Annotated in this window: 58 protein-coding genes, 1 tRNA gene and 2 pseudogenes (2 of these 61 running past the window's edge); 22 read left to right on the forward strand and 39 right to left on the reverse strand. The window is 60.7% G+C overall.

Annotation, left to right across the window (positions count from 1 at the left end):
* The 7 genes from lolB to hisC all read left to right on the forward strand — a co-directional run.
* A protein-coding gene (gene lolB, locus ABH944_RS01300) for a lipoprotein insertase outer membrane protein LolB (RefSeq protein WP_404604271.1) crosses the window boundary here: on the forward strand, positions 1–452 show its 3' portion. The gene continues 121 nt to the left of window position 1, outside the view; the window shows 452 of its 573 coding nt (coding positions 122–573); the start codon falls outside the window, past its left edge; the stop codon is at positions 450–452.
* Between the two features lie 17 nt (positions 453–469).
* On the forward strand, positions 470–1390 hold the full coding sequence (ispE, locus tag ABH944_RS01305; RefSeq protein WP_404604027.1) for a 4-(cytidine 5'-diphospho)-2-C-methyl-D-erythritol kinase: 921 nt from the start codon (positions 470–472) through the stop codon (positions 1388–1390).
* A gap of 55 nt (positions 1391–1445) precedes the next feature.
* Positions 1446–1522: transfer RNA gene (locus ABH944_RS01310), tRNA-Gln, on the forward strand.
* 48 nt (positions 1523–1570) lie between these two features.
* Positions 1571–2524, forward strand: coding sequence for a ribose-phosphate pyrophosphokinase (locus ABH944_RS01315; protein ID WP_062090358.1), 954 nt, complete (start codon positions 1571–1573; stop codon positions 2522–2524).
* Positions 2525–2678: 154 nt separating this feature from the next.
* Positions 2679–3308 (forward strand): 50S ribosomal protein L25/general stress protein Ctc, encoded by a 630-nt coding sequence (locus ABH944_RS01320; RefSeq protein ID WP_404604028.1) that lies wholly within the window; start codon positions 2679–2681, stop codon positions 3306–3308.
* Between the two features lie 132 nt (positions 3309–3440).
* On the forward strand, positions 3441–4043 hold the full coding sequence (gene pth / locus ABH944_RS01325; protein WP_404604029.1) for an aminoacyl-tRNA hydrolase: 603 nt from the start codon (positions 3441–3443) through the stop codon (positions 4041–4043).
* Positions 4044–4121: 78 nt separating this feature from the next.
* Positions 4122–5186 (forward strand): histidinol-phosphate transaminase, encoded by a 1065-nt coding sequence (gene hisC, locus ABH944_RS01330; RefSeq protein WP_404604030.1) that lies wholly within the window; start codon positions 4122–4124, stop codon positions 5184–5186.
* 53 nt (positions 5187–5239) lie between these two features.
* On the opposite strand, the gene ABH944_RS01335 is transcribed toward hisC, so the two are convergent.
* The 3 genes from ABH944_RS01335 to rsmD all read right to left on the reverse strand — a co-directional run bounded on the left by ABH944_RS01335 (position 5240) and on the right by rsmD (position 6970).
* The gene (locus tag ABH944_RS01335; RefSeq protein ID WP_047895593.1) at positions 5240–5497 is read right to left on the reverse strand and encodes a YfhL family 4Fe-4S dicluster ferredoxin; all 258 of its coding nucleotides are present in this window, start codon (positions 5495–5497) and stop codon (positions 5240–5242) included.
* Positions 5498–5590: 93 nt separating this feature from the next.
* A complete protein-coding gene (coaD, locus tag ABH944_RS01340; protein ID WP_404604031.1) occupies positions 5591–6094 on the reverse strand; it encodes a pantetheine-phosphate adenylyltransferase in 504 nt (167 codons plus the stop codon).
* 198 nt (positions 6095–6292) lie between these two features.
* The gene (gene rsmD, locus ABH944_RS01345) at positions 6293–6970 is read right to left on the reverse strand and encodes a 16S rRNA (guanine(966)-N(2))-methyltransferase RsmD (RefSeq protein ID WP_404604032.1); all 678 of its coding nucleotides are present in this window, start codon (positions 6968–6970) and stop codon (positions 6293–6295) included.
* Positions 6971–7334: 364 nt separating this feature from the next.
* On the opposite strand from rsmD, the gene ftsY reads away from it, so the two are divergent.
* Positions 7335–8813, forward strand: a complete 1479-nt coding sequence (gene ftsY, locus ABH944_RS01350; RefSeq protein WP_404604033.1) for a signal recognition particle-docking protein FtsY — start codon at positions 7335–7337, stop codon at positions 8811–8813.
* Positions 8814–8881: 68 nt separating this feature from the next.
* Here the strand turns inward: ftsY and ABH944_RS01355 are convergent, their stop codons facing one another.
* Genes ABH944_RS01355 through ABH944_RS01365 form a run of 3 tightly spaced genes read right to left on the reverse strand, consistent with a single transcriptional unit; the run spans position 8882 to position 10854 of the window.
* A complete protein-coding gene (locus ABH944_RS01355) occupies positions 8882–9493 on the reverse strand; it encodes a LysE/ArgO family amino acid transporter (protein WP_404604034.1) in 612 nt (203 codons plus the stop codon).
* Positions 9490–10134 carry a maleylacetoacetate isomerase gene (gene maiA, locus ABH944_RS01360; protein ID WP_404604035.1) on the reverse strand — a complete coding sequence of 215 codons (645 nt, stop codon included), beginning with the start codon at positions 10132–10134 and terminating at the stop codon, positions 9490–9492. The genes ABH944_RS01355 and maiA overlap by 4 nt, the downstream gene beginning before the upstream one ends.
* Before the next feature lie 21 nt (positions 10135–10155).
* Positions 10156–10854: a fumarylacetoacetate hydrolase family protein gene (locus ABH944_RS01365; RefSeq protein WP_062090077.1), complete on the reverse strand. Its 699-nt coding sequence runs from the start codon at positions 10852–10854 to the stop codon at positions 10156–10158.
* Between the two features lie 346 nt (positions 10855–11200).
* Here ABH944_RS01365 and ybiB point away from each other — a divergent pair, with 346 nt between their 5' ends.
* Positions 11201–12160 (forward strand): DNA-binding protein YbiB, encoded by a 960-nt coding sequence (gene ybiB, locus ABH944_RS01370; RefSeq protein ID WP_404604036.1) that lies wholly within the window; start codon positions 11201–11203, stop codon positions 12158–12160.
* Between the two features lie 469 nt (positions 12161–12629).
* Positions 12630–14285 (forward strand): 2-isopropylmalate synthase, encoded by a 1656-nt coding sequence (leuA, locus tag ABH944_RS01375; protein WP_404604272.1) that lies wholly within the window; start codon positions 12630–12632, stop codon positions 14283–14285.
* A gap of 242 nt (positions 14286–14527) precedes the next feature.
* On the opposite strand, the gene ABH944_RS01380 is transcribed toward leuA, so the two are convergent.
* Together ABH944_RS01380 and ABH944_RS01385 are read right to left on the reverse strand one after the other, a co-directional pair.
* Positions 14528–14923 carry a nuclear transport factor 2 family protein gene (locus tag ABH944_RS01380; RefSeq protein ID WP_404604037.1) on the reverse strand — a complete coding sequence of 132 codons (396 nt, stop codon included), beginning with the start codon at positions 14921–14923 and terminating at the stop codon, positions 14528–14530.
* A 46-nt stretch (positions 14924–14969) separates the two neighbouring features.
* Entirely contained in the window at positions 14970–15536 is a 567-nt protein-coding gene (locus tag ABH944_RS01385; RefSeq protein ID WP_404604038.1) for an acyloxyacyl hydrolase, read from the reverse strand.
* Between the two features lie 386 nt (positions 15537–15922).
* Here ABH944_RS01385 and rpoH point away from each other — a divergent pair, with 386 nt between their 5' ends.
* Entirely contained in the window at positions 15923–16858 is a 936-nt protein-coding gene (rpoH, locus tag ABH944_RS01390; protein WP_062090080.1) for an RNA polymerase sigma factor RpoH, read from the forward strand.
* Between the two features lie 159 nt (positions 16859–17017).
* Here rpoH and cyoD read toward each other — a convergent pair.
* The 8 genes and pseudogenes from cyoD to nagA all read right to left on the reverse strand — a co-directional run bounded on the left by cyoD (position 17018) and on the right by nagA (position 25799).
* Positions 17018–17352 (reverse strand): annotated as a pseudogene (gene cyoD, locus ABH944_RS01395) (cytochrome o ubiquinol oxidase subunit IV).
* Positions 17353–17961 (reverse strand): cytochrome o ubiquinol oxidase subunit III, encoded by a 609-nt coding sequence (gene cyoC / locus ABH944_RS01400; protein WP_404604039.1) that lies wholly within the window; start codon positions 17959–17961, stop codon positions 17353–17355. It lies immediately after the preceding pseudogene.
* On the reverse strand, positions 17961–18461 hold the full coding sequence (locus ABH944_RS01405; RefSeq protein WP_404604040.1) for a heme-copper oxidase family protein: 501 nt from the start codon (positions 18459–18461) through the stop codon (positions 17961–17963). Before ABH944_RS01405 ends, cyoC begins: the two co-directional genes overlap by 1 nt.
* A 94-nt stretch (positions 18462–18555) precedes the next feature.
* The gene (locus ABH944_RS01410) at positions 18556–18846 is read right to left on the reverse strand and encodes a DUF1996 domain-containing protein (RefSeq protein WP_404604041.1); all 291 of its coding nucleotides are present in this window, start codon (positions 18844–18846) and stop codon (positions 18556–18558) included.
* A 367-nt stretch (positions 18847–19213) separates the two neighbouring features.
* Entirely contained in the window at positions 19214–20980 is a 1767-nt protein-coding gene (gene nagE, locus ABH944_RS01415) for an N-acetylglucosamine-specific PTS transporter subunit IIBC (protein ID WP_404604042.1), read from the reverse strand.
* A 109-nt stretch (positions 20981–21089) separates the two neighbouring features.
* Positions 21090–23681 (reverse strand): phosphoenolpyruvate--protein phosphotransferase, encoded by a 2592-nt coding sequence (gene ptsP, locus ABH944_RS01420; protein ID WP_404604043.1) that lies wholly within the window; start codon positions 23679–23681, stop codon positions 21090–21092.
* 14 nt (positions 23682–23695) lie between these two features.
* Complete coding sequence (locus ABH944_RS01425) at positions 23696–24703, reverse strand: SIS domain-containing protein (RefSeq protein ID WP_404604273.1); 1008 nt, start codon at positions 24701–24703, stop codon at positions 23696–23698.
* Positions 24696–25799 carry an N-acetylglucosamine-6-phosphate deacetylase gene (nagA, locus tag ABH944_RS01430; protein WP_404604044.1) on the reverse strand — a complete coding sequence of 368 codons (1104 nt, stop codon included), beginning with the start codon at positions 25797–25799 and terminating at the stop codon, positions 24696–24698. The genes ABH944_RS01425 and nagA overlap by 8 nt, the downstream gene beginning before the upstream one ends.
* Between nagA and ABH944_RS01435 the strand changes: the two genes are divergently transcribed.
* The 3 genes from ABH944_RS01435 (at position 25798) to ABH944_RS01445 (ending at position 27722) form a co-directional block, all read left to right on the forward strand.
* Positions 25798–25989, forward strand: a complete 192-nt coding sequence (locus tag ABH944_RS01435; RefSeq protein ID WP_404659272.1) for a hypothetical protein — start codon at positions 25798–25800, stop codon at positions 25987–25989. The two genes, nagA and ABH944_RS01435, sit on opposite strands and share 2 nt — an antisense overlap.
* 462 nt (positions 25990–26451) lie before the next feature.
* Entirely contained in the window at positions 26452–27363 is a 912-nt protein-coding gene (locus ABH944_RS01440) for a bifunctional helix-turn-helix transcriptional regulator/GNAT family N-acetyltransferase (RefSeq protein ID WP_404604045.1), read from the forward strand.
* 68 nt (positions 27364–27431) lie between these two features.
* Positions 27432–27722, forward strand: a complete 291-nt coding sequence (locus tag ABH944_RS01445) for a YciI family protein (RefSeq protein WP_404604046.1) — start codon at positions 27432–27434, stop codon at positions 27720–27722.
* Between the two features lie 127 nt (positions 27723–27849).
* Here the strand turns inward: ABH944_RS01445 and ABH944_RS01450 are convergent.
* The 5 genes and pseudogenes from ABH944_RS01450 to ABH944_RS01470 form a co-directional block, all read right to left on the reverse strand.
* Positions 27850–28398: pseudogene (locus ABH944_RS01450) on the reverse strand (SCO family protein); the annotation flags it as partial.
* Between the two features lie 47 nt (positions 28399–28445).
* Entirely contained in the window at positions 28446–29351 is a 906-nt protein-coding gene (gene cyoE, locus ABH944_RS01455) for a heme o synthase (protein WP_404604047.1), read from the reverse strand.
* A 6-nt stretch (positions 29352–29357) separates the two neighbouring features.
* The gene (locus ABH944_RS01460) at positions 29358–30503 is read right to left on the reverse strand and encodes a COX15/CtaA family protein (protein WP_404604048.1); all 1146 of its coding nucleotides are present in this window, start codon (positions 30501–30503) and stop codon (positions 29358–29360) included.
* Positions 30504–30561: 58 nt separating this feature from the next.
* Entirely contained in the window at positions 30562–31218 is a 657-nt protein-coding gene (locus ABH944_RS01465) for an SCO family protein (protein WP_404604049.1), read from the reverse strand.
* Between the two features lie 237 nt (positions 31219–31455).
* Complete coding sequence (locus ABH944_RS01470; RefSeq protein WP_404604050.1) at positions 31456–32199, reverse strand: SURF1 family protein; 744 nt, start codon at positions 32197–32199, stop codon at positions 31456–31458.
* A 99-nt stretch (positions 32200–32298) separates the two neighbouring features.
* On the opposite strand from ABH944_RS01470, the gene ABH944_RS01475 reads away from it, so the two are divergent.
* A complete protein-coding gene (locus tag ABH944_RS01475) occupies positions 32299–32508 on the forward strand; it encodes a twin transmembrane helix small protein (protein ID WP_047895574.1) in 210 nt (69 codons plus the stop codon).
* A gap of 293 nt (positions 32509–32801) precedes the next feature.
* Here ABH944_RS01475 and ABH944_RS01480 read toward each other — a convergent pair whose 3' ends face one another.
* The 8 genes from ABH944_RS01480 to ABH944_RS01515 form a co-directional block, all read right to left on the reverse strand.
* Complete coding sequence (locus ABH944_RS01480; RefSeq protein ID WP_097260719.1) at positions 32802–33659, reverse strand: cytochrome c oxidase subunit 3; 858 nt, start codon at positions 33657–33659, stop codon at positions 32802–32804.
* A gap of 88 nt (positions 33660–33747) precedes the next feature.
* Positions 33748–33954 (reverse strand): DUF2970 domain-containing protein, encoded by a 207-nt coding sequence (locus ABH944_RS01485; protein ID WP_404604051.1) that lies wholly within the window; start codon positions 33952–33954, stop codon positions 33748–33750.
* 73 nt (positions 33955–34027) lie between these two features.
* Entirely contained in the window at positions 34028–34600 is a 573-nt protein-coding gene (locus tag ABH944_RS01490; RefSeq protein ID WP_404604052.1) for a cytochrome c oxidase assembly protein, read from the reverse strand.
* Positions 34601–34605: 5 nt separating this feature from the next.
* A complete protein-coding gene (locus tag ABH944_RS01495) occupies positions 34606–34746 on the reverse strand; it encodes a cytochrome oxidase small assembly protein (RefSeq protein WP_097260713.1) in 141 nt (46 codons plus the stop codon).
* Between the two features lie 107 nt (positions 34747–34853).
* Positions 34854–36479, reverse strand: coding sequence for a cytochrome c oxidase subunit I (gene ctaD, locus ABH944_RS01500; protein WP_404604053.1), 1626 nt, complete (start codon positions 36477–36479; stop codon positions 34854–34856).
* A gap of 89 nt (positions 36480–36568) precedes the next feature.
* Positions 36569–38215, reverse strand: a complete 1647-nt coding sequence (gene coxB, locus ABH944_RS01505; RefSeq protein WP_404604054.1) for a cytochrome c oxidase subunit II — start codon at positions 38213–38215, stop codon at positions 36569–36571.
* A gap of 183 nt (positions 38216–38398) precedes the next feature.
* Positions 38399–38875, reverse strand: a complete 477-nt coding sequence (locus tag ABH944_RS01510; protein ID WP_404604055.1) for a DUF2244 domain-containing protein — start codon at positions 38873–38875, stop codon at positions 38399–38401.
* Positions 38876–39160: 285 nt separating this feature from the next.
* Complete coding sequence (locus tag ABH944_RS01515; protein WP_404604056.1) at positions 39161–40132, reverse strand: methyltransferase domain-containing protein; 972 nt, start codon at positions 40130–40132, stop codon at positions 39161–39163.
* Positions 40133–40289: 157 nt separating this feature from the next.
* On the opposite strand from ABH944_RS01515, the gene ABH944_RS01520 reads away from it, so the two are divergent.
* Positions 40290–41063, forward strand: a complete 774-nt coding sequence (locus tag ABH944_RS01520; RefSeq protein ID WP_404604057.1) for a ComF family protein — start codon at positions 40290–40292, stop codon at positions 41061–41063.
* A gap of 19 nt (positions 41064–41082) precedes the next feature.
* The gene (trmL, locus tag ABH944_RS01525; RefSeq protein WP_404604058.1) at positions 41083–41553 is read left to right on the forward strand and encodes a tRNA (uridine(34)/cytosine(34)/5-carboxymethylaminomethyluridine(34)-2'-O)-methyltransferase TrmL; all 471 of its coding nucleotides are present in this window, start codon (positions 41083–41085) and stop codon (positions 41551–41553) included.
* Between the two features lie 32 nt (positions 41554–41585).
* On the opposite strand, the gene ABH944_RS01530 is transcribed toward trmL, so the two are convergent.
* The 4 genes from ABH944_RS01530 to ABH944_RS01545 all read right to left on the reverse strand — a co-directional run bounded on the left by ABH944_RS01530 (position 41586) and on the right by ABH944_RS01545 (position 43860).
* Positions 41586–42584 carry an NAD(P)H-dependent glycerol-3-phosphate dehydrogenase gene (locus ABH944_RS01530; protein WP_404604059.1) on the reverse strand — a complete coding sequence of 333 codons (999 nt, stop codon included), beginning with the start codon at positions 42582–42584 and terminating at the stop codon, positions 41586–41588.
* Positions 42585–42608: 24 nt separating this feature from the next.
* Entirely contained in the window at positions 42609–43082 is a 474-nt protein-coding gene (gene secB, locus ABH944_RS01535; protein WP_047895563.1) for a protein-export chaperone SecB, read from the reverse strand.
* A gap of 95 nt (positions 43083–43177) precedes the next feature.
* Positions 43178–43438, reverse strand: a complete 261-nt coding sequence (gene grxC, locus ABH944_RS01540; RefSeq protein ID WP_404604060.1) for a glutaredoxin 3 — start codon at positions 43436–43438, stop codon at positions 43178–43180.
* A complete protein-coding gene (locus ABH944_RS01545; RefSeq protein ID WP_404604061.1) occupies positions 43435–43860 on the reverse strand; it encodes a rhodanese-like domain-containing protein in 426 nt (141 codons plus the stop codon). Before ABH944_RS01545 ends, grxC begins: the two co-directional genes overlap by 4 nt.
* Before the next feature lie 200 nt (positions 43861–44060).
* Between ABH944_RS01545 and gpmA the strand changes: the two genes are divergently transcribed.
* From gpmA to ABH944_RS01570, 5 genes are all read left to right on the forward strand, one after another.
* The gene (gpmA, locus tag ABH944_RS01550) at positions 44061–44807 is read left to right on the forward strand and encodes a 2,3-diphosphoglycerate-dependent phosphoglycerate mutase (RefSeq protein ID WP_062090106.1); all 747 of its coding nucleotides are present in this window, start codon (positions 44061–44063) and stop codon (positions 44805–44807) included.
* 548 nt (positions 44808–45355) lie between these two features.
* On the forward strand, positions 45356–46963 hold the full coding sequence (locus ABH944_RS01555; protein WP_404604062.1) for a S41 family peptidase: 1608 nt from the start codon (positions 45356–45358) through the stop codon (positions 46961–46963).
* 284 nt (positions 46964–47247) lie between these two features.
* Positions 47248–48006 carry a HesA/MoeB/ThiF family protein gene (locus tag ABH944_RS01560; RefSeq protein WP_404604063.1) on the forward strand — a complete coding sequence of 253 codons (759 nt, stop codon included), beginning with the start codon at positions 47248–47250 and terminating at the stop codon, positions 48004–48006.
* A gap of 152 nt (positions 48007–48158) precedes the next feature.
* On the forward strand, positions 48159–48614 hold the full coding sequence (locus tag ABH944_RS01565; protein WP_404604064.1) for a glycosyltransferase family protein: 456 nt from the start codon (positions 48159–48161) through the stop codon (positions 48612–48614).
* A gap of 6 nt (positions 48615–48620) precedes the next feature.
* On the forward strand, positions 48621–49382 hold the full coding sequence (locus ABH944_RS01570) for an autotransporter strand-loop-strand O-heptosyltransferase (RefSeq protein ID WP_404604065.1): 762 nt from the start codon (positions 48621–48623) through the stop codon (positions 49380–49382).
* Here the strand turns inward: ABH944_RS01570 and ptsP (ABH944_RS01575) are convergent.
* The 6 genes from ptsP (ABH944_RS01575) to ABH944_RS01600 form a co-directional block, all read right to left on the reverse strand.
* Positions 49370–51130, reverse strand: a complete 1761-nt coding sequence (gene ptsP / locus ABH944_RS01575; RefSeq protein WP_404604066.1) for a phosphoenolpyruvate--protein phosphotransferase — start codon at positions 51128–51130, stop codon at positions 49370–49372. The genes ABH944_RS01570 and ptsP (ABH944_RS01575) overlap by 13 nt on opposite strands.
* A 227-nt stretch (positions 51131–51357) precedes the next feature.
* Complete coding sequence (locus ABH944_RS01580) at positions 51358–51627, reverse strand: HPr family phosphocarrier protein (protein ID WP_062090111.1); 270 nt, start codon at positions 51625–51627, stop codon at positions 51358–51360.
* A 112-nt stretch (positions 51628–51739) separates the two neighbouring features.
* Positions 51740–52243 (reverse strand): PTS sugar transporter subunit IIA, encoded by a 504-nt coding sequence (locus ABH944_RS01585; RefSeq protein WP_062090122.1) that lies wholly within the window; start codon positions 52241–52243, stop codon positions 51740–51742.
* A 355-nt stretch (positions 52244–52598) separates the two neighbouring features.
* Positions 52599–53555: a glutathione synthase gene (gene gshB, locus ABH944_RS01590; protein WP_404604067.1), complete on the reverse strand. Its 957-nt coding sequence runs from the start codon at positions 53553–53555 to the stop codon at positions 52599–52601.
* Between the two features lie 150 nt (positions 53556–53705).
* Complete coding sequence (gene gshA, locus ABH944_RS01595; protein ID WP_404604068.1) at positions 53706–54995, reverse strand: glutamate--cysteine ligase; 1290 nt, start codon at positions 54993–54995, stop codon at positions 53706–53708.
* 289 nt (positions 54996–55284) lie between these two features.
* Positions 55285–56134 carry the 3' portion of an ammonium transporter gene (locus ABH944_RS01600; RefSeq protein WP_404604069.1) on the reverse strand. 629 nt of this gene lie beyond the right edge of the window, so 850 of the gene's 1479 nt are visible here — the last part of the coding sequence; its start codon lies off the right edge, out of view; it ends in the stop codon at positions 55285–55287.

Raw genomic sequence — 56134 nt, forward strand, 5'->3', positions numbered from 1 at the left:
TCCAGTACGACGACCAGAACGGCCAGCAACGCAACGCGTACGGCAACTTCGACTGGCAGGAAACTGGAGACACCGTCACGCTGCAATTGCGTAATCCGCTTGGACAAACGCTGGCTATCGTGACGTCGTCGCCGTCGTCCGCCACGCTCGAATTGCCGAACCGCGAACCGCGGACCGCCGATAACGTCTCCGAGCTCATGCGCTCCACTCTTGGCTTCGCGCTGCCGGTGGAGGGCTTGCGGTATTGGCTGCAGCCATCGCCGGCCCCCACCTCGCGGGCGCGCACGACCATGGATGCATCGTCGGAAAATGGCCGCCTGAAGGAAATCAAGCAGGACGGCTGGACCATCGACTACCTGGCCTATGCCGATGCGCCCGCAACTGGCGTAAAGCGTGTGAATCTGTCGCGCGCCGACCCGCCGCTCGACATCAAGCTCGTCCTCGACCAGTAACGCCTTAGCTCAATCGCATGCAGTCATCTTTATCGAGTTCATCGCCGGGCTCAGCGCGCCCGCTGCCCGACGCTTCCCTGCGCAACTGTCTCGCGCCGGCCAAGCTCAATCTGTTTTTGCACATCACAGGGCGCCGCGCGGACGGCTATCACGCGCTGCAGACAGTATTCCAGTTGCTCGACTGGGGCGACCTGCTGCACTTCACGCGACGCGACGACGGCGTGATTGCGCGTAAAACCGATGTTCCCGGCGTGCCCGAAGCGGATGACCTCGTTGTGCGCGCTGCCCGCCTGCTGCAGGCGACCACGGGCTGCCCCCTTGGCGTAGACGTGGAAATTGATAAAATACTGCCCATGGGCGCCGGTCTCGGCGGCGGCAGTTCTGACGCCGCGACTACGCTTCTGGCCCTGAATCGCTTGTGGGGCGTGGGATTATCGAGACAAGCGTTGCAGGACCTGGCGCTGAAACTCGGCGCCGATGTACCGTTTTTCGTCTTCGGGCAAAATGCTTTTGCCGAAGGGGTGGGCGAGGCGCTGCAGGCCGTCGATCTGCCTAAACGCTTCTTCCTGGTGGTGACTCCTGCGGTGCATGTTCCAACCGCTGCGATTTTTTCAGAGAAAGCGTTGACAAGGGATTCAAAAGTCCTCACAATTACGGACTTCCTTGCACAACATAGTTCTGACGCAGATTGGCCTGACAGCTTCGGCCGAAATGATATGCAGGCAGTTGTGGTTGAGAAGTACGCGGAAGTAGCCAAGGTGATTGAATGGTTTTCGAATCTTTCACCTGCGCGAATGACCGGATCTGGAGCGAGCGTGTTTGCCGCTTTTCGTAGCAAAGCCGAAGCTGAGATGGCGCAAGCCAAACTCCCGGCAAGCTGGAAAAGCAAAGTGACCGAAAGTCTGGATTCGCATCCTCTCTTCACTTTCGCGTCGTAAAGTTTCGTTTTGTCGGGTTTGTCCTACACTGCCCGGCGGAGCTCAAAGTTAGTGTAGGGGAGTCGCCAAGTTGGTTAAGGCACTGGATTTTGATTCCAGCATGCGAAGGTTCGAATCCTTCTTCCCCTGCCATAATTTCTCGCGTTTTCCCTCTCGCCCCAGCCAAGAAACAGGTGCACGATGAGCAGTGACGGCCTGATGGTATTCACTGGCAACGCGAATCCCGCGCTTGCACAGGAAGTCGTCAAAATCCTTGGAATTCCTCTTGGCAAAGCAATGGTCAGCCGGTTCTCCGACGGCGAAATCATGGTCGAGATCCAGGAAAACGTTCGAGGCAAGGACGTGTTCGTGCTGCAGTCCACCTGCGCGCCGACCAATGACACGCTGATGGAACTCATGATCATGGTCGATGCGCTCAAGCGCGCATCCGCTGGCCGGATCACTGCAGCCATCCCGTATTTCGGTTATGCCCGTCAGGATCGCCGTCCCCGTTCGGCCCGCGTCGCCATCTCGGCGAAGGTCGTGGCGAACATGCTGGAAATTGCCGGTGTGGATCGTGTCATCACCATGGACCTCCACGCCGACCAGATTCAAGGTTTCTTCGACATCCCGGTCGACAACATCTACGCCACGCCCGTGCTGCTCGGCGATCTGCGCAAGCAGAACTACGAGAACCTGCTGGTGGTGTCGCCCGATGTGGGCGGTGTAGTCCGCGCCCGGGCTCTCGCGAAGCAACTGAACACCGATCTCGCGATCATCGACAAGCGTCGCCCGAAGGCGAACGTCGCTGAAGTGATGAACATCATTGGTGAAGTGGAAGGCCGCACGTGCGTGATCATGGACGACATGGTCGACACCGCCGGCACGCTCTGCAAGGCAGCACAGGTTTTGAAGCAACGCGGCGCAACGAGAGTGTTCGCGTATGCCACGCACCCGGTTTTGTCCGGTGGCGCAGGCGAGCGGATTGCGGCGTCGGAACTCGACGAACTCGTTGTCACCGACACCATCCCCCTCTCCGACGAAGCCCGCGCCTGCACGAAGGTGCGCGTCCTGTCGAGCGCGGGATTGCTGGCCGAAACGTTCTCGCGTATCCGTCGCGGCGACTCGGTCATGTCGCTGTTCGCGGAAGGTTAAAAAGTATTTGCGGTTTAGCGGGGTGTCAAAGCTCTGCTGGACCGCGTAATCGGTTCAGGCGAACGAAGGCCTGGACCGCTGCTCTGGGGCTGAACGCGATTGCGGACAGCCCCGTTTTCACTGCCTGGTCGCGGGCAGATTATGGAGTTGAATCATGAAAGTAGTCGCTTTTGAGCGCAATCTGCAAGGTACGGGTGCGAGCCGCCGCCTGCGTAACTCGGGCAAGACCCCGGGCATCGTATATGGCGCGAACGCTGAAGCTCAAGCTGTTGAGCTCGATCACAACGCACTTTGGCACGCGCTGAAGAAAGAAGTGTTCCATTCGTCGATTCTCGACCTGGAAATCGGTGGCAAGTCGCAACAGGTTCTGCTGCGCGACGTCCAATACCATCCGTTCAAGCAAATGGTTCTGCACGTTGACTTCCAACGTGTTGATTCGAAGAAGAAGCTGCACACCAAGGTTCCGGTGCACTTCTTGAATCAGGAAACGAATCCGGCTGTGAAGATTGGTGGCGCGGTGATCTCGCACGTTCTGAACGAAGTCGAAATCGAATGCCTTCCGGCCGATCTGCCGGAATTCGTCGAACTCGATCTGGCGAAGATTGAAGCTGGTCACACGCTGCACGTGAAGGACATCGTTTTGCCGAAGGGCGTGGCGCTGGTCGCTCACCTCGAAGCAGAAAACCCGGTGATCGCTTCGGCGACCATCCCGGCTGCCGTCGTGTCCGACGAAGCTGCTTCGGGCGCTGCTGCTCCGAGCGAAGGCGACAAGCCGGCTGCATAAGTCTGGCTGAAGCCTGTCCGCTTGAGTCCGCCCGCAAGGGCGGACGAAGTGACCCGCCGTTGCTCTGCTCCGGCGGGTTTTTTTTGGCCTTTTTCTCGTGCGGTTGACGTTGCCAAGCCGCCAAGATTGAACATGATCAAACTGATCGTCGGGCTCGGCAATCCGGGCGCCGAATACACTGCGACCCGTCACAATGCCGGCTTCTGGTTCGTCGATCAACTGGCGCGCGACGCCGGTGCATCGCTACGTGACGAGCGCCGGTTTCACGGTCACTACGGCCGCGGCCGGCTCAATGGTCAAGAGATTCATCTGCTCGAGCCGCAGACCTTCATGAACCGGTCGGGGCAATCGGTCGTGGCCGTGGCGCAGTTCTTCAAGATCCTGCCGGACGAGATCCTGGTCGCGCACGATGAGCTCGACTTGCCGCCCGGCACGGTGAAGCTGAAGCTCGGGGGTGGCAGCGGCGGGCACAATGGCCTGAAGGACATTTCCGCGCATTTGTCGGTGCAACACTATTGGCGTTTGCGGATTGGCATCGGGCATCCGCGCGACCTGATTCCTGAAGCCTCGCGGGCGGGCGCGAAACCCGATGTGGCGAATTTTGTGCTGAAACCGCCGCGCCGTGAGGAACAGGACGTGATCGATGCGTCGATCGAACGTGCGCTCGCCGTCATGCCGTTCGCTATCAACGACGAAATGGAGCGCGCGATGATGAACCTGCATCGCAACGGCTGAACGCAATGCAACGTGCAGTAGTGAACTCGCATCATCCCGTCCCGAAAGGACAAGTAAGGGACAATTAAGGAGCGAACCTTGAGCCGTTTCTGGAGCGACATCGTCAATAAGCTGACGCCATATGTGCCGGGCGAACAACCCGCGCTGGCGCGTCCCGTGAAGCTCAACACGAACGAGAACCCCTATCCGCCCTCACCCCGCGTAGTCGATGCAATCCGGCGCGAACTGGGCGAGGATGGCTGCTCGCTTCGCAAATATCCGGATCCCACAGCACACGCGTTGCGCGCGGCCATCGCGCAGCATCACAGCCTGCGCGAGAGCCAGGTGTTCGTCGGCAATGGGTCGGACGAGGTTCTCGCACACACGTTCCAGGCGCTGCTCAAGCACGACAAGCCAATCCGTTTCCCCGATATCACCTACAGCTTTTATCCGGTGTATGCGCAGTTGTACGGCGTCGCATTCGATGCCGTGCCGCTCAACGCGGATTTTGGTATTGATGTGGACGACTATCGCGCGCCCAACGGCGGCGTGCTGCTGCCCAATCCGAATGCTCCGACGGGCCGTGCGTTGCCGCTCGCCGAAATCAAGGTGCTGTTGGCGGCAAATCCTGATTCGGTCGTGGTGATCGACGAGGCGTATGTAGATTTCGGCGCGGAATCGGCTGTGGTGCTTATTGATGAAAATCCGAATTTGCTGGTCGTGCAAACGTTGTCGAAAGCGCGTTCGCTGGCGGGCATGCGCGTGGGGTTCGCACTCGGAGACGAGGCACTGATCGAGGCGCTGACACGCGTGAAGGACAGCTTCAATTCCTATCCGCTCGACCGGCTGGCGCAAGCCGCGGCAATCGCGGCGGTTGAAGACGACGACTGGTTTCGCGAAACCTGCACGAAGGTGATCGCGAGCCGCGAACGGCTGACGGCAGACTTGCGGGCGCTAGGCTTCGACGTGGTGCCGTCGGCCGCGAACTTCGTATTCGCGCGCCATCCGGAACACGATGCAGCCACGCTGGCCGCGCGCCTGAAGGAGAAGGAGATTTTCGTGCGGCATTTCAAGCTGCCGAGGATTGACCAGCATCTGCGCATCACGATCGGCACTGACGCCGACTGCGATGCGTTGCTGGCGGGGCTGCGCGCGCTTCTCTGAGGCCTTGCGCGTAAAGGGCGCTTGATGTTTGGCGCCTGACGCTCGACGTTAAATCAGGCGCCCTTCGCTTTCATCAACGCGTGATATTTCGCCATCAGCTGGATGGCGTTTTCTTCATGCGCCGGATCGCGTGGAATGCACTCCACCGGGCACACCTGCTGACATTGCGGTTCGTCGAAGTGGCCGACGCATTCGGTGCACTTGTTCGGGTCGATCACGTAGATTTCGATACCCATCGAGATGGCGTCGTTCGGGCACTCGGGCTCGCACACGTCGCAGTTGATGCACTCGTCGGTAATGAACAGGGCCATGCTTTACTCTCTTCGTGCGGCATCTCAGCCGGCTTTTTGGTGCCCGCGCGCCCTGGATGAGCGCGCTTCAGCTTCACGGAGCGCCTTAAGCGCTCACGGCACCGTTGGGTCCGGCGCAATCGGACCGACCTTGTCCTGCAAGCGCTTTTCCACCGAGGGAAAAACAAACTTGCTGACATCGCCGCCGAGTTGCGCGATCTCGCGCACGATCGTGCCCGAGATGAATTGATATTGATCCGACGGCGTCATGAACATTGTCTCGACGTCGGGCAGCAGATAACGGTTCATACCCGCCATCTGGAATTCGTATTCGAAGTCGGAGACGGCACGCAGACCCCGCACGATCACGCGCGCGTTGTTCTTGCGCACGAAATCCTTCAGTAGCCCTTTGAAACTCATCACCTGCACGTTCGGATAGTGGCCCAACACCTCATGCGCTATATCCAGCCGTTCCGCCAAACTGAAGAATGGCTTCTTGTTCCGGCTATCTGCAACTCCTACCACGAGCGTATCGAAAATACTCGATGCACGTCGCACGAGGTCTTCGTGACCACGCGTGAGCGGGTCGAACGTTCCGGGATAAACGGCTACAACCATCGGGCATCTCCTCTTCTGATACTTCTTCTGGTATGTCTTGCACAACAGATTAGGCCGCCGCCGGCATCGACAAGACCAGAAAATTCCGCCGATACCCCGTCGCCAACCAGGTCCGCCAAGCCCGCTGCGTCCATCACGCGGATTAAGCCCCGTCCGCAGCCGGCCGGAGATCGCCGGCCAAGCATTTTGGAACGCGCATTATTCCTCATTTTCGCGCCGCAGCAAATGATAGCGGACCGCGCCAGCCTTGCCTTCGCGGGTAATCGCCCATCCGGACAACGCAGGCGTTTGCGCGGGATCGACGGGTTCGCCCGATTCGACGTACAGCGCGCCGCCCGGCGACACCAGCGGCACGGCGAGTTCAATGGCGCGCTCGAGCATGGAGGTGTCTCCAAAAGGGGGATCGAGGAACACGACATCGAAGGAATTTGGCGCGAGGCCCGCAGCGAGTCGCAGCGCGTCCGCCTCCACGATTTCGATGTTTTTCGCGGCCAGGCGCGTCTGGTTCGCCTTCAGTTGCGCTACTGCGCGGCCGCTGCGTTCCACCATCAGCACGCGTAGCGCACCACGCGACGCCGCTTCGAAACCCAAAGCACCACTGCCGGCGAAGAGATCGAGACAGCGTCGGCCGTCGAGCGACTGGCCCAGCCAGTTGAACAGCGTCTCGCGCACCCGGTCCGGCGTCGGACGCAGGCCATCCAGGCTCAGGACAGGCAGCGGCGTGCGCTTCCAGTCGCCGCCAATGATGCGAATGGAATGCGGCTTGCCGCCGCGCGATGGCGCAGCTTCGCGGACTTTTGGCGTGTGTTCGGGGCTGCGTTCGCGATTTCGCTCGGGATTTCGCTCTAATGCGCGGGTGATCGAGGAACGGGACATGGACGTGCGTGGGTAAGAGGCGGCGGGATAGCCCGCGCGGGTCGGGTGAGAATGTGATCGGTTTGCAACAATCGGCCTGCAACATTTCGCGTGTTGCTGATGCGGGCACGTTACCACAGCCCCGTCGCGCCCGATGCAGGGGTTCGCCACCACCGGGCCGGCCACTACAATCGGTGCCGGCTGATAAAATACGCGTCTTTCGCCTTTTTTGCGCAGACGCCCGGCTTTTCGCCGCTGTTTCCGGCGGTTTTTCGCGGCACGGCGGCCATCGTCACCTTTGCGTTTGCGTTGTTCGTACCTTCGACGCAGGAACGCGGTTGCGACGGCATCGATAGAACGCGCCCCCCCCCCACCACTGCAGACCATGTTCAGCTTTTTCAAACGATTAGTAGGCAAATCGACCGATACCGATACGGGTACCGATACCGATAAGCACGAGGAAAACGAAGCCGAGGACGTCGCTGAGGCGCGTTCTGAAGGCGCTGAAGCGTTGCGGCCCACGAGTACCCCGGTGACGTCGGCGCAGCCGGTGGAAACCGCGCGGGAAGGCGCTGCAGCGGTGCATCGGGATTTGGGAGCGAGCGTTGACACGAGCGCGCGTGCACCACGCGGCCTAGATGCGCCTGCGAGCCGGACGCAAGCCGCTGCGCCTGGTGATTCGGGGTCCGGATTGGTTTCATCTGCAGATTCGGCTCAAGGCACCCGCGGCGATTCAGGCTCTCCTGCCGCACCGACGACGCAAACTCCGCCGGTAAGCCCATCCATGCCTTTGTCGGGCGCGCAAGCAGATGCGGCTGCAACGACGCCGGCCGCACCGGCCCAGCAGCCCCCTGCGTCCACTCCGGAAGCCAAACCCTACTGGCAAGGACGCACGGCATCGCAGTGGAAGGCGCCGGCAGAAACCGTCGAGATCGTGCCACCGCCGGATCCGGAACCAAGCGCCAAGCGTTCATGGCTCACGCGCCTGAAAACGGGGCTGTCGAAAACGAGCTCGGGCCTGACGGGGATTTTCATCGGCGCGAAGATCGATGAGGATTTGTATGAGGAACTTGAAACGGCGCTGCTGATGTCGGATGCCGGTGTGGATGCCACCGAATATCTGCTTGAAGCGCTGCGTGAGAAAGTTCGCAGCGAGCGGCTGACCGATTCGATGCAGGTCAAGGCCGCACTGCGCTCGCTGCTCGCGGAACTGCTGCGCCCGCTCGAGAAGTCACTGATGCTCGGTCGCGCCAAACCGCTCGTGATGATGATCGCCGGCGTGAACGGCGCGGGCAAGACCACGAGCATTGGCAAGCTGGCCAAGCATTTGCAGCGCTTCGACCAGTCCGTGCTGCTCGCCGCCGGCGACACCTTCCGTGCTGCTGCGCGCGAGCAGCTCACGGTTTGGGGGCAACGCAACAACGTGACCGTGGTATCGCAGGAAAGCGGCGATGCAGCCGCCGTGATCTTCGATGCGGTCGGCGCCGCGCGTGCCCGCAAGATCGACGTGATGATGGCCGACACGGCGGGCCGCCTGCCGACCCAGCTTCACTTGATGGAAGAACTACGCAAGGTGAAGCGCGTGATTGCAAAGGCGCAGCCCGACGCGCCGCATGAGGTACTGCTGGTTATCGACGCAAACACAGGCCAGAACGCTCTTGCCCAGGTGAAGTCTTTCGACGATGCGCTGGGCTTGACAGGTTTGATCGTGACCAAGCTGGATGGCACCGCGAAGGGCGGCATCCTCGCGGCCATTGCGCGGCAGCGGCCGATTCCGGTGTACTTCATTGGCGTAGGCGAGAAAGTCGAGGACTTGCAGCCGTTCAGCGCCGACGAATTTGCGGACGCGTTGCTCGGAAGTTAAACCAGCGACCAGTGCCGCGGCCTGGCGTTCAGCCCGTTCGCCAGACCGCGGCCGCGCAAGCTGCCGCGCTACGAGGACACGATCAGCGCCCCGGCAATCCACCACATCACAATCCCCACGATCACATCGAGCACTCTCCACGAGATATCTTTCTCGAAGAGAGGCTGAAGCAAGCGCGCACCGAACCCGAGCGCGGTGAACCAGATGATTGACGAACACATTGCGCCTGCGGCAAACCACGCGTTCCCCGGCCAGCCGTACCGAGCACCAATGCCGCCGAGCAACACAACGGTATCGAGATAAACGTGCGGATTCAGCAGCGATAAAGCCAGCACGGTCGATACCGCGCTCAACACCGTCTGCGACTCTCCGTTCTCGGTGTGTAGATGTCCCGGCCCCTTCCACGCCGCGTGGAACGCCCGCAGGCCGTAGAGAAACAGAAACACGGCGCCCGCCCAGCGAATGACCCCAAGCAGCACCGGCACTCGTGCAATCAGCGCCCCCATTCCGCCAATACCGAACCCGATCAGCAATACGTCGATCAGTGCGCAGATAAAAACGACCCAGCCCACGTGCCGCCGTTTCAAGCCTTGCCGCAACACAAATGCGTTTTGAGCACCAATCGCGATAATCAGACTTGCACCAAGCCCGGCGCCGGATAAAAAAACAGCTGTCGTCATTCGGCGTCCGGTTGCTGCCCAGGCGCGGCACGCGCGAACGCATCGATTTGCCCGGCGTGATTCGCGATACGTTCGATCGTCGGATAACGGCTCATGTCGAGATTAAAGCGCTGCGCGTTGAACACTTGGGGCACGAGGCACAGATCCGCGAGCGTGGGGGTATCGCCGAAACACAGCTTGCCCACGCGCGCGTCGTTCGCAAGCCGCTTTTCAAGCGACTCGAAACCCGACTCCAGCCAATGCCGGTACCAAGCGTCTTTCGCTTCATCGCCAACCTTCAGCGTGTGCTTCAGATACTTCAGCACGCGCAGGTTGTCGACGGGGTGAATCTCGCACGCAATCTGAAGCGCGACCGAACGGACGAACGCTCGATCCAATGGCCTGCCCGGTAACAACGGCGGCTCGGGATGCGTCTCCTCCAGATATTCGATGATCGCAAGCGACTGTGTAAGCACGTTGTCGCCCTCGATAAACGTTGGCACGATGCCGTCCGGATTCAGCCCGCGATAGTCCGGCTTCAGTTGTTCCCCGCCATCGCGCAGAAGATGGATCGGCGCGTACTCGTAGGCGAGCCCTTTGAGATTCAGTGCGATTCGCACGCGGTACGCCGCGGAGCTACGAAAATAGCTGTATAACTTCATGGGTCCCCTCCGTTTTTATAGTCAGACCACGCGCACGGAGAACTCTCCGATACCGTCGACACCGCCCTTCATCAGGTCGCCCTTCTGAATGGCGCCGACGCCTTCAGGCGTGCCGGTGAAAATCAGGTCGCCGGGGAACAACTCGAATAGCGTCGACAAATACGCGATCGTGTCGCCCACGGACCAGATCAGTTGCGAGATGTCCGATCGCTGCTTCTCTTCGCCATTGACGGTCAGCCAGATCGCGCTTTTTTCCAGATGCCCAACCTTTGCTACCGGATGAATCGGACCCAGCGGCGCCGAGTGATCGAAGCCCTTGGCCGTGTCCCACGGGCGGCCCAGTTTCTTCGCTTCGGCTTGCAGGTCACGGCGCGTCATGTCGAGGCCGAGCGCGTAGCCGTAGACGTAATCGAGCGCTTTCCCGGCGGGAATGTCTTTACCTTGCTTGCCGATTGCCGCCACGAGCTCCATCTCGAAGTGCACGTTCTTCGACTGCGATGGATAGGGGAATTCGCCGGTCGCACCGGGCGCGACGTAGAGGACCGCGTCCGCGGGCTTGGCGAAGAAAAACGGCGGTTCACGATCGGGGTCATGCCCCATCTCGCGCGCGTGCGCCTCGTAGTTCCGGCCAACGCAATAAATCCGGCGAACGGGAAACTGGTCGCTGGACCCGACAACGGGCACCGCGACCGCGGGTGCCGGGGCAAATACGTGACTCATTGCGTTTTCTCCTGTTTGATGAAGCATCGACCTGAACCTCAAGTTTAACGTGCACTGTTGCGCATCGCGACTCGGCTGAATGGCCTATGAGCCCCGGGACAACGAACGCAGAAACAAGCCGCCGGCCTGCAATTCCCTTGGGCGGCCTTGAACTCGCGACCATCGAACAAACGAGCAGGCAAGCGCTCCGACAACCCTCCGCCAAACAACCTCGCGACTTGCAAGCCCGGCTCAAATGCGGTACTGAATGTGATTCCTGTATTTCCTGAATTGCAGCGGCCTATCGTGTACAAGGGTGTACAAGGCGATTCAGCCCCACACGCCAGCGGCCCGCTCAGACCAATCAATGACCGACACAACTTCTTTCCCGTGCGCCCGTTTCATCAAGGAAATCGGCCGCGGGCCGAACGGCGCGCGAGCGCTGACCCGAGAGGACACGTACGCCCTCTACGAAGCCATGCTCGACAACCGCGTCTCGGATCTCGAACTCGGCGCCGTGTTGCTCGCGTATCGGGTGAAAGGCGAGACGGCCGCGGAACTCGCCGCGATGCTGGCGGCCGCGCATCGCTCGTTCGAACCGCTGCATATTCAGAATGGCCGCGACCATGCGCGACCCGTCTCCATCCCCACGTACAACGGCGCCCGCAAGCAACCCAACCTGACCCCGCTGCTGGCGATGCTGCTCGCACGGGACGGCGTGCCGGTGCTCGTGCATGGCGTAACGACCGACCCTGGCCGCGTGACGAGCGCTGCGATTTTCGCCGAGCTGGGCATTCCGGAATCCACTTCCCACGATGAAATCGAGGACAACCTGGCCTCGCGGCGGCTGGCGTTCGCGCCAATCACCGTGCTCGCGCCCAAGCTTGCGCGCCTGCTCGCGATCCGACGGATCATGGGCGTGAGAAATTCCACGCATACGCTGGTGAAGATCCTGCAACCGTTCGCGCAACCTGGTTTGCGGCTGGTGAACTACACGCATCCGGAGTACCGCGAGAGCCTGACGGGGCTATTCACCGAACACCCCGATGCAGCGGCCGGCGGCGCCCTGCTCGCACGCGGGACGGAAGGCGAAGCGGTAGCGGATACGCGCCGGCAAGTACAGGTGGACTGGTTTCACGAAGGCCGCACGGAAACGCTGATATCGGCGGAGCGCTCATCGCCCGACGCGCCCGCGGTCGCCTTGCCCGAGGCCCTGGATGCCGCGACCACCGCGCGCTGGATCGAAACCGTTCTGCGGGGCGAAGCACCCGTTCCGCCCGCACTCGCGCGTCAGGCGGAGCTGATTGCGGACGTCGTCAGGCGCTAGACCATTCGCTAAAGCATCCTTCAGTCGAGAAAGCGTTTCTGTTGACAAAAGCGCGCGCCCTGCGCTAATCTGCAGAAATGAGCTTTACCCAATTCCCCTCCCTTCGAATTACTCAGGGTCGCCTAGCGCGGCCCCTATCGCTACGTCTAGCGTAAGTCGCTAAACGTGGCGCCGCGCGTTCCTCGCGCGGTCCCGCCCGCAGTTTCGTAGTGCCCTTTTCGTAGTTCCCCTTTTACCACCCGTAGTCGTTTGCTTTCGTCCGCTCATCCGCGGCTCGAAAACGCGAGGATCACATGCACGCTGCATTTGCATCGTTCACGTTTGTCACCGGCATCACCCACGCCATGGGACATCGCGAACCTGTACAGCACGCATCGGAACGATGCCGGCAAGCCGCCGGCCACTCGTCCACCTCGCAGCGACTGCGCTTTCACGCGTACAACGCGTTCAGCCGAGGCCCACGATGATGATGCGCAACCCTTCCGAGAAATACCACCCTTTCCCTCAAGTCAACCTCAACGGTCGCCGATGGCCCACCCGTACGATCGAGCGCGCGCCCATCTGGATGAGCACCGATCTTCGTGACGGCAACCAGGCCCTGATCGACCCGATGAGCATTGAAGCCAAGCTCGAGTTCTTCGAGATGCTGGTGGCGGTGGGTTTCAAGGAAATCGAAGTGGGCTTTCCGTCGGCATCGCAGACGGATTTCGACTTCGTGCGCAAGCTGATCGTAGAAAACCGCATTCCCGCCGATGTCACCATCGAAGTGCTCGTGCAGTCGCGCCGCGAACTCATCGAGCGGACTTTTGAAGCAGTGGAAGGCGCCCCCCGGGTGATCGTGCACCTGTACAACGCGATCGCGCCGTCGTTTCGCAAGATCGTCTTCGCTCAGTCGAAGGAAGAGACCAAGGCGCTGGCCGTGGAAGGCACGCGCATCATCAAGGAGTGCGCCGCCGCGCGCCCTGGCACCCACTGGATCTATCAGTATTCGCCGGAAACGTTCAGCATGACCGAGCTGTCGTTTTCTCGCGAAGTCTGCGACGCCGTCGCCCAAATGTGGCGTCCCACGCCCGACCACAAGATGATCGTGAACTTGCCGGCGACCGTGGAAGCAGCCATGCCGAACGTGTTCGCCGATCAGATCGAGTGGATGGATCGGAACATGAGTTATCGCGACAGCATTGTGCTCTCCGTGCATCCGCATAACGATCGCGGCACGGCAGTCGCCGCAGCGGAACTCGCGGTCCTTGCGGGCGCCGAGCGCGTGGAAGGCTGCCTCTTTGGCAACGGCGAGCGCACGGGCAATGTGGATCTCGTTACGCTTGCAATGAATTTGTACACACAGGGTATCGACCCCGGTCTGGATTTTTCGGATATCGACGGCGTGCGCCGCGTGGTCGAGCGCTGCAACCGGATTGCCGTGCATCCGCGTCACCCGTATGCCGGCGATCTCGTGTTCACGGCCTTCTCCGGCTCGCATCAGGACGCCATCCGCAAGGGGTTTGCCCAGCGCGAAGCGGGCACGCTGTGGGATGTGCCCTATCTCCCGATCGACCCGGCCGATCTCGGCCGCAGCTACGACGCCGTGATCCGCGTGAACAGCCAGTCGGGCAAAGGCGGCGCGACGTATCTGCTCGAACGCGGCCTGGGCTTCACGCCGCCGCGCCGCGTCCAGATCGAATTCAGCCATGCCGTGCAGAAGGTCGCCGATGCTTCCGGCGCGGAAGTCTCCGGCGACGCCATTTGCGCATTGTTCAAGCGCGAATACTTCGAGGTACGAGGGCCGGCGTCGCGGACGGATGTCTCGACCATGCACTTCGATGGACGCACCGTGAAGCTGCCCGTATCCACGGTTGCTGACGAACCGCACGCGCAGGCAGTCGCTTCGGCCGTGGCCAGCGTGGCGGGTGTGGCGGTCGAAGTGACATCGTTTGAAACCGCTGCGACCGCGAAGGGCGAGACGGCGGTGTTTATCGGCTGCCGGATCGGCGATCAGGCCATGCGCTTTGGCGTCGCCGTGCACGCAACCGCGACTCAGGCGGTCGCCGATGCCATCGTCAGCGCGGTAAATCGCGCGCGCTGGGCCGGGAGGAAGGAAGCGGAAAGCGAGGCTGTCGCAGCGTAACGAGCGCGGCTTTCTTTCCAGCAACGAGCAGCGAGGTGGCTAAAACGCGCTGGAATTGGCCCAGACGTGGGCCGTAGGAATTCGGTAATGCTGCGAGACACCGTTTTCCAGCCCAAGCGCGGCAGAAGTTTGCGAAGCAGGCAATAAAACACGATACCGGTATTGGCGTGGCGACCGGCGCTCAAAAGGCGCCGGCCCGCCGGCCGAACCGCGACGCCCGACCGAACGGCGTCGAAGCGGTGCTAATCCAGCGCCACGCGTGTTGCCTGCATCGCGAGCAACTGCCATTGCCCATCGACCTGAATGTGGATGGCCGTGTAGGCGATGGGGAACAGCAAGGCGCCGTTCTTCGATTCCATCTCGAGCAGCGCGCGCCCATACACGATCCACGTGTCCAGCCCGCCCGGCATCAGCTCCTGCGACTGGATCTCGATTTGCCGATAGCGCCGGCGCCCCGCCGTGATCGCATCAATAAACTGACGCTTCGTCTCGCGCTTGCCATTGGTGTGGACGTAGCTGGCGTTCTCCGCCAGCAGCGCGTCCAGCAATTCGCCGTCACCGTCGACCATCGCGCGGAAGCGGTCGCGCTCGAGCTCACGGATTGCCTCGATGGGTGTACCGATGGGTTGTGCCGGCATCTGTCGATTCCTTTCGGGCTTGAGGAACCGATGGACGCGGCCCTCGTCAGAAGTTGTACTGCAAATATATCTGGCTGAAATTTATACCAGGATTCGGGTGTTCGATACCGCCGTTGGATAAATGCTGAAACCGGAAGCCCGCCTGGTAGTTTTGATGTGCGCCGAATTGAGCTCCCACGCCCACGACGTCGGCAAACTGAAAGGCCGAAGAGAACGTGCGAGTCTCGGTTTCGCGAACATGCGACAGGAGGCGTACACCCACGCCCGCTTCCACGTAGGGCCGAAACCATCCCGAACTCTTGATGAAGCGGAACATTGGCGTGAGGCCGAATTCCCAGATGCCCGGGTTCGATGCCTGGTTTTCGCGGATATCCCAGTAGGCCACGTGCGCTTCACCCACAACGGTGAAGTGGAAACCGCCGATTTCCCACCACGTCCAGTTGGGGTCCCAGACTACGCCTACATCCGCTTTCCGGACGTCATGGTCGGCAACCCCGCCTGCGATCTGCAGGCCGAACTGATCGGCGCGGGCAGTGGCCGAAGCCAACGCCAGCGCGCCGAACAAGGCACCGTAAAGAGAGCACTTTTGCCAGACACTTTTCTTCTTATGCATGAATACTCCGGAGCTGGATTCTCACAAGACAGGCTCGCCGCCCGACGCAGCAAGCCGCCATTTTAGAGACGGTCTTGAAATTGTGCTCAGAAGAGTTCTGCCGAATGGAGGAAACACGGAATTAAGTTTCGTCGAATCCGGATTGGCGGGTAAATCGTGCGAAATCTTGCAAATTTCTTTCGGCAAGTTTGACAGAAAAACTATTTCGCGAGGCGCAACGGTACGGGAAACCACTTATTGGCTATTGGAGCGTTGATTCTAATAGCGTATGGGAACTTGGTCACACATCCGCCCTCTAATCTTTAGCACTCGAAATGACAGAGTGCTAATATCGTGGCTAGACCCGGTTTCTCATCGGGTTTTTTGTTGATAAGGAGCACACAAGCGTGACCAATGCGATGACCCTCCCGAATACCGGACACTCGGCACCGGCCAAGGCCGCTTCGGCAGGTGCGCTGACGTTTGCGCAGTCGTCCATGTTGACTGGCCAGATCGGCAACATCGACGCCTACATTTCGGCTGTCAACCGGATCCCGATGCTTACGCCGTCGGAAGAACGTCAGTACGCCACCGAATTTCGCGAAAACGACAACCTGGACGCCGCTCGTCAGCTCGTGCTGTCGCACCTGCGCCTGGTGGTATCGATTGCCCGCAATTATCTGGGATACGGGCTTCCCCACGCCGACCTGATTCAGGAAGGCAATATCGGCTTGATGAAGGCTGTAAAACGCTTTGACCCGCAACAGAACGTGCGGCTGGTGTCGTATGCCATGCACTGGATCAAGGCCGAAATTCACGAGTACATCCTGCGCAACTGGCGCACGGTGAAAGTGGCGACCACGAAGGCGCAGCGCAAGCTGTTTTTCAATCTTCGCAGCCACAAGACCGGGCACAACGCGTTCACGCCGGATGAGGTGGATAGCCTGGCGAAAGAGCTCAACGTGAAGCGCGAAGAAGTCGCGGAAATGGAAACGCGCCTTTCCGGCGGCGACATCGCGCTGGAAGGTCAGATCGACGACGGCGAGGAATCGTACGCGCCTATCGCTTATCTGGCTGACTCGCACAATGAGCCGACCAACGTGCTGGCGTCGCGTCAGTTTGACAAGCTGCAGAGCGAAGGGTTGTCGACCGCGCTCGAATCGCTTGACGAACGCAGCCGCCGGATCGTTCAGGCCCGCTGGTTGGAAGTGGAAGACGACGGATCGGGTGGCAAGACGCTGCATGAACTCGCGGACGAATTTGGCGTGTCTGCAGAACGGATTCGTCAGATCGAAGCCAGCGCAATGAAGAAGATGCGCTCGGCGCTGAACGAGTACGCCTGATGTCCGGCGGGCGGTAGATCGCCCCCCGAAGACTTCAAAGCCCGCCGTCGAAAGACGGCGGGCTTTTTCTTTTGCCTTTGGCCTGCGCAATAAAGAACGGCGCCAGAGGTCTCCCTCGGGCGCCGCGTTTTACAGTGCTTGGAGCAAAACCCCTGCCGCTTAACGCGACATCATGTGGTGGGACCGACGCTATTCAGCACCCACAACGTCCCTTCGATCACGATCACCGCCACCATCGAGGTGAAGCCGAACGCGACCACGTTCCATCGCTGCAACAACGACGTGTTCATGTGCAGGAAAAACACCAGGTGCACGAGGATCTGGATGAACGCGAGCACCGCGATGGCGATAATCGATTCTGTCGGCCCCATCAACTGCTGTGTGACCACGCCAAATGCAGCGACAGTCAGCACAACCGAAAAGATGAAGTCGATCACATACGAACCCACGCTGCCGTGGCTAGCGCCGGTATCGATTGAATGTACGTGTGCCATTTATACGACGCTCCTCAAATAAACAAAGGTAAAGACGCAGATCCACACGATGTCCAGGAAGTGCCAGAAGAGGCTGAGACACGTGAGGCGCGTCAGGTCGCGTTGAGTGACTTTCTTGTTGCCGATCACCTGGACGGCGAGGATCGTCATCCAGATCAGCCCGACCGTCACGTGTAGACCCTGCGTTCCGACGAGCGTGAAAAACGCCGACAAAAACGCACTGCGTTCCGGTCCGTAACCCTGTGCGATCAGCAAGCTGAGCTCATGGATTTCCAGAGCGATAAACACTGCGCCTAGCACGAATGTAACGCCAAGCCAGGCCAGCAACGCGGTCGACTTGCCCTTGTGAGCGGCCAGCATGCCGAAACCGAACGTGATACTGCTCAGCAACAGGATGGCCGTTTCCATCATGACGCCCGGAAGCTCGAAGACGTCCTTGCCTGACGGGCCGCCCGCGAACTGATTGCCCGTCACGGCGAACACCGCAAACAGCGACGCAAAGATGATGCAGTCGGTCATCAGGTACAGCCAGAACCCGAGCACGGTATTCGAGGCGCCGTGATCATCGTGTGAACCCGGCAGGTTCAGTGAGAGTGTTTTTTGCAGCATTACAGTGCCTCCTGCAAGTCGAGCTCCCGAGCCGGTGTCGGCGTGCCGTCCATGCCGGCAACGGTTTCAGCGGAAATGGTGTAGTCGATATCGTCGTCGTAGCTGCGCATGATCAGCGTGACAACCACGCCTAGCAGCCCGGCGATCACCAGCCACCAGATGTGCCATACCAGCGCAAATCCGATAGCGAGGGTGAACGAGCCGATGATCAATCCGGCGCTCGTATTGCGCGGCATGCGGATGTCGCGGTAGTCCTCGATTGCATGGCGCGTGCGACCGCGTTGCTTCACGTGTGCGAAGGCATCGAGGTCATGCACCACAGGCAGCACCGCAAAGTTGTAGATGGGCGGCGGTGAACTCATTGCCCATTCGAGCGTGCGGCCATTCCACGGGTCGCCCGTTACGTCTTTGTACTCCGGCGAGTTGCGCTTCATCACGCTCACCACGACCTGAGCGACCTGGAACAACACCCTGGCGAGAATGATCAACGCTCCGATCAATGTGATCTCCGGCCGGCATCTCCAGGCCGGGTGGAATGGTCTGAAGCGGGACCACGGCCTGGTCATTCTTGTAATACGTCTTCTGATCATCCGGCTAGACGCCCCCGGATGATCGTCTCAGTTGTGGCACCCAGTACGCAGAAATGTCGCTCTTCGAGTCACACGTGGTGATGCGGTTGTTGCTCAGTGAATCGTAGGTACTGTTGGCATTAGTGCTGGTATTGCCGAAGAACTCATGCACCATGCCCCCCACCTTTCCCGGATAAACAATGGGGTCATCGGTCAGCGTGTGCGAATAGGTGCATTTCACGTTGAATGAGTTGCCGGCATGTGCCGCGCCGGCGGCAAGCATGAATATGATCCATACGACGATGCGCGCTTTCATCTACGACTCCTTATAGAGAAACGAAACGACTGTGGGTTTCATTTCTTTATTCCGTTTGATTAGTTAAACTTATTAAATTTAACGACTAATGATGGCAAGATTTATTGGCATTACCGAGAACGTCCTTCAACATGAAAGCCGAACAAACACGGCATTCGTTTCGAATATTTTATTAATTAGATTTACTTATTATCTTCCACGCAAAAAATAAACCCGGCTCGTGACTTTCGCCAGACCGGGTCTTGAAATAACTTGACGGATTTAAGACTGTGCGAACTCATCGTTGCAGATGAGTTCGCATTGCCGGCGGCTTGTTCGCGGCCGGGCTTTCGAAGCCCAGCCATCGCCGCGTGGTTGCGGGCCTGGCTTAAGCCGGCAGTGGCGCCGTGCCGCTGCCCGGCGAAAGACGCTTCGCCATGGTGTCGGCGTAACGTTGAGCCGCATTGCCCACAACAATGTGGAACGTGTCAGCGGAAACCCATGCTACGTCGAGCGCCGACAAGCGCTGACGATCCACCGACGACGGATCGCGCACCACCACCCGCAGCCGCGTTGCAGCGACAGCATCGAGCGACGCCACGTTGGTCGCGCCACCGAACACCGCAAGCCAGCGTACCGGGTCGGGATCGAGCGGCCCTTGTTCGCTTGGGGCGACAGCGGCCAACGGAGCTGCAGCCGGAGCCGATGAAGCCGCCGTTGCACCTCGTGTGGACGTACGTTCGAGTTCGGTACGGATTTCGTCGGAGATGAGATCGGCTTCCGGCCCGATGATGACCTGCACACTCGTCGGGCCACGCTTCAACACGCCACGAGCACCAATCGACTTCAACTCGGGTTCCGAAACCTTCGCCGAATCCACCACGGAAAGACGCAGACGGGTCGTGCAGGCATCGACGAGCGTCAGGTTCGACGCACCGCCCAAAGCAGCGATGTAGCGTACTGCACGCGGCACCGTAGCGCCGGCGGTCGGGGAAACAAAACCCGTGTTGTCATACGACTCGACTTCTGCATCGGTCGTAGCGGGTTCACGGCCCGGCGTCGCCATGTTGAACTTGCGGATGAAGAAACGGAACAGCCCGTAATACACCAGACCGTAAACCAGGCCAACCGGAATCGCCAGCCAACCGCGCTGCGAGAGCCCGTAGTTCAGCACATAGTCGATCGCGCCAGCCGAGAACGTGAAGCCAAGGTGAATGCCCAACGCCGAACAGATCGCCAGCGACAAACCCGTGAGCACCGCGTGGATCGCGTACAGCACCGGTGCAAGGAACATGAAGGTGTACTCGATCGGCTCGGTCACGCCCGTCAGGAACGCGGTCAGCGCCATCGAGAAAAGCAAGCCGCCCACCATGGCGCGACGCTCCTTCGGTGCTTCATGGAACATGGCCAGACACGCTGCCGGCAAGCCGAACATCATGATCGGGAAGAAGCCCGTCATAAAGCCGCCAGCGGTTTTGTCGCCGGCGAAGAACCGATGCAAATCGCCCGTCACCGCCGCGCCGCCGCCCGGAGGCGTGTACGAGCCGAACACGAACCAGGCAAGCGAGTTGATGATGTGGTGCAGGCCCGTCACCAGCAGGATCCGGTTCAGTACGCCGAACACGAACACGCCGAGTGCGCCTGCGCCGGTCAGCCAACCGCCCGCTGCATCAATCGCGGCCTGAACCGGTGCCCAGACATAGCCCAGGACAATCCCGATCACAAGACAGGACACCCCCGTGACAATCGGCACGAAGCGTTTCCCTCCGAAGAACGCGAGGTATTCAGGAAGCTTGATGTCTTTGTACTTGTTGTAGAGAAACCCGGCCACGCAACCTGCAACGATCCCCGACAGCACGCCCATGTTGAGCTTGTCGTTGATGTCCTTCATCACTGCGATTTCGATCAGGTAACCGATCGCACCCGCCAGACCGGCCGTACCGTTATTGTCCTTCGCAAAACCAACCGCCACGCCGATGGCGAACAAGAGTGGCAGGTTTGAAAAGATCGTATCGCCCGCGTCGGCGATCATCTTGATGTTGAAGACATCCGGCTGGCCGAGGCGCAATAGCAGCCCGGCCACCGGTAGCACGGCAATCGGCAGCATCAGCGCGCGGCCGAGACGCTGCATTCTCGCAAACAGGTTGGCGTCCATCAGGTTCTCCAGAGATAAGTGTCTTGTCGTTGATCGTGTTGTTGCAACATGTTGTCGATCGAAGCTTTTTTTACTAGTGAACGCGAAGGCTGGCTGCCGGACGGACGTGTTAGTCCAGCGGCCAGATTTCGCGGCTTGCTGCTCTTACTGCCTGTGCTGATTCGAGCGCCAAGGCGTCCTCAGCGCGCTGACGGCACAGTGGGTAATCGAGTTTGCGCACGAGCGCCTTGATGCCGGGAACCGAAACCGGGTCCACCGACAATTCCGTCACGCCAAGGCCCACGAGTAAGGGCACGGCGACCGGATCTCCGCCAAGCGCGCCGCACACGCCGACCCATTTGCCGTGTTTGGCCGCGCCATCCGTCGCTGCCTTGATGAGGCGCAGCACCGCGGGATGCAAACCGTCGGCTTGAGCGGCGAGATCGGGCTGGCAACGGTCCATGGCGAGCGTGTATTGCGTGAGATCGTTTGTGCCGATGGACAGGAAATCCGCGTGTCGCGCGAGTTGATCGGCCAGCAGCGCCGCCGACGGCACTTCGATCATCACGCCCACCTGAATGGGATCGGTCCGGCCGATTTCCGCCGCGAGCTCATCAATGCGCTTTCTCAGGCGCACGAGTTCGCCGGAATCGGTGACCATTGGCAACAGGATGCGCACCGTGCCGAACGGCTTCACCGCGAGCAGACCACGCAACTGGTCGTCGAGGAGATCAGGGCGCACCTGGGCCAGACGAATGCCGCGCAAGCCCAGCGCGGGGTTTGTTTCCGGCGGCAGTGTGAGGTAGTCGACTTCCTTGTCCGCACCCACGTCAAGCGTACGGATGATTGCCGTGCGTCCGTTTAGCGCTCCCACGATGGATTGATAGCTTTCCCGATGTTCGTCTGCCGTCGGGGCCGACTGGCGGTGAATGAACAACAGCTCCGTGCGCAGGAGGCCAACGGCATCAGCGCCGTTATCGACGGCGGTTTTTGCGTCGTCGAGTGTCGCGATGTTCGCCGCGACCTCGATCGTGCGCCCGTCGCTCGTGGCCGCTGCTTCCTGCGACGTACGACGGTTCACCTCGCGCACTCCCGCGAGACGCTGGCGTTCAAGGCGCGCACGTTCCACATCGAGGGCGGTCGGTGCGTACTCGAGGCGTCCTGCGGTGGCGTCGACCACGACCTGCGTGCCGTCGGGAATCGCGTGCAATGCGTCACCCACCGCGACCAGCGCCGGAATGCCGATCTGACGCGCGATGATCGCCGCGTGCGACGTCGCGCCGCCGCGTGCCATCAACAGCGCAGTCACGCGTGTGCGGTCAAGCGACGACAGGTCGGAAGGGGTGAATTCATCGGCGGTGAGAACGGCTTCGTCAGGCAATTCACGCGTTGCCGTGTTCGTATAACCGAGCGCGCGCAGCACACGCTTTTCGATATCGCGGAGATCGGCGGCGCGCTCGGCGAGCAACGCGTCTTCAATGGAGGACAGCAATACGATCTGCGCGCGAATCGCTTCGCGCCACGCAAATCCGGCACTCTTGCCGAGGCTGATCAGGTCGCGCGCGGCGTCGAGCAGCGTCGGATCTTCCAGCAACACGCGATGCACCGCGAAGATCCCCGCTTCGCCGACCGCACCGCGTTGCGAAGCAGTGCGTACGGTTTCGGCCAGTTCCGCGTCGATGCTGGCAATGGCTCTGTCCAGCAAGTGGCTTTCCGCGGCCGATTGACCGGTTGCCTGTTCGGGCGGCGTAATGTCGTTATCGTCCCAGCGCACGAGTTTGCCGACTGCAACACCCGGCGATGCGCACACGCCGGCAATCGTGTTCGGATCAAGCGGTTTGCCGGGATCGCGTGCTGCGGCGATGGGCGCGGGCGATTGCGTGCGCGCCGGTTTCTCCTCCACTTCACCATGCGCTTCACGCAGCAATTCCGTCGCGACCGCTTCAACCGCCGCCGCCGCTTGCGCGCCTACACCAAGCAGTTCGATGGTCGCGCCCTCACCGGCGCCAAGCCCAAGCAAACCGACGACGCTTTCAATGGGCGACTTGCGGCCGTTGAAGCGCACTTGCACCTTGGCGTCGAAACCACGTGCCGCTTCGCGGGCGCGAGCCGCGGGCCGCGCGTGCAAACCACCCGCATGCGCGAGCGTCACGCTACGGCGCGCTTCGTCGGTGAAATTCGAATCGCTGCGGGCCGCATCCGCTTTCGCGCCGCCCTTGCTCCGCAGCACCAGCAACTGGCTTTCGCCAGCCTTGAGCATGCCGCGGCCAGCACGGTCGACAACCTCGAACGCGTCGCTATTGGCCACCGCAATCACGGAAACGAGGCTCGGCGCGTTCTGGGCGACGTAGTCCGCGTCGAATTCGATCAGCACCTGGCCCGCGCGCACGCTCGCGCCCTGCTCGACCTTCGGCGTAAAGCCTTTACCCGCGAGCTCGACCGTATCAATGCCGATATGCACCAGGATTTCCGCGCCTTGCGGCGTGCGCAGCGTCACGGCGTGATGGGTACGCGCGAGATGTGTGATGACGCCATCACAGGGCGAGAGCAGCAAACCTCCAAGCGGATCGATACCAATACCATCGCCGAACATGCCGTCCGCAAACACAGGATCGGGGACATCGGCGAGCGGCACCATCGGGCCGGTGAACGGCGCAAGCAACACGAAATCGTTCGGGTTTTCAGGGGAATGATTCAACAGGGACTCCTCGGCACGGCGCATCGGATGACTCTCGATTAACGGGTTTCGGTGACTTTGGCCAGATGGCGCGGCGCGTCGGGATTGCGCCCGCGCGCGGCAGCCAGGGCATCGGCCATCACATAGAAAGACAGGATCGCGGCGATCGGATCGAGCGCGAAATGGGCTGTCTCAACAAGGGGCAACGTGGCTTCGGGCACATCCGCGGGTGCGGCGAGCAACACGCGTGCGCCACGCGCGCGCATGTCGCGGGCAAGCTGGATCAAGCCTGCCTGTTCCGGACCACGCGGCGCGAACACGAGCAGCGGATAGTCCTCGCCGATGAGTTCCATAGGGCCATGCCGCACTTCAGCGCTGGAAAAAGCTTCGGCCTGGATGCCCGATGTTTCCTTAAGCTTCAGCGCCGCTTCCTGCGCGATCGCAAGCCCAAGACCACGGCCGATCACAATCATGCGGTCGACGTTCTTGAGTTCATCGACGCCGTGCGACCAATCAAGCTTGCCCGCCGCGCGCAATGAGTCCGGCAGCGTCTTCAGTGCGTTCAGCAATTCGACATCTTTCTGCACGTGCGCGATCACGATCGCCGACAACGACAACATCGCGATATAGCTCTTGGTCGCGGCCACCGACAATTCCGGCCCGGCCAGCAGCGGCAGGCTCCACTCGCACGCTTCCGCGAGCGGCGAAGCGGGCACGTTGACAGCAGCAACAGTCAGCGCGCCGGCGGCACGCAATGCCTGCATGGTGCCGACCAGGTCGGGGCTCTTCCCTGATTGTGAAAACGCCACGGCCAATTGGCCCTTCACGCGCAACGGCGCCTGCTGCAGGGTCGCAACCGACATAGGCAACGACGCGACCGGCACGCCGATCCGGCTCATCGTAAGGCCTGCGAAGTAACTGGCGGCGTGATCCGACGAACCGCGCGCGACGGTCAGAGCAACATGGCGCGGCTCTTCGGCGAGCCGTGCGGCGAGTGCTTCAATGTGGGAAGTGTCGGCTAGCTGGGCAACCACCACGTCGGCGGAAGCCAGCGCCTCATCAAGCATATTCGACAATTGATTCACCCTCTACATAAGTTGCCGTCAACGCGAGTTCGCGATCGAATACAACGAGGTCCGCCCACGCACCGCGCGCGATCCGGCCTCGGTCTTCAAGGCCGAGGTAATCGGCGGCGTAGCGTGACAGGCGATTGGAAACGTCCGCCATCGGCAAGCCGATGGAGACAAGATTGCGCAGCGCCTGATCCATGGTCAGCGTGCTGCCGGCGAGCGTGCCGTCGGCGAGACGCACACCGCCCATGCACTTCGTCACGTGCTGGCTGCCCAGGCGATATTCGCCATCGGGCATGCCGGACGCCGAGGTGCTGTCGGTGACTACGTACAGGCGCGGAATGGCGCGCAACGCCGCGCGAATTGCGCCGGGGTGCACGTGCAGGAGGTCGGGGATCAGTTCAGCGTATTCGGCATGCGCGAGCGCCGCGCCGACCATGCCGGGATCGCGGTGATGCAGCGGCGACATGGCGTTGAACAGGTGTGTGAAACCGCGTGCGCCGTGTTTGAGCGCATTGACGGCGTCGTCATAGGTACCGAGCGAATGGCCAAGTTGCACGCGCACGCCGCGTGCCGCCATTTCCTGGATCACTTCAATATGTCCGGAGATTTCCGGAGCAATGGTCACCACGCGGATAGGCGCGAGCGACAGGTACTTCAGCACTTCGTCCCGGACGGCAACCGCGGCCGCATCCGGCTGCGCGCCAAGCTTGCCGGGATTGATATACGGTCCTTCCAGATGCACGCCGAGCACACGGGCGCCGCCTGGCGCGCGGCGGATGGATTGTTCGCCCAGGCCCTTGACGACCGCCATGAGTTCGTCGCGCGGAGCGGTCATGGTGGTGGCGAGCATGCTGGTGGTGCCGTGCTTCGCGTGCTCACGTGCAACGGTAGTCGCGGCGTCGCCGCCTTCCATGATGTCCGCGCCGCCGCCGCCGTGCACATGGCAGTCGACGAAACCCGGCAAGATGTACGGGGCACCATTGGTCTTCGGGTCCACGCGCGCGCCTTCGAGCGCGGTCACCCGTCCGTTCGCAAACTCGATCGACCCGTATATCCAGCCGTCGGTCGTCAGGATGTTTCCTTTCAGCATGAATCTCTCTCGTGAAACGTACCGCGTGACACGCGCTGCGCGCATGATGAAGCTCCATCAACCGTCGCACCTGCTGCGAGCAGGCCGGAAGCTGCCGATGAAATGTTTCCCCGGTGACTTCCCGCAATGGCGTTTTTCGCCTCTGGAATTGTTTTTCGACGCCTGTTTCGACGTCTCGCCGGTCCGGTAGCAGAGGGACTCTGGCGCGATGCTTACCGCACGAACAGCACGGGAACAGGATGCCCGCCGGACACCTTGATTGACCCTTTGCGACCATTTCTTACGATCGTTTAACGAAGCGATTGTGCATAAGAATGGTCACTAAACTGGCGTGTTTGGCGAGCCCATTATATAACCAAAATAATACCAGTCAATTTTCAAAATCAATTGCCACTTACTCAACAAACTTGTTAATTATCAATAAGTTGAACGTATCTCAAATATATTTCAGGATCGCTTTCGTATCAGTAATTACCCTTGAATGCAGCCCACTTCAACGCGTCTGGTCTACACACTATAGACGCCCTCCGGCCACCGCAAGAGGTCGCGGCCGAGCATTTATGAACGGTCATACTTTTATTCGACACGATAGCTTCGATCGATTCGCCGGGAGAAATGGCGAGCGGTATAAAAACGAGAGAGCGAGGCGGATATGGGCAATTCCTTGAGCGACGGCCTGACCGATGCGGTGCGCCGCTTCCAATGGTTTTATACGTGCCACGTAAGGGTGCCGCATGAGTTGGTCGAGCACAGCGCACTGTCGCTGACAGAAATGCGCGTGCTGTTTGCTGTCATGCATGGCGGCGCATGTACGGCTGCGGATATCTCGCGCACGCTCGGACTCGATACCGGTTACCTGAGCCGGATGCTGACGCAATTCGAGCGCAGCGGATTGATTGAGCGGCGTCCCTGTTCCGGCGATGCCCGCAGCACCCAGGTTTCATTGACCGCAGCCGGAGAAACAGGACTGTCTGCCGCAAGCGCACACGTGCGCGACGACGTATCGACCACGTTGGACGCCATGACACCGGGCGAACGCGCGCAACTGATCGCATCGATGGGATATGTCCAGCGCCTGCTCTCGCCTCCCGCCGACGCGCCGCAAGTCCGGCTGCGTGGCCCGAGACCGGGGGATTTCGGCTGGATCGTCGAGCGCGAGGCGCAACTCGCCCCCGGCGGCACACATACGCAGCGCGAACGGGAAACTCGCACTGCAATGGTCGTAGCGGATTACCTGACCGCACCTGATCCGCTTCGCAACGGGTGCTGGATCGCCGAGCAAGACGGCGTCAGCGTAGGCGCGAGCCTGCTGGTAGACGGGTCAGCCGGGAGCGCACGGCTCGCGGCGTTGTTCGTGGAGCCGGGTGTGAGGCGCAGCAGTATCGCCCGCCGGCTGATCAAAGCCTGCGTAGCGTTTGCCACGGAGTCCGGGTACGGCCGCGTTGTCTGCGCGACCGATTTGAACCCCGTTTCGGTTGCACCTTTTCTCCGGCCGTTCGGTTTCGAGGAACTAAGCAACCAAGGGGAATGGGAAAAGCACCTGAAAGAACCACGCGCTTTTTAAAGCAGAAGCACCGAGCGCCCGTTGCAGGCTTAAGATTGAGGCCCGTTCTCCATCGGTTGAAATCGCCCATGTACGTCATCCATCTACGCTACACCGGCGCGCTCGCTGAAATCGACGAAGCGCTCGACGCTCATCGCCTGTATCTCGAACGGCAGTTCGAGGCAGGCGTGTTTATCATCGCGGGACCGAAAGTGCCGCGCGACGGCGGCATCATCCTGGCGGCGGCCATCGAGCGGGACCGGCTGGATGCGATCATCGCAGAAGACCCGTTCTCGCAGCAGCGGCTTGCGCACTACGACATCATCGAGTTCAAGGCAACGCGGCTCGCTCCCGGGATGAATTTGCCGCAATCGCTGTGATTGTCAGCGCTTTTCCCGAGTGACCTCCATCGATAAGTCCGAAGCGAAAATCTGCCATGAAAAAGGCCGTTTCAACGTGCGTTGAAACGGCCTTTGCGTAAGCGCGTAACCGGTAGCAGGCGTCTGCCTAGTCGAGCAACAACTTCAGATCGTGTACCCAGGTATCCACGCCCTGCCCGTCGCGTGCGAACAACCTGAGCCTGCCTTGCGGGTCGAAGACATAACTCGCGGCCGTATGGTCCATGGTGTAGTCACCGGCCGTCTTGCCCGGGACCTGCGCGTAATAGACGCGAAAATCCTTCGTGATCTTGACCAGTTCCGGCGTGTCGGCAGGGCGCAAACCGATGAACGTCGGGCTGAACGCCGACACGTATTCACCCAGCAACGGCGCTGTATCGCGGGCGGGATCGACGGTGACCATCAGCACTTGAACGCGCTTGGCGTCATCGCCGAGTTTTTGCAGCGCCTGCGAGAGTTCAGCGAGCGTGGTCGGGCACACGTCCGGGCAATGGGTATAGCCGAAGAACAGCACAACGGCCTTGCCTTTGAAATCAGCCAGCGTACGCGTCTTGCCGCTGGTGTCGGGCAACGAAAAATCGCTGCCGAACTGCGTGTTGCCGGTGATGTCGAGATTCGTGAACGCGGGTTTGCTGTCGCATCCTGCGAGCAGTACGGCGGCCAAAACGAATCCCAACCAGACAACAATCCCTCGAACTGAAAACTTCATAAACCAATCACCGTGCGCACGTAATGATCCACGAGCAGCGCGCCGAACAGCAGCGACAAATACACGATGGAAAACCGAAATGTCTTGCGCGCGAGAGCATCGGAATATTCACGATAAATCTTCCACGCATACCCGAGGAAAACGCCGCCGAGCACAACGGCCGAGGCCAGATAAAGCAGACCACTCATGCCGGAGATAAACGGCATCATGGTCACGACAAACAGGATCACCGTGTACAGGAAGATATGCAGGCGCGTGTATTTCTCGCCGTGCGTATTCGGCAGCATCGGCAAGCCGGCGTTCTCGTAGTCCTTGCGCCTGTACAACGCCAGCGCCCAGAAGTGCGGCGGCGTCCACACGAAGATAATCAGGACAAGAATCCACGCGTCGCCCGGCACGTGGCCCGTGACGGCTGCCCAGCCAAGCGCCGGCGGCATGGCGCCCGACGCACCGCCGATCACGATGTTCTGCGGCGTAGCAGGCTTCAGCAGGCACGTATAGATCACCGCATAGCCGACGAACGTCGCGATTGTCAGCCACATGGTCAGCGCATTCGTGAACGTGTAGAGCGTCCACATGCCCGCGCCGCCGAGCACCGCTGAAAACAGCAGGATCTGGGCTGGCGTGATCTCGCCGCGTGCGGAGGGACGCCACGCGGTGCGGCGCATCATTGCATCGATCTTTTGTTCCATCAGGCAATTGATGGCGAACGCGGCGCCCGCCAGCAGCCAGATGCCCACGGTTCCGCCGATCAGCACGGTCCACGGCACCATGCCGGGCGTGGACAGGAACATGCCGATGACCGCGCAGAAAACCGCGAGTTGCGTGACGCGCGGTTTGGTCAACGCGATGTACTGCGAGAGACGGTTACCGGAGGGGGAAACTAGTGTCGTGCTGTCCATAGAAACTCACGGAGCTTGGCGCGGGAGTGATGCGGGAACGGCGTCGCGCGGGGCGGTGGCAGACGGCCCCACAACGTGACCGGGACGGCTGGAAGAGATTCGAAAGTTTACCATAACGAGCAACAGCAAAAGGATGGCTGCTCCGCCGTTGTGCGCCACGGCAATAGGCAGCGGCCACTGCAGCAGGATATTCGACAATCCCGTCAGGAACTGCACGACGATCACGATCATGATGCCGTTAGCGGGTTTTCTCAACGACTCAAATCGCCGCAGCTTCGCTGCGAGCCACAACGTGTATAGCACGACGACGATAGCAAAGGTCCGGTGGGTCCAGTGAATCGCGACGAGCGCGTCCTGCGAAATGACATCGCCGTCGCCGGTCATGCCGAGCGCCCGCCACAGGTGGAAGCCGTGCTCGAAGTTCATCGGCGGAATCCAGGCGCCATTGCACAGCGGAAAGTCCGTGCAGGCGAGTACTGCGTAGTTGGTGCTGACCCAGCCGCCCAACGCGATCTGGACCACCAGCAGCAATAATCCAATGAGCGCCGCGGGCAGCCAGCGGGCGGCGGCGGGATCGATCGCCGGAATCGGCGTCTGGCGCGCGGCCAGCCAGCCGAGCGAGCCGAGCAACGCCAGCCCGAGCAGCAGATGCGTGGTCACAATCACCGGCTGCAGCTTCATGGTGACCGTCCACGCGCCGAACGCACCCTGCACCACGATCAGCATCAGGATCCCGGTCGGCCACCACGGCGACACGTGCAACGGCCTGCGCTTGAAACGCGCTGTCCACGCAATCAGGACCTGCGCGATGATCAACACGCCGATTGCCATCGCGAAATAGCGGTGAATCATTTCAATCCACGCCTTCCCGATACTCACAGGCCCGGTCGGCATTGCCTGATAGGCGGCGGTTATGGCCGCATGCGCAATAAACGGCGAAGACGTGCCGTAACAGCCGGGCCAGTCGGGGCAACCCAGGCCCGAATCGGTCAGCCGCGTAAAACCGCCGAACATGACGAGGTCGAGCGTCAGGAAGGTGGTGAGCCAGACGAGCTTGCGAAATTTGTTGTCATCGGCTTTCACCCACACGTACGAAAGCGGCAACAACGCAATGCAGATGCCGATCAACCCGAGCTGTAAAACGTAAGTCATGCGTGCACTGTCCTCAACTCGTCCTTGGTTCTTTCCTGCATTGGTCCTTGGTTCGTCTTTAACCGATCCGCGACCACTTCAGCAGCTTCGCAAGATCCGCCTTGATCTTCTCCGGCTCCGGATCCTTGGGGAAACGCATCATCAGATTGCCGTTGGGATCGACCAGGAAAATGTGGTCGGTGAGTTGTGAATCGGCGCCCGCCGGGAGCCACGCCGCCACCGCTTTGGGATCGGCGACCAGCATGCGGGTGTCCGGCTGCGGATAAGCGGTGCGAATCACACTCGAGACCGGCTTGTCATCGGTCCGAAGCCACACGTTGACCACCCGGTCGCGCTCAGCCGATTGCAGCACGCGCACCTGCCGCATGAAGAACAGACGCGTGACGCATTGCTCGTTGCAGTCGCTGCTGTTGACCGTGACCATCAGCCATTTCCCGCGCAAGGCGCTGAGCGGCATCGGCTTGCCTTGTTCGTCGGTGACGACGAGTTGGTCGGGAATCGGGCGCTGCGGCTCGATCAGCGCACCGTAGCTCGTCGTGCCACCGGTCGGTTTGACCACGTAGTACATGAAATAGGACGCGATGACCGGCGCCGCGCACACGGCGGCGAGCAGGAGCAGCATCCAGCGCCCCTTGTTCCATGAGCCGGATGTGCGTTGCCGCTGCTGGGCACGCGCCTTGTGGATAGCTGACGCGGACGGTCGGGGAGTTTGCATGGACAAAATGTTGCCTCTATTCGTTTGCGGCATCGCGGACTCAATGTCCACGCGATGCGATCGTTCAAGCGTAAGGCGCCAGCTTCATGGCTGCCGGTCAGACGCGGTTTTCGGCCGACTGCGTCTGCTTGTTGCTTGCTGCTTCCTGTTGCTTGTTGCTATTTCCGCTAAGCCTCGCTGCCACGACAGCCCAGGCATCCGTTCCAGGCCCAACCCGCCGCTATCACGCTTATCGGATCAGACCTTCCCATCAATTGTTTCCGCAGCGGGCTGTCCGGCGCTGTCTTTCTTCGCCGCGCGCCGCGCAGCGTAGAGTCCGAATCCCAGCGCCGCGAGCGCCATGCCCCACCACTGCAGCATGTAGCCGTAATTGGTGTCGACGCCCATGGTCGGCGCCGGCCAGTCACGCACCAGCTTGTCGCCGCTGTTGTTCAATTGCTGGATCACGAACGGTTGCAGCGGTAAACCCGTTTCGGCGGCGTACGCGGCAACATCGAGATTCTGCCGAATCTTTTGCTGCGGCGCGGAACCACCCTGTCCGAGTTCGAAAGCCTGTGACGCATTCGCCCGCGCGATGCCTTCAACCTCGACTTCGCCTGCCGGTGTGTCATACGGCTCAATACCCGTGCGATCCGCCAGATTCCGCGGCAACCAGCCGCGATTCACCAGCACGACCCCGCCGCCATCCAGCTTGAGCGGCATCACGACGTAAAAACCCGGCTGGTCGTTATACGGCCGGTTGTCGAGATAAACGACGCGATCGGGCATGAACGCGCCACGCGCCTGCACACGATGAAACTCGATGTCCTTCAGCGCAATTGGCGTCGCGCCCACGCGCTGCACGGGCGCGTTTTCAAACGCAACAATCCGCGCGTTCAGTTGCTCTTTCTGATGTGCGCGGTCCCGCTGCCAGAAGCCAAGCCGCACCGTAACCGCCATGACGATCAGGATGAGCAGCGCCGGCCAGAAACGAATTTTCATACCGCGTTTCCACCGATGAAAACCTGCACGCCCACGCGGCATGTTACCTGCGGTGCGATAATCGAAGGATCGAACTTCTTAGGCCAACTGGCTGTTTTCATGCACATATTCGTTGCCATTGCATTCATTCTCATCATCGCGAGCCTGGGTTCGGCGCTGTACTTCATGATGACCGACAAGGGCAAGACCAAGCGCATGGTGTGGTCGCTTGCCATGCGGGTCGGGCTGTCGATCTCGCTGTTCCTCTTCATCCTGTTCGCGCACTGGATGGGCTGGATCCAGTCCACCGGGATCCCGCTCGGACGCTAGGCAGGACGGTGGACATCGCGTGGGTTGGGGCTTCAGTTGGGCTGTCCGTCAGCACGAAGGTTCGCCCCAGGCATCGCGGAATACTAGCGGGCCGCCAGGTTCAACGCTGCGACAAATCGGCACATCGAAAACATTGCCTTAACATTCCGTCAGGTCCCCTTCAAAAACAAAACGCCGCCCGAGTCAGGTCGAGGCGGCGCTTTGCAAAGCATCTTTTTCAATCGACTTCCCACCACGCTGCCGGACCAGATGCTGCTGGATCAACCCGCCGCATCCACCCGGCCTGAACGCGCTTACAGCCAATACACAACCACGTACAGTCCAAGCCACACCACGTCCACGAAGTGCCAGTACCACGCGGCCCCTTCAAACGCGAAGTGATGCTCCGCTGTGAAGTGCCCGCGGATGACGCGCACGAGCACCACGGTCAGCATGGTGCCCCCGAGAAACACGTGGAAACCGTGGAAGCCCGTCAGCAGGAAGAACGTGGAACCGTACACGCCCGAAGCGAGCGTCAGGTTCAGTTCGTTGTACGCGTGAAAATACTCGTAGCCTTGGCAGAACAGGAAGCAAAGACCCAGCAGAATGGTCGCGCCCAGCCAAATAATGGTTTTGTTCCGATGATTCTCGCGCAGCGCATGGTGGGCGACCGTCAACGTTGCGCCTGAACTCAGCAGCAGCGCGGTATTGATGGTCGGCAGCGGCCACGGCGTCATGGAGCGGAAGTGCGACACCAGCCCGGCAGGACCGTTATTCGGCCATACAGCGGTGAAATCCGGCCAGATCAGCTTGTAATCGAGGCTGCCCAGTTCGTGCAGCGCAATCTGGCGCGCATAGAACAACGCACCGAAGAATGCCCCGAAGAACATGACTTCGGAGAAAATGAACCAGCTCATGCTCCATCGATACGACAAATCCACATTCTTGCCGTACATCCCGCCTTCGGATTCCCCGATGGAGTCTCCAAACCAGTGCCACAGCGTGTACAGCAGCCAAAGCAGGCCGATGACAAACGTGATCGGCGCCCATGATTCACCATTGACCCACGACGCCAGCGAAGCCATCGAGATCAGCAGGCCGGTGGCGGCCATGATCGGATGTCTCGACGGGTGCGGGACGAAATAGTACGGGCTTTCGTTTTGACCGCTCATTATTGATTCTCCACTTCGATCCAGTTGCTTGAAATTTTTGCTGCCATTGCCGTTGCCGCTTGATCCTTCCGAAGCAACGCCACCGGCGTTATCTCACCACCGCTCGCACCACCATCAGCAAAACGGCGATAAACAGCGCCGCCCCGATAACCCCGGCCGCGATCAGATGCAGCGGATTCAGCGAGGCATCGCTTTCCAGGTCACGGCGACGGCGCACGCCGAAGAACGACCAGAAAACCGCCTTCAGCAACCGAAGAAAACTGTTCTTCGGCACTTCCTTCTGTGTTTCAACCATCTCGCGTCTCCGCCGCGTGCCGCGGCTTGTGTACCACCTTGCCGCGCGTACTTGGCGGAAGCGCAGCCTTGGGCTATATACCGCTTCGCGACACCGACGCGGGCGCGGTCAATTCAAAGAACGTGTACGACAACGTGATCGTTTTCACATCCTTGGGCAGCTTCGGGTCCACTACAAACACCACGGGCATGCGCCGCGTCTCGTTCGGCTTCAACGTTTGCTGCGTAAAGCAAAAACACTCTATCTTCTTGAAGTACTCGGTGGCCTGCATGGGCGCGTAACTCGGAATGGCTTGCGCTTGAACCGTGCGGCTTTGCTGGTTGGTCACCTCGTACATCACCGTCATGACTTCACCCGGATGCACGTCCAGCGTGTTCTGTTCCGGCTTGAACTGCAACGGGCCGCGCGCGTTTGCATCAAATTCGATGGAAATCTTGCGGCTCGTGTCGACCTGCGTATTCTTTGCTTCCCGTGCGCCCACGTCGCGCTGCACGAGATTGTTGATGCCGGTAATCGAGCAGATCGCGCGATACATGGGCACGAGCGCAAAACCAAAACCGAACATGGCCGCCGCCACGACAATCAGCTTGACCATCATCGAGCGGTTGAACGCGCGATCTTCCTTGATCTCCTCAGGCGTTGCCACGTCCCCTACCCTCTCGAGCGCACGTATTGATCAATGATCGCGGCCAGGCAAAACGCCAAGGCCACTGCCACCAGGATCAGACCGAGCCGCTTGTTGCTCGCCCGGATTTGCTCGGGCGTGCGTTGCTTCTGTGAATTCCGGGTCATCCGTTCAGGCTTTATTCCGCTAGTCATGCGCTTCGCTGTCACTGTCCCGCGCGGCGCGCGTCCCGTATTGCTTCGATATCAACGCAACGGGACACGCTGCCGGTGCTTCACTCGACGTGCGGCGGCTGCTCGAACGTGTGGAACGGAGCCGGGCTCGGCACAGTCCATTCCAGCCCTTCGGCGCCATCCCACGGCTTGTCTTCAGCTTTCTCCAGCTCACCGCCGCCGCGATACGCCGGCAACGCTACCGCGAACAGGAAGTACACCTGCGCCAGACCGAAACCAAACGCGCCGATAGTGGCAACCTGGTTGAAGTCCGTGAACTGCGCCGGGTAATCCGCATAACGACGCGGCATGCCGGCGAGGCCCAGGAAGTGCATCGGGAAGAAGGTGATGTTGAAGAAAATCATGGACGCCCAGAAGTGGATCTTGCCGCGCGTCTCGTTGTACATCCAGCCGGTCCACTTGGGCGACCAGTAATACCACCCGGAGAAGAGCGCGAACAGCGACCCCGCCACCAGTACGTAGTGGAAGTGCGCCACCACGTAATAAGTCCCGTGCATCTGGATATCAAGCGGTGCCATGGACAGGATCAGGCCCGTGAAACCGCCCATGGTGAACACGAACAGGAAGCCAATGGCGAACAGCATGGGCGTTTCGAAGGTCAACGAACCGCGCCACATGGTCGCGACCCAGTTGAACACCTTAACGCCCGTCGGCACCGCGATCAGCATGGTCGCGTACATGAAGAACAACTGGCCCGTCACCGGCATGCCGGTGGCGAACATGTGGTGCGCCCAGACCATGAACGAGAGGATCGCGATGGACGACGTGGCGTACACCATCGAGCTATAGCCGAACAAAGGCTTGCGCGAGAACGCCGGGATCACCTGCGACACGATCCCGAACGCCGGCAAGATCATGATGTACACCTCGGGATGCCCGAAGAACCAGAAAATATGCTGGTACATCACCGGATCGCCGCCGCCTGCTGCATTGAAGAACGACGTGCCGAAGTGGCGATCGAACAGCACCATGGTGATCGCGCCTGCCAGCACCGGCATCACGGCAATCAGCAGGTAGGCGGTGATCAGCCAGGTCCAGCAGAACATCGGCATCTTCATCAGCGTCATGCCGGGTGCGCGCATGTTCAGGATCGTCACGACGATATTGATCCCGCCCATGATCGACGACGCACCCATCAGGTGGATCGCGAAAATGGCGAAGTCCATGCCGGGGCCCATCTGCGTGGAGAGCGGCGCGTACAACGTCCAGCCGGCAGCGGTTGCGCCGCCGGGAACGAAGAACGACGTGATCAGCAGGATGGCGGCCACCGGCAGCAGCCAGAAGCTGAAGTTGTTCATCCGCGCGAAGGCCATGTCCGACGCGCCAATCTGCAGCGGGATCTGCCAGTTTGCGAAACCGACGAATGCCGGCATGATCGCGCCGAACACCATGATCAGGCCGTGCATGGTGGTCAACTGGTTGAAGAACTCGGGACGCATGATCTGCAGGCCCGGCTCAAAGAGCTCGGCGCGGATCATCAGCGCCATCACGCCCCCTGACAGGAACATGATGAACGAGAACAACAGGTACAAGGTACCGATGTCCTTGTGGTTCGTCGCGAACAACCAGCGACGCCAGCCGTACGGCAGTTCGTGCGCGTGCTCATCGTGATCATGAGCGTGGCCATGGTCGTGGCCCGCGGTTACATCGTGTCCGATGCTAGACATGACAATCTCCTAAAGCGAATTCTGCGGCACTTGGGTGTACGCTACGCCAGCTTCCTTTCAGAAGGAAGCTGGCCGAATGGGTACGACCGTCAGGCAGCCGGACTGATCTCTACGCGCCGTGCTTCTCTCGCGTCGGCACCGCCCGTGATCGTTTCCGGCTTCTTCAAAATGATGCGGTCCTCGGCTACGCCCGCGGCCTTCAGCGCGTCGCGAACGGCCTGCGCACGTGTCTTCGCGAGTTCAGCGTTCTTCGCGGCGGAGCCGGTTGCATCTGTGAAACCGGACAGCGTCAGCTTTGCGTCAGGATGCGCCTTCGCGTAGTCGGCTGCAGCCTGGATCGCGGTGGTTGCGTCGGCCGGCAATGCATCCTTGCCCGTCTCGAAATACACGCTCGCCGGCAGCGAAGCCGCCGGAGCCGCTGCGTCCGATGCCGGTGCCGCAGAGGCCGCCGGAGCGGCACTTGCCGCTTCCGAACCTGACGCCGCACCGCTCGCCGCCGCTTCTGAACCACCGGCCGCAGCACCTGCGCCCGCCAGATGATCGCCACCAGCAGGCATCTTGCCGTTACGTGCGTCAGCCACTTGCAACGGTTGCAGGATGTCGCCGGTGTGGTTGCCCCAGGTATTGCGTTCGTATGTGATCACCGAAGCAATCTCGACGTCATTGAGCGTCGCGCCCCAGTTCGGCATTGCACCCTTGCCCTTCAACACAATGCTCACGTGATCCGCGATCGGGCCATTGGCGATCTTGCTGCCATCAAGCGCCGGGAACTGCCCCCCGCCCTTGCCCGTCGGCTGGTGGCAAACCGCGCAATTGGACGCATAGACCTGCGCGCCGCGCGCCTTCAGTTCGTCCATTGTGTAGGTCTTGTTCGGATCGTCCGCGCTGGCGGCCATTTTCTTCTTCTGGGCGTCGACCCACGCCGCGTAGTCGTCAGCCGACAAAACCTCGACCACGACCGGCATGTACGCGTGTTCCTTGCCGCACAACTCGGTACAGAAGCCACGGAATGTACCGGTCTTCTCGGCCTTGAACCATGTGTCGCGCACGAAACCGGGGATCGCATCCTGCTTCACGCCGAACGCCGGGACGTACCACGAGTGGACGACGTCATTGGCAGTGGTGATGATGCGGATTTTTTTGTCGACCGGAACCACGAGCGGGTTGTCGACTTCCTGCAGATACAACTCGGAAATGGGCGCCTGGCCGTTCACTTCGCTGCGCGGGGTGGAGAGCGTGGACAGGAAGTTGATGCCTTCGCCTGGCCCCTTCACGTAGTCATAACCCCATTTCCACTGATAACCGGTGACCTTCACGGTCAGGTCGGCGTTGGTGGTGTCCTTCATGGCGACAACGGCCTTCGTAGCCGGCAATGCCATCAGCACGACGATCACGAACGGGACGATTGTCCAGATGATTTCGACCGTGGTGCTTTCGTGGAAATTCGAAGCCTTGTGTCCTTTCGACTTCCGGTGCATCAGGACCGAATAGAACATCACGCCGAACACGCCGAGAAAAATCACCGTGCAGATGATCAGCATGAACGTATGGAGGCTGTAGAGCTCTTCGGCGATCTTCGTCACCGGCGTCTGGAAGTTCAGTTCATTGACTGCAGGACCGCCAGGACTGTCGTTGACCGCCAGGGCTGCGCCGGCGAACAGGAGTCCGCTTAACGCCAGCACGCCCGAGAGGGCTCGCTTGATTGTTTTCATAGCTTCCTTACCCAAAATTTCCATTCAGACCCTCGACCCCCGTATGCACCCGTCCGACTCATGCATCGCCTCCCCTGGAAACGACCTACTCGGCGGCGCGTGTCGATGCGTGTGCCGCTTACTGCTTGCTTCCCGATCCCGTGCCCATTTGCGCAGCGCTGCCATCCGGACATCCTGAACGCGCCCAACCGGCGCATTTTCAGTACGTCAGCCACAGCGCCTCAGCCACATCCGCAACTCAACGGCGAACTGCTTGCGCCGATACTGCGCCAGATGTATCCCGACCGGCACCGACTCCCCGTGCGACACCAGCGTCACCGGATCTCTCGGCGTTGCCCCCGGCTCCACTCTCACCCAGCGCGGATTGAACTCCATTTGCGTGAGCGTTTCGGCATCCATCCGCTCGATCAGCAGGCGGTTGTGAAACAGCCGGATCCGCTCGTAGTCGACAGCATGCCGCGCATAAATGACGAACGCGATACCGACTGCCAGCAACTCGATACCTGTAAAAGGCAGCACCAGCCAAGCGCCCGCCCACACCAGCAAACCTGCGATCAGCAACGAAAACAGCGCAAGCGACACGTAGAAAGCCACGAATTGCCGCGGCGAGACAGAACAGTTCCGCTTGATCAACCAGTCCTTTACGACCGGTTCGGTGTCCATCGGCAGATCCGTTGCTTGCATCGCCGCCTCCCGCGTCAGATTTGTCTCACCCGCGCCGCGTGTTGCCTACCTGCCGCTCATCTGCTGCTTACCTGCCTGCTCACCGCCAATCACTCGGAAAGCACCGAAAATCGTGCCAGCCCGGCGACAAACTGACGCATTATAGGCGCGTTACCCAGCATCCACAAGCAAGGTGGTGCACACCGCAAAGCCAAGCCGCACAAGCCTCTGCGCCCTTTTGCCGCATCCTTTTGGATGCTTGTCAACGCGTGCATTCGAGGGGTGGGAGAGGCATTTTTAACGGGTTTACTTGCTCCGTTTCGAGCCTCGCCCTATGTCTTCGAGCCTCACAATACCGTGCCCTTCCGCCGTCATTCGCGGCACCGCTTTCCATGCGTGCCCATAGATCACTTCAAAGGTCAGCGGGATCGTGCCGTCTTCACGGCGACGGGCTTCGAGCGCCGCGTGAAGCCCGTCGCGCAACGCGCGAGCATGCGTTTGCGGTGCGGCGTCACGCGGATAAGCACCCCAGCGGCGCACGTCCTTCAACAGCGATTCCGGTGACTTGTACGTGATCGTCAGCACCTCCTGATCCATCACCGGAATCTCGAAACCGCTCTCGACCAGCATGTCGCCGAGATCGTGCATATCGACGAATTCGATGGTGTGCCGCTGCGGCGCCAGACCCAGCGACTTTTCCGCCTGCGCGTACGCGCCGCTGAGCTCTTTCAGCGTGTCGGGGCCGAGCGTGCTGAACATTAGCAGGCCGTTCACCTTGAGCACGCGCGCCCACTCCGGAAACACGAGGTCGGGCCGTGCGTGCCAGTGCAGCGCGAGATTCGACCAGAGCATCTCGAATGCGCTTGCAGCAAACGGCAGCGCCGCGAAATCGCCCTGCGCCAGTTGCGGGCCGCGTGCGCCAAACGCCTTGCCCAGCGTGGCGGGAAGAAACCGCCGCCAGCCGGCGTTGGCTTCGGATTCGGCGGTCTCGGCCTGATTCGCCCGAGCCAGCATGGCCGCCGACAGATCCATACCGAGCACGGATGCATCAACGAAACGCTCGCGCAGGCCCGGCAGGTCGGCACCCGTGCCGCAACCCGCGTCGAGCACGCGCACAGGCGTTACCTTGATGTAGTCGAGTCGCTCGCGCATGCGCTGCGCAATCTCGCGCGGCAGGAACGCGACATCATCGAACGTCGCGGCGCGACGGTCGAAAATTCGCTGCAGACGGCGCGAATCGTAGGCTGGACGGCCAGCGTTGGCGGGAGTTGGGGACATGACAACCTACTTTCTAAGAGTGCGAAGTATACTCGGTCGATTCCTGAAACGTTCGCCTAAACCAGACAGCGCAACGGTTTCCGCCGGTTTCCCCGCACGGCTACCCGCATCCTCACGGCAGATTTTTGCGCTGTCACGCATTTCCCGGATCGAACGTATGAAGCTGCGCTTTTGTGTTGTATCGCGTGGTGCAGGCGCGCTGCGCGCGGGTTCTGCCGTCGCCCTGCGGCGGCTCGGCCAGATGCGCGACATCGCGTTGCCTAGTCAGTGCGCATTGTGTGGCAATTTGTCGCAGAAGGCGTTGTGTGCCGGGTGCGATGAACAGTATTGGAACCAAACACGCACACGGTGCCCGGTTTGTGCATTGCCCCCGCCGGTTCGGATTATGGCCTCGGCCGTATCCGCTGGCGTTAAAAACGGAGCGCATTCGCCTTGCAGACGGTGCATTGCGGAGCCGCCGCATTTCGATGCGACCATCGCGCTGGCTGATTATCACGCGCCGCTCAACACGCTCGCGCCCGATCTTAAGTTCCACGCCCGGCTGGCGACGGCCGATGAATTCGCGCGGCAGTTGCAAGCCGCATTCGAAGCCACTGACGCGGCTGCACCGGATGTCATCGCGCCTGTGCCGCTGTCGCACCGGCGCCTGAGAAGTCGCGGCTACAACCAGGCGTGGTCGATCGGCAAACCGCTTGCGCGCCGGCTTGGTTCGCTGGCCGACGCAACGCTGATCGAGCGGACTCGCGATACCGCGCCGCAAGCAAAGCTCGATCTCGATACGCGGCGCCGCAATGTAGGCGGCCAGCATGTGGCGATTGTCGACGACGTCATGACTTCCGGCGCCACGCTCGACGCACTGGCCTTTATGCTAAAAAACGCCGGTGCGCGGCGTGTCACCAACTTCGTCGCGCTGCGCACGCCGCAAGACTAATTTTCAAGAGTTATCCCTTATGTTCAATGTCGTACTGGTCGAACCTGAAATCCCGCCGAATACCGGCAACGTGATCCGGCTGTGCGCCAATACGGGAGCCCGCCTGCATTTGATCGAACCGCTGGGTTTCCCTCTCGATGACGCCAAGATGCGCCGCGCGGGCCTCGACTACCACGAGTACGCGCAGATGCATGTGCACGCCAACTGGGAAGCGTTCCTCGAAGCGGAAGCGCCTCAGGTAAGCCGCATGTTCGCCTTCACCACGCGCGGCTCTACGCCGTTTTTCGGGCACACGTTCCAGGCGGGCGACTGGTTTGTCTTCGGCGCTGAAACCCGGGGTCTGCCGGATACCGTGCTCGCGCAGTTCACAAACGAACGGCGCGTGCGTCTGCCTATGCGGCCGGGGAACAGGAGTTTGAATTTGTCGAATACGGTGGCGGTTGTGACGTTCGAAGCGTGGCGTCAGACCGGGTTCGAGGGCGGGGAATAGTCACCGCAAATCTTCGGCCGCCGAAGAACCCCTTATTCCGCTTTTGCGTCGCGGCTCAATAACGCGTGGACCGCGTCACGCGGGGCGACGTTTTCGAATAACACGCGGCACACGGCGTGCGTGATCGGCGTGTCGATGCCATGCGCCTCGGCCAGCGCCAGCACGGCGCGAGCACATCGCACGCCCTCCGCGACATGGCCAAGCGCGGCGAGAATGTCAGTGAGCGAACGGCCCGTTGCCAACTGCATGCCCACCGTGCGATTGCGCGACAAGTCGCCCGTCGCGGTGAGAATCAGGTCGCCGAGCCCGGTCAGGCCAGTGAAGGTTTCCGCGCGGCCGCCAAGCGCCACGCCGAGCCGCGACATCTCGGCCAGTCCGCGCGTAATCAACGCAGCCCGGGCGTTCAGGCCCAAGCCGAGTCCGTCGGCAATCCCGGTTGCGATGGCCAGCACATTCTTCACGGCGCCGCCCACTTCCACGCCGATCACGTCGTCGCCGGTATAAATGCGCATGGCGCCGTGATGAAACGCGGCAACCGTCCGCTCGCCAAGCGTCACCGACGCGCTCGCGACGGTCAGCGCCACCGGCAAGCCTTCCCCGACTTCGCGCGCAAAGCTCGGTCCGGAAAGTGTCCCGTTACTTGCGTGCTGCGGCAATTCGGCTGCAACCACCTCGTTCGGCAGACATTGTGTATCAGCTTCAAACCCTTTGCACAACCACACGATATGCGCTGGAACAATGCCCAGTTCGCGCATGTTGCGGCATAGGGCACGCAAGCCCGCGACCGGCGCAGCCACCACGCACAGGGCGTCGTGCGCTGCGCCATGGGACAGCGCTGATGCAAATTCGGGGTCGTAGCGAAGCGCTGCGGGCAACGTTATGCCCGGCAGGTAGCGCTCGTTTTCATGCGAATGGGACAGTGACTCGATGAGCGCGCGATCACGCGCCCAGAGCACCGTTGAGTGGCGAGTGGCCAGATGGCCAGCCAGTGCGGTGCCCCACGCACCGGCGCCGAGAACGGCTACTTGCATGCCCGGCTCCGGAAAATGCGGGATTTAGTTCAGCGTCGCGCCGTTGGCCACGCCTTCCTGAGCTGCCGACAACTGCGAAATACGTTGTTCGTACAGCGCCTGGAAGTTGATCTCGGCGAGGTGAATCGGGGGAAAACCGGCGCGCGTGATGGCGTCGGCAATATTCGAGCGCAGGTACGGGAACAGGATGGTCGGGCACGCAATACCAACCAGCGGATCGATTTGATCAGCGGGAATGTTGCGAATGTCGAAAATACCGGCTTGCTTGGCTTCGATCAGGAACGCGACCTTGTCCGAGACCTTCGCGGTCACGGTGCCCGTTACCAGCACTTCGAACACGCTTTCCGCCAGGCGCTCGGCCTTCACGTCCACTTCCACCTCAACCGACGGCATTTCCTGCTCGAGGAAGATGCCTGGCGAATTGGGCTGCTCGAGCGACATGTCCTTCAGGTAAATGCGCTGGATATTGAAGAACGGCTGGTTGTTGTCGTCAGACATGGTTGATTCCCTTGATTATTTAATGTGCCGCTCGCGGTTTTTCCGGTTTTTTCCGGCTGAAAACCGCGGGCAGCTCAATTGTGCAGCGAACGCATTCAGGCGGCTGCGAGCAGCGGCACCAGGCCGCCCTTGCGATCGAGCGCGGACAGGTCGTCGTAACCTCCAACATGCGTCTCGCCAATAAACACCTGAGGTACCGTACGGCGCCCCGTACGCGTCATCATTTCTTCACGCCGAGCCGGATCACGGTCGATCAGCACCTTCTCGACGTTCTCGACGCCGCGCGACTTTAGTAGACGTTCGGCCATCTGGCAATACGGGCACACCTGCGTGCTGTACATGATCACTTTGTTCACTTTACCGCTCCTTGTTTCACGACCGGCATGCCGGCTTTCTGCCAGGCATCCAGCCCGCCCTGCAATACGTGGACTTCGGCGTAACCGGCATCGCTCACGATCTGGCTCGCCTTCTGGGACTGTTGGCCGGTCTGACACACGAGCAAGACCGGATTGCTCTTATTCTTCGCGATTTGGCCAATTTTTGCTTGAAGCTCCGAAAACTCGAAGTTTCGCGCCGCCGGCAGATGCCCTTTCGAATACTCGGCGGCCGGCCGCACGTCGATCACGGCAGCGTTGCGCCGGTTGATCAGTTGAATGGCCTCGGGAGCGGAAACACTTCCGCGGCCGCGCCGGGCAATGGACGGCCAAAGCAGCAACCCACCAGAAATGAGGGCGACGGCGATAAGAACAAGGTTGGTGTAATCGGTGAAAAACTTCACGTCGGGACCGCCGGATTGGGAGTGTGGAAAAATGAAAGGTCGAAAAAAATCGGGACAATCCAGCCATTATAAAATAACCGTCCTCCGCGATGGCCTCGGCCGATCGGCTGAGTTGCGTCAGAACGCGTTGCCGCACAGAATCGATGCCAGTTTCCTGTTTTTTTGCCGCTTCCTAACTAACCGACCTCTCAACGGACATCATGTACAAGCTAGTGCTTATCCGCCACGGCGAATCCACGTGGAACAAGGAAAACCGATTCACAGGCTGGGTCGACGTCGACCTGACAGAACAAGGCAACCGTGAGGCGCAGCAGGCCGGCTTGCTGCTGAAGGAAGCCGGCTTCAGTTTTGACCTGGCCTACACCTCGGTGCTCAAGCGCGCGATCCGCACGCTCTGGCACGTGCAGGACCAGATGGACGAAATGTACTTGCCCGTGGTCCATTCATGGCGGCTGAACGAGCGGCACTATGGTGCGCTCTCCGGCCTGAACAAGGCTGAGACCGCCAAGAAGTACGGCGACGAGCAAGTGCTGATCTGGCGCAGAAGCTATGACACCCCGCCGCCTGCGCTCGATCCGTCCGACGAACGCACATCGTTCAACGATCCTCGTTATGCAAAAGTACCGCGCGAGCAATTGCCGCTGACCGAATGCCTCAAGGACACGGTCGCCCGCGTGATGCCAATCTGGAACGAGTCCATCGCGCCGGCCATCAAGTCGGGCAAGCGTGTCCTGATCGCGGCGCACGGCAATTCCATGCGCGCGCTGATCAAGTATCTGGACGGCATTTCAGACGACGACATCGTTGGCCTGAACGTCCCGAACGGCGTGCCGCTCGTGTATGAACTCGACGAGAACCTGAAGCCGATCAAGCACTATTATCTCGGCGACCCGGAAGCAATCGCCAAGGCGCAAGCAGCAGTGGCAAAACAAGGGAAGGCGGGTTAAGAGTTCTTGCTTGCAGATTGACCGACCGCCCAAGCGGGTGCCCTGATCCGGCACCCGTGACTGTCGGCCATGAGCGGCGCCCGGTGTTTTTCATCGCTTTGCGGGTCCTTCGCGACGCTCGCACAATGTGTTGCAGAGAGATATTGGCGAGCGAGTGCTGCCGGCGCACTTGTATGCCAAATTCACGTTTACCCGCTTCCCAGCACGGCCGTCATTCGGCTGTGTGACTCTTCGCGCTGTCAGCCGGTACAGACCCGGCTCTCGAGGAATGCCCCTCAAGGCAAGCGCCCGAGTTGCTCACCGGCGTTAATTCTCCAAATGCGCGAAAATAAAGCGTCCGATTTCGCGCTTTGCGAATCATCTCCAAACCAGGCCTGACATTTGCAAGCGGATAATGGTTTGGAAACCGCCGCACACAAAAAGAACCCGCCCATTCATTTCCCGGCGAAGCCCTTTAAGCTGCGTTTAAGTCGTGGTCCGGGCCTTGCAGTTATACTGCCCAGTCAACCACGACGCAGCCTAATCCGCTTTCGACCGCAACAGACTCTATGCGAAAGAACCTGAAAAACATCGGCCTGATCGCCGCGGGCCTTGCTACCGGCGTATTTGCAACGCTGCAACTCTCCGCATCCGCCCAGCAAGCTGCCACTGCGCCTCTCCCGCTCGATCAATTGCGGTTGTTTGCCGAAGTATTCGGGCAAATCAAGCATGAATACGTCGAGCCGGTCGACGATAAAAAGCTTCTCACCGCGGCTATCAAGGGCATGGTGTCGAGCCTCGATCCGCACTCGTCATATCTGGACAAGACCGATTACGAAGAGCTCCAGGAGCAGACCAAGGGTCGCTTCGCGGGCCTCGGTATCGAGATTTCGTCGGAAGATGGCCTGATCAAGGTGATTTCGCCTATTGAAGACACGCCTGCGTTCCGCGCCGGCATTCGTCCGGGCGACCTGATCACGCGCATCAACGACAAGCCGGTACGCGGCATGACGCTGGATAACGCCGTCAAGCAAATGCGCGGCGATCCGGGCACCAAGGTCACGCTGACCATCTTCCGCAAGACCGACGACCGGACCTTCCCAATCACGGTAACGCGCGCGATCATCCGTGTGCAGAGCGTGAAGATGAAGATTCCGGCACCGGGTTACGGCTACATCCGGATCACGAGCTTCCAGGAACGCACCGTGCCGGATCTCGCCGCGAAGTTGCAGGATCTCGCGCGCCAGCAGCCCGACCTGAAGGGCCTCGTACTCGACCTGCGTAACAACGGCGGTGGTCTGCTGCAGAGCGCGGTCGGCGTAGCCGGCGCGTTCCTGCCGGATAACGCCGTGGTGGTATCGACGAATGGACAAATCGCTGACGCGAAGCAAACCTTCCGCGATACGTACGACAACTATCGCCTGCCCTCCTTCGACTCCGATCCGCTGAAGAACCTGCCGGATATCTTCAAGAAGGTGCCCATGGTCGTGTTGACCAATGCGTACTCCGCATCGGCGTCCGAGATTGTCGCGGGTGCGCTGCAGGATCATCATCGCGCGTTGATTGTCGGCAAGACCACGTTCGGCAAGGGCTCGGTGCAGACGGTCCGGCCAATGACCGCGGACACCGCGCTTCGCCTGACCACCGCGTATTACTACACGCCGAGCGGCAAGTCGATCCAGAACAAGGGCATCCGCCCGGACGTTCCGGTCGATCAATACGCCGACGGGGACCCGGACGACGCACTCGTCACGCGCGAAGTGGATTATTCGAACCACCTCGCCAACACGCAGGATCCGAACGAGAAGAAGGAACAGGAAGCGCGCGAAGCAGACCGGCTCGAGCAACTGCGGATTCTTGAAGAGCAGAACGACAAGAAGACGCCGGAGCAGCGCCGTAAGGATCGCGAGCGCAAGCCGGTCGAATTCGGCACGCCCGATGACTTCATGCTCACGCAAGCGCTGAACAAGCTGGAAGGCAAGCCGGTGCAGGAATCGAAGTCTTATTCCGAAAGAAAGCTGGCGCAGGACAAACCGGCTCCGTCGGCGTCCGCGCCTATTGTCGTCAAGCCGGCGCTGCCGGCCACACCAGGGGCGGATGCAACGCCCGCCTCCGGTGTGCCGGGTGTGGACGCTACGCCCGCGTCTGCGCCAGTGCCCGCTTCGGCTACGCAGTAAGTTTTCTCCAGGTTTCAATCGGCGCGGGCTTGAGGTCCGCGCCGATTGATTCAGCAACAAGCAACAAGCGGCAAACAAAGATTCCGCCCCACCGTCTTCCAACGCAACGCCGTGCTGCGTCTGTCATCTACCCTCGCTTCCCCCACGTTCAGCACGCATCCTCTGATTGCCCGGGACCGGAGTAACAACTCCCCTCGACGCGCGCTTAAAATAGCGGTTCCACGACTGTCCAGCGCCTGTTTAGAGCTTCACGGCGTTCCGGTCGAAGCCTACTTGAGCGCTCGATGAACGACGATCAGCTTCTCCGCTATTCCCGCCACATCCTCGTCGATGAAATCGGCATTGAAGCGCAACAGCGCTTTCTCGATGCACACGCCATCGTCATTGGCGCCGGTGGGCTCGGATCTCCTGCTGCCATGTATCTGGCTGCCGCGGGTGTTGGCGAGATCACGCTGGTCGATGCCGATTCCGTCGATCTCACCAATCTCCAGCGGCAGATCCTGCACACAAGTGCGTCGGTTGGTGAACCGAAGGTAGAGTCGGCCCGCACTACGCTCGCCGCGCTTAACCCCGGCGTGAAGGTGACCACAGCCGCTGTTCGCGCCGACGCAGCCTGGCTCGACGCTCACGTCCCGAACGCCACGGTCGTACTCGATTGCACCGATAACTTCGCCACCCGCCACGCGATCAACGCCGCGTGCTTCGCACACGGCGTGCCGCTTGTGTCGGGTGCCGCGCTGCGTTTCGACGGCCAGATCAGCACCTTCGACTTCCGCTCGGACGAATCACCTTGCTACGCATGCGTGTTCCCGCCGGATGAAGCGTTCGAGCAAGTTGCGTGCTCGACCATGGGCGTCTTCTCGCCGACAGTCGGGATCATTGGGACGATGCAGGCGGCCGAAGCGCTGAGGGTGATTGGTGGCTTCGGCACTACGCTGACAGGACGCCTGATGATGCTCGACTCACTGCGCATGGAGTGGAACACAATGCGCATCACGCGGCAGGCAACCTGCCCGGTATGCGGGACGCGCGCGGAGAAATAATCTGTTCAAGGGCGATGGCAACGCCATGCCCCATCCTATCCCCTCGGACGTCTATTCGCGCCGCTGTCTCAAATCTAAGAGTTCTCCAATTTTCCTAAGCGCCGGGCCAGCCTATCTTGGCCACTACGCTTTCAATGCAATTGGAGAAACGAATGAGTGAGACCGAAACCCGGCGCACGCAACGTGGCAGGACCGAAACCGAATTCGCCCGGCCCGGCATCCCGGTGCTGGCCGGACCCGAAGGTATCCTCTACGACTTCAACTACGGTTGCCGTGTGCAAGTGCCCGTGGACGGCTGGCACGTCCGGATGACCGACCTCGACACGTTCAATGTCGTTCTGGACGAAACCGTGGAAGCCAATGCGGTGATCACAAGCCGGCGCAAATATTTCGTGCGTTTCCTGCTGGAAGTATTCGACGGCCAGCGGCTCGTGTTCTCTCACGCTTTCGACGCCACGAACCGAAAAATTCGGCTGCGCATGCAACCGCTCGCGCTGGGCGATTCGCTCGCGTGGCTGCCGGTCATCGATGCATTCCGCGAGCAGCATCAATGCGAGCTATATATGCCGCTGGCGGAACATTTGCAGCCGCTTTATCGCGACGGTTAGCCGCATTTGCACATCGCGACAGGCGCCGAACTCGATAGCCAAAACGACGCGTACTACGCGACGTATTACCTCGGCCTGCTAAAGCCATTCTCCGAACGCGATCACCAGCCCACCGATCCGCGCGTGAGCAACATGCAGGACATGATGGCGTATCTGCTGGGCGTACCGTGCGAGGAACGCCGGCCGAACGTGGTGATCGCGGATAAAACGCGCACGATCGCTGAACGGTACGTATGCATCGCGACGCAATCCACGCCGCAATGCAAGTACTGGAACAATCCGCGCGGCTGGCCGACACTGATCGAGCATCTGAAGACGCTCGGCTACAGGGTGCTATGCATTGACCGCGACAAGCAATACGGCAACGCGGATTACATGAACTTCATGCCCGAAGGCGCCGAGGATTTCACCGGCAACCGGCCGTTGCAGGAACGCATGAGCCTGTTGCATCACGCGGATTTTTTTATCGGATTGGGAAGTGGGCTGTCGTGGCTCGCATGGGCCGCGGGCACGCCCGTGATCATGATCAGCGGCTTCTCGCATCCGTCGACCGAGTCCCGCACGCCGTATCGTGTGATCAATTTCCACGGCTGCAATAGCTGCTTTAACGACACCACGGCCGAATTCAATTCGGAGAATTTCGGGTGGTGCCCCCGCCGCTTCGACAAGCCGCAGCCGTTTCAATGCACGGCGGTGATCACCCCTGAATTCGTGATGCGCGTGGTCGATAAACTCATCGCCGAGCGCGGCCTTGCTCAGACTTTCTGAAGCACCGCCAGTGCGGCGAGCAACTCCGCCGGCTCATACGCAGCAAGCACGTCCGCGACCGGCTTTTGCAGCGCCTTCAAGTCCGCCCGCAAAATCTCCTGCTTGACCACCAGCAACTGGCTTGGGTGCATCGAAAATTCGGTGAGGCCCATGCCGAGCAGCAAGCGCGTAACAGACGGGTCCCCGGCCATTTCGCCGCACACGGAAACCGGAACGCCCGCGGCTTTGGCTTCCCGCAGCGTGAACGCGATCAGGTGCAAGACCGCGGGATGCAGCGGGTCGTAAAGATGCGCAACGGCGTTGTCCGCGCGATCGATCGCCAGCGTGTACTGGATCAGGTCGTTGGTCCCGATCGACAGGAAATCCAGCCGCTTGAGGAAGAGCCGCACGGCAATGGCCGCCGCCGGAATCTCGATCATCGCGCCGACCTGCACGTTGCGATCGTAGTCAATCCCCGCGTCGTCGAGCTGGCGCTTCGCTTCGTGAATCAGGTCGAGTGTCTGGTCGATTTCCTGCGCGTGCGCGAGCATGGGAATCAGGATCTTCGCCCGGCCGAATGCCGATGCCCGCAAGATAGCCCGCAATTGCGTCATGAACATCTGCGGCTCGGACAGACTCCAGCGGATTGCCCGCAAGCCCAGCGCCGGGTTCTGCGCGGTCTCGTAACCGTCGCCGCCGCTCATGGATTCAAGCGGCTTGTCCGCGCCTACATCGATCGTGCGAATAGTCACGGGCCGGCCGTGCATCAACTCGATCGCGCGCCGGTAGGCCGCAAACTGCTCTTCCTCTTCCGGCAGCTCGTCCTTGTGATTCATGAACAGGAACTCGCTGCGGAACAGGCCCACGCCCATTGCGCCCGCGTCGAGCGCCGTCTTGGCGTCGTCAGGTAATTCGATGTTCGCGCACAAGTCGATCTTCGTGCCGTCCAACGTTTGCGTCGGCGAGAACTTGAGGCGCTGCAGTTTGCGCTGCTCCAGCACCTTTTCGCTCTGCCGGTACGAATACTCTTCCAGCACGATAGGCGCCGGATCGACGATCACAATGCCATGATCCCCGTCTACGATGATCAGGTCGTTCTGCCGGATCAACGTACTCGCCTGCTGCACGCCGACCGATGCGGGAATACCGAGGCTGCGGGCCACGATCGCCGTGTGCGACGTGCGGCCCCCGAGATCCGTCACGAAACCCTTGAACGCCTGGGTCTTGAACTGCAGCATGTCGGCGGGCGCGATGTCGTGGGCGACCACGATCATGTCGTTGTGGCCGTTGGTCGCCGCGCCATCCACCACGAGCGTAGCCGCCGACGGTGCGCCGGCCAGCGCCTTCAGCACGCGCTCCACCACTTGTTGAATATCAGCCTTGCGCTCGCGCAGATATTCGTCTTCGATATCGTCGAAATGGCGACTCAGGATTTCAAGCTGCTCGGTCAGCGCCCATTCCACGTTATAGCGGCGCGTACGGACGAGATCGATGGTTTCGTGAACGAGCATGGCGTCGTTCAGGATCATGGAGTGGACGTTGATGAACGCACCCATTTCGCTGGGCGCGTCCGCGGCCAGATCATCGCGCAAAGCGTCCAGCTCGGCGTGCACCTGAGCTTGCGCTGCGTGAAAGCGTTCAATTTCACCGTCGATGCGATCCGGTTCTACCAGATAGTGATCGACATCGAGTGCGGCCGCCGCGATCAGATACGCGCGGCCGATGGCGATACCGCGCGAAACGGGAATTCCATGCAGCGTGAACGACACGCGCACCTCTCTCTAGTTATGGATGACTCACGGTTTTGTCGACCACCGGCTGGCGATTCGATCCGCGCACCATTATAAATTCGAACGTGTTTCAGCACTCTTTGCGGCGCAGCAAGTTTGTGTCACAAAACGACGCAGTTTGTTGCACGCTATGTCAGCGTCATGTCGACAGATACAAAAAAGCCGCGTCAATGCGCGGCTTTATGCGTGCTGCAGGCAGGACGACGTTATTGTCCTTCGCCAAATTTATCTGCGATGAGCGCGAGAATGGCCTTCATTGCTTCGGCTTCGTCGGAGCCTTCGGTTTCGATTGTCACCGTGCTGCCAATTCCCGCCGCGAGCATCATCACGCCCATGATGCTTTTCGCATTGATCCGGCGGCCGTTGCGGCTCATCCAGATCTCGCATTGAAAATTTCCCGCCAGTTGTGTGAGCTTGGCCGAAGCACGCGCGTGCAGCCCCAGCTTGTTCACGATAGTTGTTTCCTGTTGCAGCATGATGCTCCGGGCGCTAAATGAGAGGGCTGACGCGATGCAGCGTGATCAATGCTTTGTAACGGATTTTCCAACATGCCGCCAGCGGGGCAACTCAACTCAGCTCAGACGCAGCTCAGTGACTTGCCACCTTCGCGGGCATGCAGCTGGTCGCAGCGGCGCTGGCGGCGCAACTCGTAACGGCCGCAGCCGCGGCCGCGGCGGCGCTGGCCATTGCGCAAGGGTTGGCGGGCGTCGACGCATCGAGTTCCTGAATGCCCTTCGATCCGCCTTGCAGCGACTTTTCAGCCAGTGTGTCGAGCGGCGTGGTCCGGTAGCAAACCGCGCGCACGAGCATTGGCAGATTAACGCCGGCGAGCACGCGAACGCTGTTGCTTGCCAGGCTTTGCGCAATGTTCGCAGGCGTAGCGCCGAACACGTCCGTGAGGACGATCGCACCGTTTTCTTCCTTCAGACGGTCGATCTCTGAACGCGCAAACGCACGGACTTCGACGGGGTCGCAATCCGGCTTCACATCGATCACACCAATGCGTGCGGGCAAACCGCCGTAAATGTGGGTAATGCACTCACGCAACGCCGAAGCGAACGGAGCGTGCGCAATGATTAGAATGCCAGCCATGTCAGAGTGTGCTGCCCCAAAAGCGACGAGATACGTCGGAAATTGTGGGAACTTGCTGTTATATATGCCAATTGCGATGCCTGATACTGCAAAACGCACGCAAAACGCGACTGCGACATCGATCCGGGTGCGCAAACATCAACCAGCGCCAATACCTAAGCTTAGTCGGATTTCGCACGCTATGCGCAGCGTAATGTGCGCTGCAGCAAGTTTCCACTTTCAATTTCGGGGCCGGATCGCGCCACGAAACGAATCTCATGAGGGTGAGATTGTAACAGTCCGGGAGAATTCAACGGGCGGACCGTCCGCTTCGACAGCCGCCTCTAATTTCTTGCGTCCCCTTTCCTGCTCGCGGCTAAGAAGCCGCGCGTTCCAATGCATCAATGAACATGCCGGCGACATCGAAGCCCGTCTGGTCCATGATTTCACGGAAGCACGTCGGGCTCGTCACGTTCACTTCGGTCAGGTAGTCGCCAATAGCGTCCAGGCCGACCAGCAGCAAGCCGCGATCGAAAAGCGTTTGTCCCAGCGTTTCTGCGATTCGGCGATCGTTCTCGGTGAGCGGTTGCGCACGGCCCAATCCGCCTGCCGCCAGGTTGCCGCGCACTTCGTTGCCCTGCGGAATCCGTGCAAGCGAATACGGCACCGGTTGTCCGCCGATCAGCAAGATGCGTTTGTCGCCATCAGAGATTTGCGGGATGAATTTCTGCGCCATGACGCTGCGCGCGCCGTTGTCGCTCAGCATCTCCACGATCGTGCCGAGGTTCATGCCGTCAGCCTTCACGCGAAACACGCCCATGCCGCCCATGCCGTCGAGCGGCTTCAGGATCACGTCGCCGTGTTCAGCGTGGAAAGAGCGCAGACGCGCGGCGTCGCGGGTAACCAGCGTCGGCACGACGAACTGCGGCCATTCGCCGATTGCCAGCTTCTCCGAGTGATCGCGGATCGCGCTCGGCTTGTTGAAGACGCGTGCGCCCGTTCGCTCGGCCAGTTCCAGGAGCCACGTGGACGTGACATATTCCATGTCGAACGGCGGGTCTTTGCGCATCAGGACCGCACCGAAATGCTTGAGGTCGAGCAACTCCGGCGCGGCGGCTTCGTACCACGGCGAGCGCGCGGAATCGGCTTCGTCACCGACTATGGTCACGCGCTGAACCGTCCCTTCGACCTTGTCGCCGACCCACGCCAGGTGCTGCGGCTCGCATGCGTAGATGGTGTGTCCGCGACGTGCGGCTTCGGCCATCATCGCGTAGGTCGTGTCTTTGTAGATCTTGAAGTGATCGAGCGGATCGGCGATAAAAAGGATGTCCATAAGCGTCCAGAGCGGCCGTTCGGCCTTGGTTTATTCAATAAGCGGCGGCGGATAGCGGCCCGCAACAGGCGATTTTTAACACGTCGCGCGCGTTCTCGCCTGAAGTGCAAACGGCCGCAATTTCGTGCGGCCGTCGTCATGGGGTGAAGCTTAGACCTGAATGGCTTCGGGATCGGTCTTTTCCAGTTCAACCGACGCCGCGAGCAACCCCAGCCGCGCCACCACGCCATACATATAGAAGCGATTCGGCGGCGCGGCGCCCGGCTTCGCGTGGATGTCGGGCAACGCCGTGTGCTCGAAGCCCAGCGGCACGAAATGCATGCCTGGTGCGTTGAGATTCTGGTCGCGGTCACGGGAATCGTGCACACGATAAAACCCGCCGACCACATACCGGTCGATCATGTAGACCACCGGCTCGGCGACCGCATTTTCGACCCGCTCGAACGTATGCACGCCTTCCTGCACGATCACGTCGTGGACTTCGAGGCCATCTTTCGCGTCGTTCATCTTCACGCGTTCGCGTTTGGTCAGCGCAGCGACTTCCGACGCGTCGTGCACGGTCATGACACCTTTGCCGTACGTACCGGCATCGGCCTTGATCACGACGTACGGCTTCTCGCTGATCCCATACTCCCGATACTTCTTCGCAATCTTCTTCAATACGATGTCGATGGCATCCGCCAGCGCTTCCTCGCCGGTACGCGCTTCGTAATCCACACCTTCCACGTGCGCGAAATACGGGTTGATCATCCACGGATCGATCTCGACCAGCTTCGAGAACTTCTTCGCGATGTCGTCATAGCAGGCGAAGTGATTCGACTTACGGCGCACGGCCCAGCCGGCATGCAGCGGCGGCAGCAGGTACTGCTCGTGGAGATTTTCCAGCACGGGTGGAATGCCGCCGGACAAGTCGTTGTTCAGCAGGATCGAGCAGGGATCGAAGTTTTTCAGGCCCAGCCGGCGCGGCGTGCGCTCGAGCGGCTCAAGGACGATCTTCTGTCCGTCGGCGAGCGCGATGGTGACAGGCCCGTGGATGTTTTCGTCGAGCGTGCCGAAGCGGATATTCAACCCGGCCTGACGCATGATGGTGGCGAGCCGCGCGACGTTCTCGAGATAAAACGCGTTGCGCGTATGGCGCTCGGGGATCACGAGCAGGTTCTTCGCATCAGGGCAGATCTTTTCGATCGACGCCATCGCGGCCTGCACGGCGAGCGGCAGCACTTCCACCGGCAGGTTGTTGAAGCCGCCGGGGAACAGGTTGGTATCGACAGGAGCGAGCTTGAAACCGGCGTTGCGCAGGTCGACCGAGCAATAGAACGGCGGGGTATGTTCTTGCCACTCCAGCCGGAACCAGCGTTCGATGGACGGCGTCGCGTCGAGTATCTTCCGCTCGAGATCGAGCAAAGGGCCGTTTAGAGCCGTAACGAGGTGCGGAACCATTGATGACTCGCGGACTTAAGAGGAAAGATTGTAGAGCAAACGCCCCCCGTATTTGGGTATGAACTCCCTTTTCCCAAGCCTATTCACCCGGTTCGTGCCGCTGTTTGCACCAATCCCGCCAGCCAGAAACGCTTACCTCACACAAAAAAGGGGCAAAAAAATGCCCGCCGGTTTGGGGCGGGCAAAACGCTGCGCTTGTCTCGGAGCGGTGCTGAACCAGCCTGCGCTCAATCATGGGGACGCCGCCGCGGCCTCTCGCGCCGGGCATCGCCCCCATCAAAAAAACTTCTTATTCGACGTGTTCGCCATGCAGCGTCACATCGAGGCCTTCACGTTCCTCTTCTTCTGTGACACGCAGACCCATGACCATGTCGATAACCTTCAACAGGACGAAGCTGACCACGCCGCTGTAGACCAGGGTAGTGAGCACGCCCTTGGCTTGCAGCAGGACGCTGCCGTCCGCGCCGCCAATGTCCTTGACCGCGAAGATGCCGGTCAGGAGTGCGCCGAGAATACCGCCCACGCCGTGCACGCCGAACGCGTCGAGCGAATCGTCGTAGCCGAGCTTGGTCTTGAGCCACGTTGCCGACCAGAAGCAGACCACGCCAGCCGCAATACCAATCACGATGGCACCCGTCACGCCGACGAAACCCGAAGCCGGCGTAATGGCCACCAGGCCTGCAACCGCGCCCGAGATGATGCCGAGCACTGAAGGCTTACCCTTGGCCAGCCATTCCGCGAACATCCAGCCGAATGCGGCGAATGCGGTCGCGATCTGCGTGGTGAGCATCGCGAAACCGGCACGGCCGTCAGCGGCCACTGCCGAACCCGCGTTGAAGCCGAACCAGCCGACCCACAACATGGAAGCACCGATCAGCGAGAGCACGAGGTTGTGCGGCGCCATGACTTCACGGCCGTAACCGACCCGCTTGCCCAGCACCAGGCAGCACACCAGGCCCGCGATACCCGCGTTGATGTGAACCACCGTGCCGCCTGCGAAGTCGAGGATGCCTGCGGCCGACAACCAGCCCGTCGGTTCCCAGACCATGTGCGCGATCGGCGAGTAGACAATGATCGTCCACAAGCCCATGAACACCAGCATGGCGGAGAACTTCATGCGGTCGGCGAACGCGCCGGCG

This window comes from Caballeronia udeis, from assembly GCF_044909315.1.
GTDB classification, from domain to species: Bacteria; Pseudomonadota; Gammaproteobacteria; order Burkholderiales; family Burkholderiaceae; genus Caballeronia; species Caballeronia udeis_A.

Bases quoted from the DNA above. Each gene is read 5' to 3' on its own strand.
- secB (WP_047895563.1), bottom strand. From the start codon at position 43,082: ATGTCTGACGACAACAACCAGCCGTTCTTCAATATCCAGCGCATTTAC.
- ABH944_RS01435 (WP_404659272.1), top strand. From the start codon at position 25,798: ATGAATCTCTCTCGTGAAACGTACCGCGTGACACGCGCTGCGCGCATG.
- ctaD (WP_404604053.1), bottom strand. From the start codon at position 36,479: ATGTCTAGCATCGGACACGATGTAACCGCGGGCCACGACCATGGCCAC.
- ABH944_RS01520 (WP_404604057.1), top strand. From the start codon at position 40,290: ATGAAGCTGCGCTTTTGTGTTGTATCGCGTGGTGCAGGCGCGCTGCGC.
- ABH944_RS01485 (WP_404604051.1), bottom strand. From the start codon at position 33,954: ATGGTTGAAACACAGAAGGAAGTGCCGAAGAACAGTTTTCTTCGGTTG.
- ABH944_RS01425 (WP_404604273.1), bottom strand. From the start codon at position 24,703: ATGCTTGATGAGGCGCTGGCTTCCGCCGACGTGGTGGTTGCCCAGCTA.
- ftsY (WP_404604033.1), top strand. From the start codon at position 7,335: ATGTTCAGCTTTTTCAAACGATTAGTAGGCAAATCGACCGATACCGAT.
- ABH944_RS01440 (WP_404604045.1), top strand. From the start codon at position 26,452: ATGGGCAATTCCTTGAGCGACGGCCTGACCGATGCGGTGCGCCGCTTC.
- ABH944_RS01410 (WP_404604041.1), bottom strand. From the start codon at position 18,846: ATGAAAGCGCGCATCGTCGTATGGATCATATTCATGCTTGCCGCCGGC.
- nagE (WP_404604042.1), bottom strand. From the start codon at position 20,980: ATGGACGCCAACCTGTTTGCGAGAATGCAGCGTCTCGGCCGCGCGCTG.
- ABH944_RS01480 (WP_097260719.1), bottom strand. From the start codon at position 33,659: ATGAGCGGTCAAAACGAAAGCCCGTACTATTTCGTCCCGCACCCGTCG.
- leuA (WP_404604272.1), top strand. From the start codon at position 12,630: ATGCGCAACCCTTCCGAGAAATACCACCCTTTCCCTCAAGTCAACCTC.
- ABH944_RS01335 (WP_047895593.1), bottom strand. From the start codon at position 5,497: ATGGCCCTGTTCATTACCGACGAGTGCATCAACTGCGACGTGTGCGAG.
- rsmD (WP_404604032.1), bottom strand. From the start codon at position 6,970: ATGTCCCGTTCCTCGATCACCCGCGCATTAGAGCGAAATCCCGAGCGA.
- ABH944_RS01320 (WP_404604028.1), top strand. From the start codon at position 2,679: ATGAAAGTAGTCGCTTTTGAGCGCAATCTGCAAGGTACGGGTGCGAGC.
- ABH944_RS01465 (WP_404604049.1), bottom strand. From the start codon at position 31,218: ATGCAAACTCCCCGACCGTCCGCGTCAGCTATCCACAAGGCGCGTGCC.
- ispE (WP_404604027.1), top strand. From the start codon at position 470: ATGCAGTCATCTTTATCGAGTTCATCGCCGGGCTCAGCGCGCCCGCTG.
- ABH944_RS01495 (WP_097260713.1), bottom strand. From the start codon at position 34,746: ATGACCCGGAATTCACAGAAGCAACGCACGCCCGAGCAAATCCGGGCG.
- ptsP (WP_404604043.1), bottom strand. From the start codon at position 23,681: ATGCGCCGTGCCGAGGAGTCCCTGTTGAATCATTCCCCTGAAAACCCG.
- ABH944_RS01460 (WP_404604048.1), bottom strand. From the start codon at position 30,503: ATGACTTACGTTTTACAGCTCGGGTTGATCGGCATCTGCATTGCGTTG.
- ABH944_RS01510 (WP_404604055.1), bottom strand. From the start codon at position 38,875: ATGCAAGCAACGGATCTGCCGATGGACACCGAACCGGTCGTAAAGGAC.
- ABH944_RS01475 (WP_047895574.1), top strand. From the start codon at position 32,299: ATGCACATATTCGTTGCCATTGCATTCATTCTCATCATCGCGAGCCTG.
- ABH944_RS01385 (WP_404604038.1), bottom strand. From the start codon at position 15,536: ATGCATAAGAAGAAAAGTGTCTGGCAAAAGTGCTCTCTTTACGGTGCC.
- ABH944_RS01380 (WP_404604037.1), bottom strand. From the start codon at position 14,923: ATGCCGGCACAACCCATCGGTACACCCATCGAGGCAATCCGTGAGCTC.
- ABH944_RS01580 (WP_062090111.1), bottom strand. From the start codon at position 51,627: ATGCTGCAACAGGAAACAACTATCGTGAACAAGCTGGGGCTGCACGCG.
- gshA (WP_404604068.1), bottom strand. From the start codon at position 54,995: ATGGTTCCGCACCTCGTTACGGCTCTAAACGGCCCTTTGCTCGATCTC.
- coaD (WP_404604031.1), bottom strand. From the start codon at position 6,094: ATGGTTGTAGCCGTTTATCCCGGAACGTTCGACCCGCTCACGCGTGGT.
- trmL (WP_404604058.1), top strand. From the start codon at position 41,083: ATGTTCAATGTCGTACTGGTCGAACCTGAAATCCCGCCGAATACCGGC.
- ABH944_RS01560 (WP_404604063.1), top strand. From the start codon at position 47,248: ATGAACGACGATCAGCTTCTCCGCTATTCCCGCCACATCCTCGTCGAT.
- ABH944_RS01355 (WP_404604034.1), bottom strand. From the start codon at position 9,493: ATGACGACAGCTGTTTTTTTATCCGGCGCCGGGCTTGGTGCAAGTCTG.
- ABH944_RS01555 (WP_404604062.1), top strand. From the start codon at position 45,356: ATGCGAAAGAACCTGAAAAACATCGGCCTGATCGCCGCGGGCCTTGCT.
- ABH944_RS01565 (WP_404604064.1), top strand. From the start codon at position 48,159: ATGAGTGAGACCGAAACCCGGCGCACGCAACGTGGCAGGACCGAAACC.
- pth (WP_404604029.1), top strand. From the start codon at position 3,441: ATGATCAAACTGATCGTCGGGCTCGGCAATCCGGGCGCCGAATACACT.
- gpmA (WP_062090106.1), top strand. From the start codon at position 44,061: ATGTACAAGCTAGTGCTTATCCGCCACGGCGAATCCACGTGGAACAAG.
- ABH944_RS01530 (WP_404604059.1), bottom strand. From the start codon at position 42,584: ATGCAAGTAGCCGTTCTCGGCGCCGGTGCGTGGGGCACCGCACTGGCT.
- ABH944_RS01515 (WP_404604056.1), bottom strand. From the start codon at position 40,132: ATGTCCCCAACTCCCGCCAACGCTGGCCGTCCAGCCTACGATTCGCGC.
- coxB (WP_404604054.1), bottom strand. From the start codon at position 38,215: ATGGAAATTTTGGGTAAGGAAGCTATGAAAACAATCAAGCGAGCCCTC.
- ABH944_RS01445 (WP_404604046.1), top strand. From the start codon at position 27,432: ATGTACGTCATCCATCTACGCTACACCGGCGCGCTCGCTGAAATCGAC.
- ABH944_RS01470 (WP_404604050.1), bottom strand. From the start codon at position 32,199: ATGAAAATTCGTTTCTGGCCGGCGCTGCTCATCCTGATCGTCATGGCG.
- ABH944_RS01585 (WP_062090122.1), bottom strand. From the start codon at position 52,243: ATGGCTGGCATTCTAATCATTGCGCACGCTCCGTTCGCTTCGGCGTTG.
- gshB (WP_404604067.1), bottom strand. From the start codon at position 53,555: ATGGACATCCTTTTTATCGCCGATCCGCTCGATCACTTCAAGATCTAC.
- ybiB (WP_404604036.1), top strand. From the start codon at position 11,201: ATGACCGACACAACTTCTTTCCCGTGCGCCCGTTTCATCAAGGAAATC.
- cyoC (WP_404604039.1), bottom strand. From the start codon at position 17,961: ATGCTGCAAAAAACACTCTCACTGAACCTGCCGGGTTCACACGATGAT.
- maiA (WP_404604035.1), bottom strand. From the start codon at position 10,134: ATGAAGTTATACAGCTATTTTCGTAGCTCCGCGGCGTACCGCGTGCGA.
- ABH944_RS01365 (WP_062090077.1), bottom strand. From the start codon at position 10,854: ATGAGTCACGTATTTGCCCCGGCACCCGCGGTCGCGGTGCCCGTTGTC.
- ABH944_RS01315 (WP_062090358.1), top strand. From the start codon at position 1,571: ATGAGCAGTGACGGCCTGATGGTATTCACTGGCAACGCGAATCCCGCG.
- cyoE (WP_404604047.1), bottom strand. From the start codon at position 29,351: ATGGACAGCACGACACTAGTTTCCCCCTCCGGTAACCGTCTCTCGCAG.
- nagA (WP_404604044.1), bottom strand. From the start codon at position 25,799: ATGCTGAAAGGAAACATCCTGACGACCGACGGCTGGATATACGGGTCG.